This is a genomic window from Streptomyces sp. NPDC085866 (assembly GCF_044541035.1).
Classification (GTDB): Bacteria; Actinomycetota; Actinomycetes; order Streptomycetales; family Streptomycetaceae; genus Streptomyces.
On the sequence record NZ_JBITSQ010000005.1, the window covers coordinates 1 to 56078 of the forward strand.

56 protein-coding genes and 1 pseudogene (1 of these 57 running past the window's edge) are annotated in these 56078 nt (G+C 70.2%); 35 read left to right on the forward strand and 22 right to left on the reverse strand.

Annotated elements, in window-relative coordinates; all coding sequences use genetic code 11:
* Both ACIF83_RS13015 and ACIF83_RS13020 read right to left on the reverse strand, forming a co-directional pair.
* Positions 1-315: pseudogene (locus ACIF83_RS13015) on the reverse strand (hypothetical protein); the annotation flags it as partial.
* A 171-nt stretch (positions 316-486) separates the two neighbouring features.
* Positions 487-2181: a chitinase gene (locus ACIF83_RS13020; RefSeq protein WP_393468355.1), complete on the reverse strand. Its 1695-nt coding sequence runs from the start codon at positions 2179-2181 to the stop codon at positions 487-489.
* A gap of 352 nt (positions 2182-2533) precedes the next feature.
* On the opposite strand from ACIF83_RS13020, the gene ACIF83_RS13025 reads away from it, so the two are divergent.
* The 14 genes from ACIF83_RS13025 to ACIF83_RS13090 all read left to right on the forward strand — a co-directional run bounded on the left by ACIF83_RS13025 (position 2534) and on the right by ACIF83_RS13090 (position 13652).
* Positions 2534-3376 carry a hypothetical protein gene (locus ACIF83_RS13025; RefSeq protein WP_393468358.1) on the forward strand — a complete coding sequence of 281 codons (843 nt, stop codon included), beginning with the start codon at positions 2534-2536 and terminating at the stop codon, positions 3374-3376.
* 60 nt (positions 3377-3436) lie between these two features.
* Positions 3437-4141: a Flp pilus assembly protein CpaB gene (gene cpaB / locus ACIF83_RS13030; RefSeq protein WP_399726319.1), complete on the forward strand. Its 705-nt coding sequence runs from the start codon at positions 3437-3439 to the stop codon at positions 4139-4141.
* A 12-nt stretch (positions 4142-4153) separates the two neighbouring features.
* Positions 4154-5386 (forward strand): CpaE family protein, encoded by a 1233-nt coding sequence (locus ACIF83_RS13035; RefSeq protein ID WP_393468363.1) that lies wholly within the window; start codon positions 4154-4156, stop codon positions 5384-5386.
* 3 nt (positions 5387-5389) lie between these two features.
* Positions 5390-5773 (forward strand): TadE family protein, encoded by a 384-nt coding sequence (locus tag ACIF83_RS13040; protein WP_393468366.1) that lies wholly within the window; start codon positions 5390-5392, stop codon positions 5771-5773.
* A 1-nt stretch (position 5774) separates the two neighbouring features.
* Positions 5775-6134, forward strand: a complete 360-nt coding sequence (locus ACIF83_RS13045) for a TadE/TadG family type IV pilus assembly protein (RefSeq protein ID WP_393468369.1) — start codon at positions 5775-5777, stop codon at positions 6132-6134.
* 18 nt (positions 6135-6152) lie between these two features.
* Positions 6153-7490 carry a CpaF family protein gene (locus ACIF83_RS13050; RefSeq protein ID WP_393468371.1) on the forward strand — a complete coding sequence of 446 codons (1338 nt, stop codon included), beginning with the start codon at positions 6153-6155 and terminating at the stop codon, positions 7488-7490.
* A gap of 4 nt (positions 7491-7494) precedes the next feature.
* Entirely contained in the window at positions 7495-8439 is a 945-nt protein-coding gene (locus ACIF83_RS13055; protein WP_399726324.1) for a type II secretion system F family protein, read from the forward strand.
* Between the two features lie 13 nt (positions 8440-8452).
* Positions 8453-9340 carry a DUF5936 domain-containing protein gene (locus ACIF83_RS13060; RefSeq protein WP_390772623.1) on the forward strand — a complete coding sequence of 296 codons (888 nt, stop codon included), beginning with the start codon at positions 8453-8455 and terminating at the stop codon, positions 9338-9340.
* 16 nt (positions 9341-9356) lie between these two features.
* The gene (locus ACIF83_RS13065; protein ID WP_399726328.1) at positions 9357-10775 is read left to right on the forward strand and encodes a sensor histidine kinase; all 1419 of its coding nucleotides are present in this window, start codon (positions 9357-9359) and stop codon (positions 10773-10775) included.
* A 13-nt stretch (positions 10776-10788) separates the two neighbouring features.
* The gene (locus tag ACIF83_RS13070) at positions 10789-11547 is read left to right on the forward strand and encodes a response regulator (RefSeq protein WP_393468377.1); all 759 of its coding nucleotides are present in this window, start codon (positions 10789-10791) and stop codon (positions 11545-11547) included.
* A gap of 98 nt (positions 11548-11645) precedes the next feature.
* Positions 11646-11843: a Flp family type IVb pilin gene (locus ACIF83_RS13075; protein WP_393468379.1), complete on the forward strand. Its 198-nt coding sequence runs from the start codon at positions 11646-11648 to the stop codon at positions 11841-11843.
* 50 nt (positions 11844-11893) lie between these two features.
* Positions 11894-12427 carry a pilus assembly protein TadG-related protein gene (locus ACIF83_RS13080; protein ID WP_399726332.1) on the forward strand — a complete coding sequence of 178 codons (534 nt, stop codon included), beginning with the start codon at positions 11894-11896 and terminating at the stop codon, positions 12425-12427.
* Between the two features lie 21 nt (positions 12428-12448).
* Positions 12449-13033, forward strand: coding sequence for a hypothetical protein (locus tag ACIF83_RS13085; protein ID WP_393468383.1), 585 nt, complete (start codon positions 12449-12451; stop codon positions 13031-13033).
* Between the two features lie 7 nt (positions 13034-13040).
* The gene (locus ACIF83_RS13090; protein WP_399726335.1) at positions 13041-13652 is read left to right on the forward strand and encodes an OmpA family protein; all 612 of its coding nucleotides are present in this window, start codon (positions 13041-13043) and stop codon (positions 13650-13652) included.
* A 5-nt stretch (positions 13653-13657) separates the two neighbouring features.
* On the opposite strand, the gene ACIF83_RS13095 is transcribed toward ACIF83_RS13090, so the two are convergent.
* Together ACIF83_RS13095 and ACIF83_RS13100 are read right to left on the reverse strand one after the other, a co-directional pair.
* Positions 13658-14065, reverse strand: coding sequence for a DUF3224 domain-containing protein (locus tag ACIF83_RS13095; protein ID WP_393468387.1), 408 nt, complete (start codon positions 14063-14065; stop codon positions 13658-13660).
* A 90-nt stretch (positions 14066-14155) separates the two neighbouring features.
* Positions 14156-14536, reverse strand: a complete 381-nt coding sequence (locus tag ACIF83_RS13100) for a DUF192 domain-containing protein (RefSeq protein ID WP_399726339.1) — start codon at positions 14534-14536, stop codon at positions 14156-14158.
* Positions 14537-14653: 117 nt separating this feature from the next.
* On the opposite strand from ACIF83_RS13100, the gene ACIF83_RS13105 reads away from it, so the two are divergent.
* Complete coding sequence (locus tag ACIF83_RS13105) at positions 14654-15526, forward strand: LLM class flavin-dependent oxidoreductase (protein ID WP_399726342.1); 873 nt, start codon at positions 14654-14656, stop codon at positions 15524-15526.
* A gap of 62 nt (positions 15527-15588) precedes the next feature.
* Positions 15589-16074, forward strand: a complete 486-nt coding sequence (locus tag ACIF83_RS13110; protein ID WP_393468392.1) for a GNAT family N-acetyltransferase — start codon at positions 15589-15591, stop codon at positions 16072-16074.
* Positions 16075-16117: 43 nt separating this feature from the next.
* Here ACIF83_RS13110 and ACIF83_RS13115 read toward each other — a convergent pair whose 3' ends face one another.
* Entirely contained in the window at positions 16118-16630 is a 513-nt protein-coding gene (locus tag ACIF83_RS13115) for a DinB family protein (protein WP_393468395.1), read from the reverse strand.
* 52 nt (positions 16631-16682) lie between these two features.
* Here ACIF83_RS13115 and ACIF83_RS13120 point away from each other — a divergent pair, with 52 nt between their 5' ends.
* The 5 genes from ACIF83_RS13120 to ACIF83_RS13140 all read left to right on the forward strand — a co-directional run bounded on the left by ACIF83_RS13120 (position 16683) and on the right by ACIF83_RS13140 (position 23360).
* The gene (locus tag ACIF83_RS13120; RefSeq protein WP_398137142.1) at positions 16683-17468 is read left to right on the forward strand and encodes a class I SAM-dependent methyltransferase; all 786 of its coding nucleotides are present in this window, start codon (positions 16683-16685) and stop codon (positions 17466-17468) included.
* Positions 17469-18202: 734 nt separating this feature from the next.
* Complete coding sequence (locus tag ACIF83_RS13125; protein WP_393468400.1) at positions 18203-18976, forward strand: isoprenyl transferase; 774 nt, start codon at positions 18203-18205, stop codon at positions 18974-18976.
* Positions 18977-19350: 374 nt separating this feature from the next.
* A complete protein-coding gene (locus ACIF83_RS13130) occupies positions 19351-20676 on the forward strand; it encodes a PhoH family protein (RefSeq protein ID WP_393468403.1) in 1326 nt (441 codons plus the stop codon).
* 396 nt (positions 20677-21072) lie between these two features.
* On the forward strand, positions 21073-21786 hold the full coding sequence (locus ACIF83_RS13135) for a transglycosylase SLT domain-containing protein (protein WP_399726348.1): 714 nt from the start codon (positions 21073-21075) through the stop codon (positions 21784-21786).
* Between the two features lie 221 nt (positions 21787-22007).
* Positions 22008-23360, forward strand: coding sequence for an AI-2E family transporter (locus ACIF83_RS13140; RefSeq protein WP_399726351.1), 1353 nt, complete (start codon positions 22008-22010; stop codon positions 23358-23360).
* Between the two features lie 28 nt (positions 23361-23388).
* On the opposite strand, the gene ACIF83_RS13145 is transcribed toward ACIF83_RS13140, so the two are convergent.
* Together ACIF83_RS13145 and ACIF83_RS13150 are read right to left on the reverse strand one after the other, a co-directional pair.
* A complete protein-coding gene (locus ACIF83_RS13145) occupies positions 23389-23922 on the reverse strand; it encodes an alkyl hydroperoxide reductase (protein WP_393468410.1) in 534 nt (177 codons plus the stop codon).
* Positions 23923-23925: 3 nt separating this feature from the next.
* On the reverse strand, positions 23926-24480 hold the full coding sequence (locus ACIF83_RS13150) for a peroxiredoxin (protein WP_393468413.1): 555 nt from the start codon (positions 24478-24480) through the stop codon (positions 23926-23928).
* A gap of 136 nt (positions 24481-24616) precedes the next feature.
* Between ACIF83_RS13150 and ACIF83_RS13155 the strand changes: the two genes are divergently transcribed.
* The 4 genes from ACIF83_RS13155 to ACIF83_RS13170 all read left to right on the forward strand — a co-directional run bounded on the left by ACIF83_RS13155 (position 24617) and on the right by ACIF83_RS13170 (position 27588).
* A complete protein-coding gene (locus ACIF83_RS13155; protein WP_393468416.1) occupies positions 24617-25624 on the forward strand; it encodes a hydrogen peroxide-inducible genes activator in 1008 nt (335 codons plus the stop codon).
* Positions 25625-25813: 189 nt separating this feature from the next.
* Positions 25814-26707, forward strand: a complete 894-nt coding sequence (locus ACIF83_RS13160) for a MarR family transcriptional regulator (RefSeq protein WP_399726355.1) — start codon at positions 25814-25816, stop codon at positions 26705-26707.
* A gap of 61 nt (positions 26708-26768) precedes the next feature.
* On the forward strand, positions 26769-27155 hold the full coding sequence (locus ACIF83_RS13165; protein ID WP_399726358.1) for a roadblock/LC7 domain-containing protein: 387 nt from the start codon (positions 26769-26771) through the stop codon (positions 27153-27155).
* A 4-nt stretch (positions 27156-27159) separates the two neighbouring features.
* Positions 27160-27588 (forward strand): hypothetical protein, encoded by a 429-nt coding sequence (locus tag ACIF83_RS13170; protein ID WP_393468424.1) that lies wholly within the window; start codon positions 27160-27162, stop codon positions 27586-27588.
* Between the two features lie 52 nt (positions 27589-27640).
* On the opposite strand, the gene ACIF83_RS13175 is transcribed toward ACIF83_RS13170, so the two are convergent.
* From ACIF83_RS13175 to ACIF83_RS13195, 5 genes are all read right to left on the reverse strand, one after another.
* Positions 27641-29959 carry an ABC transporter permease gene (locus ACIF83_RS13175; RefSeq protein WP_399726361.1) on the reverse strand — a complete coding sequence of 773 codons (2319 nt, stop codon included), beginning with the start codon at positions 29957-29959 and terminating at the stop codon, positions 27641-27643.
* A gap of 83 nt (positions 29960-30042) precedes the next feature.
* The gene (locus ACIF83_RS13180; RefSeq protein WP_399726364.1) at positions 30043-30732 is read right to left on the reverse strand and encodes an ABC transporter ATP-binding protein; all 690 of its coding nucleotides are present in this window, start codon (positions 30730-30732) and stop codon (positions 30043-30045) included.
* Positions 30729-31253 carry a PadR family transcriptional regulator gene (locus ACIF83_RS13185; protein WP_393468433.1) on the reverse strand — a complete coding sequence of 175 codons (525 nt, stop codon included), beginning with the start codon at positions 31251-31253 and terminating at the stop codon, positions 30729-30731. The genes ACIF83_RS13180 and ACIF83_RS13185 overlap by 4 nt, the downstream gene beginning before the upstream one ends.
* 176 nt (positions 31254-31429) lie before the next feature.
* Entirely contained in the window at positions 31430-31687 is a 258-nt protein-coding gene (locus tag ACIF83_RS13190) for a hypothetical protein (RefSeq protein WP_393468436.1), read from the reverse strand.
* Positions 31684-32619: an SPFH domain-containing protein gene (locus ACIF83_RS13195; RefSeq protein WP_398137146.1), complete on the reverse strand. Its 936-nt coding sequence runs from the start codon at positions 32617-32619 to the stop codon at positions 31684-31686. The genes ACIF83_RS13190 and ACIF83_RS13195 overlap by 4 nt, the downstream gene beginning before the upstream one ends.
* 216 nt (positions 32620-32835) lie before the next feature.
* Here ACIF83_RS13195 and ACIF83_RS13200 point away from each other — a divergent pair, with 216 nt between their 5' ends.
* Positions 32836-35154, forward strand: coding sequence for a transglycosylase domain-containing protein (locus ACIF83_RS13200; RefSeq protein WP_399726369.1), 2319 nt, complete (start codon positions 32836-32838; stop codon positions 35152-35154).
* 52 nt (positions 35155-35206) lie between these two features.
* Here ACIF83_RS13200 and ACIF83_RS13205 read toward each other — a convergent pair whose 3' ends face one another.
* The 3 genes from ACIF83_RS13205 to ACIF83_RS13215 all read right to left on the reverse strand — a co-directional run bounded on the left by ACIF83_RS13205 (position 35207) and on the right by ACIF83_RS13215 (position 39749).
* Entirely contained in the window at positions 35207-37297 is a 2091-nt protein-coding gene (locus tag ACIF83_RS13205; protein ID WP_393468444.1) for a SpoIIE family protein phosphatase, read from the reverse strand.
* 304 nt (positions 37298-37601) lie between these two features.
* On the reverse strand, positions 37602-38291 hold the full coding sequence (locus tag ACIF83_RS13210; protein WP_393468447.1) for a DUF402 domain-containing protein: 690 nt from the start codon (positions 38289-38291) through the stop codon (positions 37602-37604).
* Between the two features lie 72 nt (positions 38292-38363).
* Positions 38364-39749 carry a class II fumarate hydratase gene (locus ACIF83_RS13215; RefSeq protein ID WP_393468450.1) on the reverse strand — a complete coding sequence of 462 codons (1386 nt, stop codon included), beginning with the start codon at positions 39747-39749 and terminating at the stop codon, positions 38364-38366.
* A gap of 217 nt (positions 39750-39966) precedes the next feature.
* Here ACIF83_RS13215 and ACIF83_RS13220 point away from each other — a divergent pair, with 217 nt between their 5' ends.
* Entirely contained in the window at positions 39967-40332 is a 366-nt protein-coding gene (locus tag ACIF83_RS13220; RefSeq protein ID WP_393468452.1) for a hypothetical protein, read from the forward strand.
* 107 nt (positions 40333-40439) lie between these two features.
* Here ACIF83_RS13220 and ACIF83_RS13225 read toward each other — a convergent pair whose 3' ends face one another.
* Positions 40440-42134, reverse strand: coding sequence for a fumarate hydratase (locus tag ACIF83_RS13225; RefSeq protein WP_399726374.1), 1695 nt, complete (start codon positions 42132-42134; stop codon positions 40440-40442).
* 168 nt (positions 42135-42302) lie between these two features.
* Here ACIF83_RS13225 and ACIF83_RS13230 point away from each other — a divergent pair, with 168 nt between their 5' ends.
* The gene (locus ACIF83_RS13230) at positions 42303-43004 is read left to right on the forward strand and encodes a DUF1707 domain-containing protein (protein ID WP_393468457.1); all 702 of its coding nucleotides are present in this window, start codon (positions 42303-42305) and stop codon (positions 43002-43004) included.
* Positions 43005-43178: 174 nt separating this feature from the next.
* The gene (locus tag ACIF83_RS13235; RefSeq protein ID WP_319147745.1) at positions 43179-43553 is read left to right on the forward strand and encodes a WhiB family transcriptional regulator; all 375 of its coding nucleotides are present in this window, start codon (positions 43179-43181) and stop codon (positions 43551-43553) included.
* A 125-nt stretch (positions 43554-43678) separates the two neighbouring features.
* Here the strand turns inward: ACIF83_RS13235 and glpX are convergent, their stop codons facing one another.
* The gene (gene glpX, locus ACIF83_RS13240; protein WP_386579368.1) at positions 43679-44713 is read right to left on the reverse strand and encodes a class II fructose-bisphosphatase; all 1035 of its coding nucleotides are present in this window, start codon (positions 44711-44713) and stop codon (positions 43679-43681) included.
* 126 nt (positions 44714-44839) lie between these two features.
* Here glpX and ACIF83_RS13245 point away from each other — a divergent pair, with 126 nt between their 5' ends.
* Positions 44840-45367, forward strand: coding sequence for a DUF4245 domain-containing protein (locus ACIF83_RS13245; RefSeq protein ID WP_393468461.1), 528 nt, complete (start codon positions 44840-44842; stop codon positions 45365-45367).
* A gap of 105 nt (positions 45368-45472) precedes the next feature.
* Here ACIF83_RS13245 and ACIF83_RS13250 read toward each other — a convergent pair whose 3' ends face one another.
* The 3 genes from ACIF83_RS13250 to xseA all read right to left on the reverse strand — a co-directional run bounded on the left by ACIF83_RS13250 (position 45473) and on the right by xseA (position 47645).
* A complete protein-coding gene (locus ACIF83_RS13250; protein ID WP_399726380.1) occupies positions 45473-46063 on the reverse strand; it encodes a malonic semialdehyde reductase in 591 nt (196 codons plus the stop codon).
* A 131-nt stretch (positions 46064-46194) separates the two neighbouring features.
* On the reverse strand, positions 46195-46419 hold the full coding sequence (locus tag ACIF83_RS13255) for an exodeoxyribonuclease VII small subunit (protein WP_393468467.1): 225 nt from the start codon (positions 46417-46419) through the stop codon (positions 46195-46197).
* A 17-nt stretch (positions 46420-46436) separates the two neighbouring features.
* Complete coding sequence (gene xseA / locus ACIF83_RS13260; RefSeq protein WP_398137710.1) at positions 46437-47645, reverse strand: exodeoxyribonuclease VII large subunit; 1209 nt, start codon at positions 47643-47645, stop codon at positions 46437-46439.
* A 259-nt stretch (positions 47646-47904) separates the two neighbouring features.
* Between xseA and ACIF83_RS13265 the strand changes: the two genes are divergently transcribed.
* Positions 47905-48921: a 4-hydroxy-3-methylbut-2-enyl diphosphate reductase gene (locus ACIF83_RS13265; RefSeq protein ID WP_393468472.1), complete on the forward strand. Its 1017-nt coding sequence runs from the start codon at positions 47905-47907 to the stop codon at positions 48919-48921.
* Between the two features lie 75 nt (positions 48922-48996).
* On the forward strand, positions 48997-49749 hold the full coding sequence (gene ppgK, locus ACIF83_RS13270) for a polyphosphate--glucose phosphotransferase (RefSeq protein WP_393468475.1): 753 nt from the start codon (positions 48997-48999) through the stop codon (positions 49747-49749).
* Between the two features lie 11 nt (positions 49750-49760).
* Here the strand turns inward: ppgK and ACIF83_RS13275 are convergent, their stop codons facing one another.
* Positions 49761-50309 (reverse strand): DUF6542 domain-containing protein, encoded by a 549-nt coding sequence (locus ACIF83_RS13275; protein ID WP_393468478.1) that lies wholly within the window; start codon positions 50307-50309, stop codon positions 49761-49763.
* 181 nt (positions 50310-50490) lie between these two features.
* Here ACIF83_RS13275 and ychF point away from each other — a divergent pair, with 181 nt between their 5' ends.
* Positions 50491-51579 (forward strand): redox-regulated ATPase YchF, encoded by a 1089-nt coding sequence (ychF, locus tag ACIF83_RS13280; RefSeq protein WP_393468481.1) that lies wholly within the window; start codon positions 50491-50493, stop codon positions 51577-51579.
* Between the two features lie 203 nt (positions 51580-51782).
* Here the strand turns inward: ychF and ACIF83_RS13285 are convergent, their stop codons facing one another.
* Positions 51783-52364: a Uma2 family endonuclease gene (locus ACIF83_RS13285; protein ID WP_393468484.1), complete on the reverse strand. Its 582-nt coding sequence runs from the start codon at positions 52362-52364 to the stop codon at positions 51783-51785.
* A gap of 107 nt (positions 52365-52471) precedes the next feature.
* Here ACIF83_RS13285 and ACIF83_RS13290 point away from each other — a divergent pair, with 107 nt between their 5' ends.
* A complete protein-coding gene (locus tag ACIF83_RS13290; protein WP_399726389.1) occupies positions 52472-54622 on the forward strand; it encodes a DEAD/DEAH box helicase in 2151 nt (716 codons plus the stop codon).
* A 302-nt stretch (positions 54623-54924) separates the two neighbouring features.
* Positions 54925-56078, forward strand: the start of a protein-coding gene (locus ACIF83_RS13295) for a BTAD domain-containing putative transcriptional regulator (protein WP_393468489.1). It continues 1837 nt past the right edge of the window; the window shows 1154 of its 2991 coding nt (coding positions 1-1154); its start codon is at positions 54925-54927; its stop codon lies beyond the right edge, outside the window.

Consider the following 56078-nt stretch of genomic DNA (forward strand, 5'->3'; position numbering starts at 1 on the left):
CTCCCGCTCGCCCTCACCCCTCGCGATCGCGAACCGGGCCAGCGTCTGCTCGTTCGAGAAGGCCAGGATCCAGCGGATGCCGCCGTACTCGGCGGACAGTGGAGTCTCGTCCGCATCAACGGGTAGCAGCACTGCCGTACGGCGGAACTCGCCCAGCACAGCAGCGAACTCACGGCGCCTGCGCGCGACGTCCTCCGCCTCGGAGGAAGCAGGAGTCACAGGAGATGCGTCCGCGTCGGCCGGCTCCGCATACTCCGCCAGCCGCGACCTGCGTATCGGCCCCGACGAGTCGGCGCCACCCCCGTGATCAGCCATGCCCGGGATCATCACATCGGTACGTTGCCGGAAGCAACGCGGTACTTGGCACAGTGGAGGACCTTTGGCCGAATGTGTCCGCCGGCAGAGACCCGCATACGAGGACGCCCGGACCCCACCGGGCCCGGGCGTCCTCACGCCGAGAAGTCAGAGAGGCTCAAGAACCTCCTGCTACGACATCCCGTGCACATGCGCCCCCACCGAGTTCGACCACGCGTTCCCAGAAGCCGCGTCCCAGTTCGTAGACCAGGTCATCGCGCCCCGCAGATCCGGGTACGTCTTCGACGGCTTGAACGAACCGCAACCCGTGCCCTTCGCCAGGCAGTCCAGCGCGTTGTTCACCACCGTCGGCGACACGTACCCGCTGCCCGCCGCGCTCGTCGAGGCCGGCAGGCCGAGGCCCACCTGGGACGGGGACAGGCCGCCCTCCAGCTGGATGCAGGCGAGGGCGGTGAGGAAGTCCACCGAACCCTGCGAGTACACCTTGCCGTCGCAGCCCAGCATGGAACCGCTGTTGTAGTACTGCATGTTGACGACCGTCAGGATGTCCTTCACATTCAGCGCCGTCTGGAAGTAGGAGTTCGACGTCGACTGCATGTCGATCGTCTGCGGAGCCATCGTGATGATCAGGGACGAGCCCGCCTTCGCCGACAACGCACGCAGCGCCTGCGTCATGTACGTCGCGTTCAGGCCGTTCTCCAGGTCGATGTCGACGCCGTCGAAGCCGTAGGTCTGCATCAGGGAGTAGACGGAGTTCGCGAAGTTCGTCGCCGACGTGGAGTCGTTGATCGACACCGTGCCGTTCTGGCCGCCGATGGAGATGATGACCTTCTTGCCTGCCGCCTGCTTGGCCTTGATGTCCGCCTTGAACTGGTCGACCGTGTAGCCGCCGAGGCCGGCCGAGTCCAGGCTGAACGACACCGCACCCGGCGTCGAGGTCGCGTCCGCGAAGGCCACCGCGATGATGTCGTACGAGGACGGGACGTCCGAGATCTTCTGGACCGTCGCGCCGTTGTTGAAGTTCTGCCAGTAGCCCGTCACAGCGTGCTTGGGGAGGGCTCCGCCTCCGCCGCCACCCCCGGAGGCGGCCGTCGTTCCCGTCACCGCCGCCGACTTCGCCGACTCACCCGCCGAGTTCGTCGCCGTGACCTGGAAGGAGTACGACGTCGAGGCCGACAGGCCGGCGATCGTGGCCGAAGTGCCGGTCACCGCCGTGACCTTCGTGCCGTCGCGGTAGACGTTGTAGCCCGTCGCGCCCGACACCGCGGACCAGGCCAGCGACACCGAGGAGGAGGTCGTACCGGAGACCGAGAGACCGGAAGGGGCGGACGGGACGGTCGGGGTCGGGTCGCCGCCACCGCCGCCGTCGGGGCCGTAGACCGAGACGTCGTCGGCGTAGTACGCGGCCTGGCCGTACCAGCCGTGCGTGTACACCGTGACCGAGGTGGTCGACGCGCCCGTGGTGAACGTGGTCGACAGCTGCTTCCAGGAGGACGTGTCGGGGGTCCAGGTGGACACGTCCGTGGTGCCCGTGCCCGTCACGCCCAGGTAGGAGTAGCCGCCCTGCACCCACGCGCTCAGCGTGTACGTGGAGTTGGGCTTCACCGCCACCGACTGGGTGCACTGGGCGTTGTCCTGACCGGCCGGGGTCGCCTTCAGGGCCGAGGAGCCGGAGTGGACCGGGGAGGAGACCGTCGTGCCACTGGACGCCGTACACGTCCAGTTGGTCAGTCCCGACTCGAAACCGGCGTTCTTGACGTTGTTGACGTCCGCTGCGGACGCGGGGGTTGCGGCGAGGCCCGCCAGTGAGAGGGCGAGGGCGGTGACGGAGGACCACATCGCGATCCGTCCTCTGCGTCTGGGCATGCCTGGTGCGCGGTCCACTGGGGCCTCCGGTGGGGGAGTCTGCGGGGAGAGGGGTGAGAGACGGTGGCCACCGTTGGCCTACAAGTTGGTCCAGACCAATCTCGCTGTCAAGAGGTCCAGACCAAAACCATCTCCGTCGCCCAGAAGTTCATGCGCTCAACCTGTCCGGTTTTGGCGGGACTTGTGCCCAGGGAGTTCCACACGAGCTACACAAACGCTGTTCTCCGGTCATTGGGGCGTGGATACAGTGCTCAGGTAGTCACGCAATGAAGTCGTCCTGGCGCATTGGAGTTACACCGGTGGGCCGGCGGGTGTGAAGAGCGGGGAGCTGCGCGTGCCAACTGTCATTGCCGTGACCAGTGCCGACATGGCACTGCCGGCGCAGGACGAACGGACCATGCCCGCTGCCGTGCTGCGCGACCTCGACCAGCGCCCGTTGGATCACGCCCTCACCGAACTCCACGCCCTGATCGAGCAGTACGGGTATGTCGTGGTCGTCTGCTCCCAGGCCGCTCCGGAGTCCGTGGTGCGGCGGCTTTACACCCTGCGGTCGTTGCTGGAGAGCGATCGCGTCGCCCTCTTCCGGCCCGAGCTGCCCCCGCTCGGCATAGCCGTCCTGGCCCGGCAGTTGCGGCAGCTCGCCTCCTGTGACCTCAGCCCGGGTGTGCTGGCCTCCGCCGGGCGGCTGCTCACCCACTACATCCACGCCGGTGCCGTCCTCGGGTCGGTCGCCCGGCTCGACCGGGTGCCCGTCGGCCTCAAGGCGCACGCCAAGTCATGGGTGCCGGGAAGCCAGTTCGCCGTCGCCGCCCATCCCGAGCCGCAGCTCGTCAAGGTCGCACCGGGCGCCAGGCTCAAGGGGCCGGAGTTCGGCACGTGGATGCTCGTTGCCAAGGGTCAGCTCCAGACGGACTGGGTCGCCGGGCTCGCCGAGGCGTGGGGACCGCACGGGCTGCGGGAGACGCCGTTGCCCGCCGAGTCCTCGCGGTGGTGGGGGACCGGGCGGATGGTCGAGTTCTGCAGTTATCTCGCCGATCTGTCGGTCCTGTACCAGCTGGTGACCTCGGTACGGCAGTCCAGATGTCACTGGTGCGGCCTCGACGTCATAGGCGACCTCTGTGTGTTCTGCTCGGCCACCCCGCCCGTGTACGAACCGCCCGCGCCCCGTGCTCTGGAACAACGAACGCCCGCGTGACCCGCACGGACGTCACTCACATCCCGCTCGACCGATTCCCCCAATGAGGTTGCACGGTTCATGAACTCCCGTCAGCGCCGCGGCGTGATACTCCTGATCCTCTCGGTCCTGTGCGCTCTCGGCGCGTTCGCCGGTGTGCTCTCCGTCGTCGACGACGTCCAGTCAAAGGTCGGGCCCGAGGTCAGCGCCTATCGGGTCAGGTCCGACGTGAAGCCGTACACCGCGCTGAACACGGGCCAGTTCGAGAAGATCGAGATGCCGAAGCGGTGGCTGTCCGGCAACGCCGTCACCGACCTCCGGCAGATCCAGGGCAAGATCGCCGTGACCACCCTGCGCGCCGGCTCCCTGCTGCAGACCGACATGGTCGTCGACCAGCCCGCCCTCCAGCCCGGCCGGCAGGAGGTCGCCATCATGATCGACGCGGCGACCGGTGTCGCCGGCAAGATCACCCCGGGGTCGCGGGTCAACGTGTACGCCACCTTCGAGGGGAAGAAGGAGGGCGACCCGGACCAGTCGAAGATCATCGTCACCAACGCCCGGGTCCTCGACGTCGGCCAGATCACCGCCCTCGACCCCGACCGCGACAAGAACCAGCAGCCCACCGAGGCCGTCCCCATCACCTTCGCGCTGTCCACCCTCGATGCCCAGCGGATCACCTACGCGGAGTCCTTCGCCCAGCGCGTCCGGCTCGCGCTGGTGGCACCCGGCAGCGAGACCAGCGTCCCGGACAAGGACCGCACCTACGAACTCGCGACGGACAAGTGAGAGGCGGCCCGCATGCCCACCAGGATCCTCCCGGCCGGCGCGGACCCGGACGCCGTCCGCTCCCTGACCACGCTGCTCAGCCAGCTCCCCGACGCCGAACCACAGCCGCCCGTAGGTGACTCCACCCAGCTGGTCGACACCCTCGCCCGCCTCGCCGCCGAGTCGGTGGACGAACTGCCCGAGGTGGTCGTCGTCCACGAACACATCGGCCCGGTTCCCGCGCTGGAGCTGATCCGCGAGGTCGCCCTGCGCTTCCCGGCCGTCGGCGTCATCCTCGTCACCACCGACGCGAGCCCCGGCCTGTTCGCCGCCGCCATGGACTCCGGCGCCCGCGGCCTGGTCGCGCTCCCGCTGTCGTACGAGGAACTCGCCAGCCGCGTCCAGGCCGTCGCCCAGTGGTCCACCGGCGTACGACGCCATCTCGGCCACGGCGCCGACGTGTTCGGCGGGGCCGGCGGTACGGTCGTCACCGTCAGCGGCGCCAAGGGCGGCGTCGGCGCGACCCTGGCCGCGATCCAGCTCGCGCTCGCCGCCCAGGCCTCCGGCCGGTCCACCGCCCTGGTCGACCTCGACCTGCAGACCGGCGACATCGCCTCCTACCTGGACGTCCAGTTCCGCCGCTCGGTCGTGGACCTCGCCGCCATCAGCGACATCTCCCCGCGCGTCCTCGCCGACGCCGTCTTCCGCCACGACACCGGCCTCGCCCTGCTCCTCGCCCCCGGCGAGGGCGAACGCGGCGAGGAGGTCACCGACCGGGCCGTCCGCCAGATCGTGAGCGTCCTGCGCTCCCGGTACGAGGTCGTCGTGGTGGACTGCGGGGCCCAGCTCGGCGCGGCGAACGCGGCCGCGGTGGAGTCGGCCGACACCGCCCTGCTGGTGACCACCCCGGACGTGGTCGCCGTACGCGCCGCCAAGCGGACCGTGCGCATGTGGGACCGGCTGCAGATCCGCAAGGCCGAGGAGACGACGATCGTCGTCAACCGGCACACCCGCAGCACGGAGATCCAGCCCGCGCTGGTGCAACGGATCACCGGTACGGCCGTGGCGCGTACCGCCGTACCCGCCAACTTCAAGGAGCTGCAGGGGGTCGTGGACGCGGGACGCCTGCACGAACTCGACAGCAGAAGCACGGTGAAACAGGCCCTGTGGGCCCTCGCCGGCGAGCTGGGCCTGGCGAAGGCACCCGAGGGGTCCCATCGCGGGAGCGGCCGGGGGGCGGTCGGCTTCCGGCGGCGGAAGGAGTGAGGGGTGCCCAGACGGCCGGGAGGGGACCGGGGACAGGTCAGCATCGAGTTCCTCGGGATGACTCCGCTGATCATCCTGACGCTGGTGCTCATGTGGCAGTGCGTGCTCGTGGGGTACGCGTACACGCTCGCGGGGAATGCTGCGGACGAGGGCGTACGGGCGGGGACGGCGGCTCCTCGGGGCGAGCGGTTCGGTGCGTGTGAGCAAGCCGCGCTGAAGCATCTGTCGGGGGCGTGGCGAGGGGGTGCCAGGGTGGACCAGTGCGGGGGGACCGGTTACGTGACCGCCGACGTGGCACTGAAGGTCCCCGTCCTCTTCCCCGGCTCGATCGACTTCCCCGTCACGGTGCACGGACACGCCGGTGCCGTGGAGGAGGTGAAGCGCTGAGATGCCTCCGGTATCCGGGAAGTCGCGCCGTCGCCGCCGCGATGCGGGGCAGGTCGCCGTCGAGTATCTCGGGTTCGTTCCGGTCCTGCTGATCGTCGGGCTGGCCGGCATCCAGATCGGGGCCGTCGCCTACGCCGCCGAGCAGGCCGGAACGGCGGCCCGGGCGGGCGCGCGGGCCGCGTCGCTGCGGCAGGACGCGCAGCAGGCGTGTGCGGAGGCCGTCAGCGGCGGGATCACGGTGCGCTGCTCGTCCGCCGAAGGGGGCGACGCGGTCACCGTCACCGCCACCGTCCACATCCCCGAGGTCGTCTGGGACTTCGGCGACGCCCACAAGACCGCCACCATGCCGCTCGACCACTGAACGAGGAGTTGCCGACCCATGAGTCTGCGGGCACGCATCAACTCCCCCGAGGAGCACGGCAGCCGGGGCGAGGACGGGCATCTGGTCGCCTCCTACCGGGCCAAGCTGCTGGAGGAGATCGATCTCGCCGAGATGAGCTCGCTGGCCGCCGCCGAGCGCAGGGCGCGGCTGGAGCGGGTGCTCGGGCACATCATCAGCCGCGAGGGCCCGGTGCTGTCGACGGTCGAACGCTCCCAGCTGATCCGCCGGGTGGTGGACGAGGCGCTCGGCCTCGGCATCCTGGAGCCGCTGCTGGAGGACGCGTCGGTCACCGAGATCATGGTGAACGGACCGGACGCGATCTTCGTGGAGCGCGGCGGCCGGGTCGAGCAGCTGCCGCTCCGCTTCGCCTCGGCGGACCAGCTGATGCAGACCATCGAGCGGATCGTGTCCACGGTCAACCGCCGGGTCGACGAGTCCAACCCGATGGTGGACGCCCGCCTCCCCTCCGGCGAGCGCGTCAACGTCATCATCCCGCCGCTGTCGCTGACCGGCCCCACCCTCACCATCCGCCGCTTCCCGCGCTCCTTCACCCTGCAGGAGCTGATCGGCTTCGGCTCGCTCGACGAGCACATGGTGTACCTGCTGGCGGGGCTGGTGCAGGCGAAGTTCAACATCATCGTCTCCGGGGCGACCGGCACCGGCAAGACGACCCTGCTCAACGCCCTCTCCGGGCTGATCCCGGCGCACGAGCGGATCATCACCATCGAGGACTCGGCCGAACTCCAGCTCCAGCAGACCCATGTGGTCCGGCTGGAGTCACGGCCGCCGAACGTCGAGGGCAAGGGCCAGGTCACCATCCGCGACCTGGTCCGCAACTCGCTGCGCATGCGGCCCGACCGGATCGTCGTCGGTGAGGTCCGCGGCGGCGAGTCCCTCGACATGCTCCAGGCCATGTCCACGGGCCACGACGGCTCCCTCGCCACGGTCCACGCCAACAGCGCCGAGGACGCGCTCACCCGGCTGCAGACCCTCGCCTCCATGTCCGACGTCGAGGTGCCCTTCGTGGCCCTGCACGACCAGATCAACAGCGCCGTCGACGTCCTCGTCCAGCTCACCCGGTTCGCCGACGGCGCCCGCCGCATCACCGAGATCGCCCTGCTGGACAGCCACGGCGGCGAGCCGTACCGGCTGGCGTCCGTGGCCCGTTTCCACGCCCGGCCCATGACGCCCGACGGCCGGGTGTACGGCGCCTTCGAGTACTTCCCGCTGCCACGCCGTACCGCCGACCGACTCTTCATGGCGGGCCAGCCCATCCCGCAGGCCTTCGGTGTCGCCCACTCCGCGGACCAGCTCGCCACCCGAGAAGCCAGGTAGGACCATGGAACTCCACACCCTCGTCCGGCTCACCACCGGTGTCGCGCTGCTGACCTGTGTCCTGGCCGTCGTCGGAGTGCACACCTATGCGGCCGGCCGGGCCCAGCGCGCCGAGCTGGTGCAGCGGTTGTCGTCCACCGGCCAGGCACCGGTGACCGGCCGCAGGCGCCGCTTCCGCAACCTCGACCGTCGGCTGCGCCGTACGGCACTGGGCCGGAAGCTGGAGCTGCGGCTGGCGGCGACCGGCCTGGACGTCACCCCGGGCGAGTTCTTCGCCTACATGCTCGCGGCGGTCGCCGCGCTCTGGCTGATCGGCCAGGCCGCCCTGGCCCCCTTCTTCGGCCCGCTCGCGGGACTGCTCGGCATCTGGGCGGCGGTCCAGTTCCTCAACTGGCAGCGCCAGAAACGCATCGAGCGCTTCATCAACCAACTCCCCGAACTGGCCCGCATCCTGGCCAACGCCACCCAGGCCGGTCTCGCCCTGCGCACCGCGATCGGCATGGCCGCCGAGGAGCTGGAGGCACCGGCCGGCGAGGAACTGGCCAAGGTGGCAAGTCAGTTGGCGATCGGTCACGCCCTGGACGACGCCCTCGGTGAACTGGCCGAACGCCTCCCCTCCCGTGAGCTGGTCGTCCTCGTGACGACGCTGGTCCTCTCCAACCGCGCGGGCGGCCAAGTGGTCTCGGCGCTACGGAACCTGACCGAGACACTGGAGGAACGCAAGGAGACCCGGCGTGAGATCCGCACCCAGCTCTCCCAGGTGACCATGACGTCGTACGCCGTCCCGGTGCTCGGCGTCGGCGCCCTGTTCCTGATGAACGGGGTCAAGGACGGCGCCCTGGAGCGCATGACCGGCTCACCGGTCGGCCAGGCCTGCGTGGTCATCGCCTTCGCGATGTACGCGGTCGGCTTCGTCCTCATCCGCCGCATGAGCCGGATCGACGTGTGAGAGGCCTGACCTGATGGGATTCCTGTTCGCACTCCTCATGGGCCTCGGTGTCTGGGGCGTCTTCGCCGGCATCCGGATGTACCGCGCGGACGCCAGACTCCCCGGTGACCTGGCGCTCGCCCTGGAGGTGGGCGCCACCCGCACCGGCGCGGTGGGCTCCGTCATCGACCGCATGGGCATGCGCTACGCCCCCGCGGTGCTGCGCCTGATGGGCCCCCGCCTGGTCGCCAAGTACCGCCGCAAGATCGACCTCGCGGGCAACCCCGGCGGCCTGACCATCGACCGCTACGCCGCCCGCCGCGCGGTGTACGGCGCCCTCGGCGGCGTCGGCTTCCTGGTGTTCCTGCTGCGGGGGCAGTGGTTCGTGGCCCTCCTCCTGCTGCTCTTCGGCGCGTTCTGGACGGAGGTCGGCATCTGGTCGGCGATCCGTGTCCGCAAGGACGTGATCGAGCGGACGCTGCCGGACTTCCTGGACGTGCTGGCGGTGGTGGTCAGCGCCGGACTGGGCTTCCGCCAGGCCCTGGACCGGGTGGCTTCGCGCTACGAGGGCCCCTGGGCGGACGAACTCCGCATCACCCTGCGCCAGATGGACCTCGGCATGAGCCGCCGCCAGGCCTTCGCGGAACTGCGCCGCCGCAACGACTCGGAGCAGGTGGCCATGTTCGTCACCGCGCTCCAGCAGGGCGAGGAACTGGGCGCCCCGATCGTCGACACGCTCGTCTCCCTCGCCAAGGACATGCGCCGCACGGACGCCCAGAACGCCCGCCGCAAGGCCGCCCGCGCGGTCCCCAAGGCCACGCTGATGATCACCACGTTCATGGTCCCGGCGACGATGCTCCTGCTGGGCGCGGGCCTGCTGCTGGGCTCCGGCGTGGACTTCGGCTCGCTCACGGGGAAGTGAGCGGCGGGTGACGACGATGGGAGCGACAGGGCGGCCGGGCAGGTGCCTGACCCTCCGGGGGCTGGGGAAGGGGTGGCGGGCGTGGTTCGAGCGCGGCCGCCCGAAGGAGCCGTCGGCGCTGTCCCGTATATCCCGGGCGTTCCGGATGTCCCGGACGTCAGGCGCGGAAGCTCCCGTCCCCGAGCCCTCCGAGAAGATCCAGATACGGGCCCTGCAGGCGATGTGCCGCCAGGTCTTCGGCTTCCGGCTGGCGATGATCGTCCTGGCCGCTCCCGCGGCCCTGCTCAACGCGGCCCCGGGCCTGGGCGTCCGCCTGGTCGGGGCAGCGGTGGTCGTCACCTTCATGGTGTCGTACGTCCTCTTCCGCGACTGGGAGCGCTTCGGCCCCCTGCTCCTGCGCCACCCCAGCCTGCTCGCCGCCGACACCCTCTTCGGGTCCCTCCTCCTGATCTCGGCGGGCCCGGACACCACCCTCGCCTACGTCAGCGTGTGCACCCCGCTGCTGGCGGGGTTGGTCTACAGCTGGCGGGGCGCGGCCTGCTTCGCCTCCCTGCAGGCGCTGATCCTGCTCCTGGTCCACGCGACCCTGAAGTCCGACGGCCGGACAGCCGTGGCCGAGTCCCTGCTCCTGCCCGGCCTGTGCGTCATCGCCGGTGCGATGGGCTCGACCCTGCGCAACCTGATGCTCCGCTTCGGCGCGGCCACCCAGGCCCTCACGGCGGTCCAGGCCCGGCTGGCGGCGACGGAGGCGGTGCACGCGGAACGGGCCCGGCTGGCCCGCGAGATGCACGACTCGGTGGCCAAGACCCTGTACGGCGTCGCCCTGGCCGCCGACGGCCTGGCGAAGACGGCGTCGGCGGAAGCCCCCGATCCGGCCCGCATCCGGCAGCAGGCGGAACTGGTGTCCCGCTCGGCACGCAGGGCGGCGGCGGAGTCGAGGGAACTGCTGGAGGACCTGCGCCGGGAGGAGACGCCGGCTGCGGCGCGGCCGACGGACCTGTGGACGGAACTGAGCACACGCACGGCAGGCTTCACGAACCGTACGGGCATACCGGTGTCCTGCCGACGACTGAACGGAACCCCCGTTCCGCCCCTCCCCCCACCCTTGGCCCGCGATCTCCTCGCCATCGCCACGGAAGCGCTGGAGAACACCCATCGCCACGCCTCGGCGACCCAGGTGGACCTGACCGTGGGGATCGACGGTGACCTGCTCCGGCTGACGGTCCACGACGACGGGAGCGGCCTGCCCCCCGGCACCACCCTCGAACAGCTCCGCCACTGCGGCCACTTCGGCCTGCTGGGCATGGTCGAGCGCGCGGCCTCGGCCGGGGCTCGGATCCGTATCGGGCGGGGGGAGCACGAGCGGGGTACGGAGGTTCGGGTGGAGCTGCCGCTGCGTGCCCTCGCCGTCGATCTTCCGTCCCGGGAAACCTGAGAGGAGGCACCCGATGCAGCACCGGAACCCGCCGGGCATCGACTTCCCGGCACCCACGGCCACGGCCCCCCTGCGCCTCGTGGTGGCCGACGACAACCCCGTGATCCGCGCCGGCCTCACGGCCCTTCTCTCCGACCGCGAGGACACCACGGTGGTCGCGGAGGCGGCGGACGGCCGCGAGGCGTACGAGGCGGCACTGCGACACCGCCCCGACGTCATCCTCCTCGACGTCCGCATGCCCGGCGTCGACGGAATCTCGGCGTTGCCCCACCTGGTCCGGCTGGCTCCCGTCATGATGCTCACCTACAGCCACGAGACGGAGACCGTGCGGGAGGCTTTGCGGCTGGGGGCGGGGGGATATCTGGTGCACGGGGAGTTCACGGCGGAGCAGCTGGTGAGGGCGGTGCGGGATGTGCGGGAGGGGCGGCCGCATGTGACACCGGGGGCGGCGAAGGCGTTACTGACCCATCTTCAGGCAAGTGCACCTGCACACACGGAACCTGAACTCTCAACTCTTCTCGGCGAGATTCCACCGCAAAAGCTTTCGCATATGCAATCCGATGTGGGACAGTCGTTTCGGTCGCGGTTCCAACTGAGTGCCAGGGAGGCGGAGATCATGGACCTCATCGCGTCCGGCATGACCAACCAGCAGATCGCCGCGGCCTGCTTCATCAGCGAGAAGACGGTCAAGAACCACATCAACCGCATCTTCGCCAAGCTCCACAGCACGAGCAGGTCGCAGGCGGCTGCGAAGTGGTTGGGGGTGGGGTGAGATGGATTGGGTCCGGGGTTGGGTCCGAGGGCCCTCTCGCGGGTGCTGTGTCCCCGCATACGTTTTCCGGATCGGAGGCGAGCCCGAAGGGGACCACCATGAGCAACTGGTTCAACACCACCATCGCGTATCTGCAGGCCCGAGTTGCTCGCAGCGACAAGGGACAGACCGCGGTGGAGTACCTCGGCATCATCGCGGTGGTTGTGGCGATCGTGTTGGCGATCACGGGTACCAGCATCGGTCAGACGATCTTCGATGCGATCAGGAACAAGATCTCCGAAGTCACGGGTGGCTGATCCCTCTACGCCGCGACTCAGGGCAGGCCTTCCCCATCTACATCACGGTGGTGGCAGGCCTGCTCTTTCTTGCGTTGGCCTACCTCGCCGTCGGCCAGGCCGCGGTCAACCGGGGTGGTGCCCAGACTGCGGCAGATGCTGCTGTGCTCGCCGCCGCACAGAACAGGCGCGACCAACTCGCGGCGAAATGGGTGGAGGACATCCTCGACCCGACCAAGTGGCAGGACGACTTCGACGGCAAGGTGCCGCTCGGACCGTCGTGCTGGCGCGCGGATCAACTCGCAGCGCAGAACGATGCCCAGGCCCAGTGCGACTCGCCGGAGCCCCTCACGTTCACGGTCACGGCCAGGACCGACAAGTCCGTCGGGAAATCCGTCGTTCCCGGGTCCGAGAACTACCACTCGACGGCGTCCGCCAGAGCCGTGATCGAACCCCTGTGCACGTTCGAACTTCCCGGGAAGGGCGCGGGGGGCAGCGCGCTGCCACAACTCACCTGCAAGGACCGGGACTGGGAACTGAACCCGGACGACCTCACCGACCTCCCGAGGCCCGAGGATCTTTTCGACGTCCACCTGGCTGACTGACGTAAAGAAGGAAGCAGAGTCATGAGCATTCGGGTCACAGGGAAGGCCGCCAGGGGGATGGTCGCGCTGACTGTCGTGGCTGGTCTGGCCCTCGGCGTGGCCGGTTGCGGTGGTGGCGGTGGCGATGACGCCAAGAAGCCGGACCACACGGCGTCCGGCACCGCGTCCGGTGGAGCGAACCCGAGTACCCAAGAGGGGCAGTCGGACAGTCCGTTGGCCGAGCTGAAGGGCTCGGACGGCCTGCTTCTCCAGATCACCTCCGTGCAACGTGATTCCGGCGGCTTCGTCACGGTGAACGGCACCATGAAGAACGACGGGGGCAAGGAACTGCTCATCCCGTCCGCCCTCAGCGGCAATGAAACAGAGATCACCAAGAACGGCCCGTCCCTGGGTGGAGCCACCCTCGTCGACTCCAAGGGGAAGAAGCGCTACTACGTACTGCGCGACACGGAGGGCCGCCCGCTCACCACAACCGGGCTGGGCTCGCTCAAGGGGGGTCAGTCGCTGCAAGTCTTCATGCAGTTCCCTTCCCCGCCGGCGGACACCGCCGAGGTGACCCTGCAGTTGCCCACCTTCTCCTCCGCCACCGTCAAGATCTCCGGGTGAGGCTGAAGTGACCAGCACTCGTCTCGCCCTCGTCCTCACCGCCACCTTTCTCCTCGCCGCCACCCCGGCCCACGCCGATGACACGGACCCGAGTCAGCCCCCGGGCACGGAACCCTCCGCCACCGCCCCCGTCAAGATCGACCCCACCGACCCCGACCTCAAGCTCCCCGAGGGTGCCACCCTCGCTCAGCCCAAGGTGCTGGACATCAAGTCGGTCGTGGAAGATCAGAGCGGGGACGAGCGCCGTGAGGACACCAACGCGGACGTGACGTTCGCCCTCCAGGCCGAGGTGCTGTTCAGCAAGGACAGCGCCAAGCTCGGCGGGGAGGCCAAGGCCCGCATCGCGGTGATCGCCGAGGAGATCAAGAAGCAGAACACGACCCAGGTCCGCGTCTTCGGCTTCACCGACAACCTCGGCTCCTCGGCCCACGGCGACATCCTGTCCAAGCAGCGCGCCAACGCCGTGCAGGCGGTCCTGGACCAGGACCTGAACAGCCCGGACATCACCTTCGACGTACGCGGCTACGGCGAGCAGTACCCGATCGCCGACAACTCGACGGAGGAGGGCCGGAAGAAGAACCGACGGGTGGAGGTCTCGTTCCCGCGCACGCAGCAGTGAGCCGCCTACTCACCCACCTCGTAGTCGAACCAGATCCGATGGGTGCCGTCCGCGTCGATCGCCATGCCGCCGGCCCCTCGGATCCCGGCCAGCGCCCCCGTCCCGCTCCCCGGCACGATCACGAAGAACTCGGACTCGCGGCCCTCCCCCAGGGTCGTCGCCGAGTGGGCGAAGTTGAAGGAACCGGCCGAGCCGTGGAGGGATCCCTCGAAGGACTCCATGGCGACATAGGTACCGGTGGCCGTGGCCTGGTCGTACGCGGCGGTGAACAGCGTGGCCGACACCCCGCTGACCTCACCCTCGTACTGCTTCCGCATCGTGGCCACCCCGACGGGCACCGCCGTCTCGACCACCGGCCCGGCGACCTCTGCCGGGGTGAACTCCGCAACCTTGAACGTCCCAGATGCTCGCATGCCCGGATGCTATGCCGCCCCACTGACAACGGCCCCGACAGCTGACGACGGCCCGACAACTGGCGACGGCCACGGGCCGATGACCGGCCGTCAGGACACACCGTCCTGCGCCTCGACGTCGACCACCGTCCCCACCGTCAGCCCCCACCGAGCCATCGCCCCCGCCTTCGCCTCCAGTACATGCCGCGCCCGCAGCCTCGGCCTGCCCAGTCGGCCCGGCTTCATGGTGCGTACGGCGATGACCCGCAGCCGGCGATCGAGATGGGCGACGTCGATCGCCATCCGCATCCGGAAGGTGTGCACCCCGCTGGCCGGCGACAGCAGCATCGCCCCGTCGACCGAGTCCCGGCCCAGCAGTCCTTTCGTCCGGGCGCGGTACGAGGCCGCGATCTCCAGGGGGAGTGAGATCCGGGTTCCGTCCGTCCGTCGCACGACCAGTTTGCCCAGCCCGTCCCGCCAGCGCCGCCCCATGCCCGGCCACCTCCGCCCTCACCCGGTCGAGGCGACCGTACCCGTCATCACCCGCCGGTGACCCGCCGAGCGCGTGATCGGGTTTGCGTGACCCCGGTCGATGGCTAGGAAAGCCCCATGACTGGAATGGGAGCCGTATTCCGACCCCAACTTCCCCCCGAGCGGCTTCGCGCGGTGGCCCGGCTCGCGGACGCCACAGGGCTCGAAGAACTCTGGTTGTGGGAGGACTGTTTCCGGGAGGGCGGGATCTCCACGGCCGCCGCCGCTCTCGCCTGGACCGAGCGGGTACGGGTGGGCGTCGGGCTGATGCCGGTGCCGCTCAGGAACGTGGCCGTCACCGCCATGGAGGCCGCGTCGCTGGAGCGCATGTTCCCGGGCCGGGCCGTCCTGACCGTGGGACACGGCGTACAGGACTGGATGGGGCAGGTCGGCGCCCGGGCCGCCTCGCCCCTCACCCTGCTGGCTGAGCATCTCGACGCCCTGCGCGCCCTGTTGCGCGGGGAGCGGCTCAGCGTGAGCGGGCGGTACGTCCGGCTGGACGACGTGGGCCTCGACTGGCCGCCGGAGCAGCCGGTCGACGTGCTGGCCGGCGCCACCGGAGCCCGTACGCTCCGCCTCTCCGGGGCCAAGGCCGACGGCACCCTGCTCACCGCCTCCACCTCGCCGGAGGGCGTACGGGAGGCCCGGCGGATCATCGACGAGGGGCGGCGGGAGGCGGGGCGTACCGAGCCGCACCGGGTCGTCGTCTATCTGCTGGCCGCCACCGGAGCCGACGCCGCCGCCCGGCTGCGCGCCGAACTGACCGCCGAGGGGCTGGAGTCGGTCCCCGACCTCGGGGTCGCGGGGGATGCGGGTGCCGTGGCCAAGGCGGTGCAACGGCTGGCCGAGGCCGGTGCCGACACCGTCGTCCTGCAGCCGACCGGGGACGAGCCCGACCCGGAGGGCTTCGTGCGCTTCGTCGCGGAGGAGGTCCGGCCCCTGGTGCCTTAGGGCCTGTCCGAGGCCGCGGGAGACGTGGGGCGTTGTCAGTGGCGGCTGCCACACTGCCACGCATGACCGACGAACACGGCGATGTGCGTCTGCGGGACGTGACGGACGACGACCTCCAGGTCTTCCACGACTACGAGCAGGACCCGGAAGCCGTCCGGCGGTCGAGGTTCACCCCCCGGCCGCGGGATGCCTTCCTCCGGCATTGGCGGGAGCGCGTGCTCGGCGATCCCGACTGCCTCGTGCGGACGGTCACCGTCGACGGCGAGGTGGCCGGGAGCGTCGTCTCCTGGACGGAGGACGGGCAGCGGTACGTCGGCTACTGGCTGGGGCGGCCGTACTGGGCCCGCGGTGTGGGCACCAGAGCCCTCGGGATCTTCCTGGAGCTGGAACCGGTACGGCCCCTGTACGCCGACCCGTTCTCCGGCAACGCCGCCTCCGTCCGCCTGCTGGAGAAGCACGGCTTCGAGCGCGCCGGCACGGTCCGGCACGGGGAGGACGAGCACGTTCTGCTGGTGCTCGGCGGCCGGGCTCCCGAGGAACGCGGGTGACGGCCCCGACGCCGGCCACGGGCGTCGGGGCACCCCCCGGTTCCTAGGCCTGGGTGACCGGGCGGTGGTCGCCCGTCGCCCCGTCGATCAGCTCGCGCAGGATGTCCATGTGACCGGCGTGCCGAGCCGTCTCCTCGATCATGTGAACGAGGGTCCAGCGCAGGGAGACGGAGACGTCGCGCCAGGCGGGGCGCCCCGTCGCGTCCAGGGGCAGCTCGGTGATCGTGCGGTCGGCGGCGGCGCGGGCACGGCCGTAGAAGGCGACGATCTGCTCCGTCGTCTCGCCGGGGGCCGCGCTCATGTCCTCATCCTTGTACGGGTCGAACCACAGGGGTTCCACCTCACGCCCGAACGTCTCCACGAGCCAGCCGTACTCGACCGAGGCGAGATGCTTGACCAGGCCGAGCAGGGTCGTCCCGGTCGGTGTCATCGGCCGGCGCAGCTGCTCGTCGTCCAGCCCGGCCAGCTTCCAGAGCACGGCGTCCCGGTGCCGGTCCAGGCTCGCGTGCAGGATGTCCTTCTCACCGGCGGTGTAGCCGGCTGCAGAGGTCGTCATGTACGCGGAAATTAGCAGGCCCGACCGACAACGCCCTGGGACCATGGCGTTCATGGCAGAGAACCGCTCCTTTGAACAGCTGGTGGCCGAGGGCGCCGCGGTGCCCACCGAGGGATGGGACTTCTCGTGGTTCGAGGGGCGGGCCACCGAGGCGCGGCCGTCCTGGGGGTACGCACGGTCGGCGGGGGAGCGGCTGGCCCGGGCCGATGCCGCGCTGGACATCCAGACCGGGGGCGGTGAGGTGCTCGACTTCGCCCTGGGCCGGGCGGGGGAGGCCGGGCCGGGGCTGGTCGCGGCCACGGAGGGCTGGCCGCCGAACGTCGCCAAGGCCACCGCCCTGCTGCGGCCGCGCGGTGTGGTGGTCGTCGCCGCGCCGGACGACGCGCCGTTGCCGTTCGCCGACGAGGCCTTCGACCTGGTGCTCAGCCGGCACCCGGTGCGGCCGGACTGGGCGGAGATCGCCCGGGTGCTGCGGCCCGGCGGTACGTACTTCGCCCAGCACGTCGGGCCCAGCAGTGTGTTCGAGCTGGTCGAGTACTTCCTCGGGCGTCAGCCGGACGAGGTGCGCGGCGGCCGTGATCCCGAGCGGGAGCGGAAGGGCGCGGAGGAGGCGGGGCTGGAGGTCGTGGACCTGCGGGCGGAGCGGCTGCGGATGGAGTTCCATGACATCGCCGCCGTCGTGCACTTCCTGCGCAAGGTCGTCTGGATGGTCCCCGGCTTCACCGTCGAGGCGTACGAGCCCCAACTGCGCTCCCTGCACGAGCGGATCGAGAAGGAGGGGCCGTTCGTGGCGCACAGCTCCCGCCATCTCTTCGACGTCCGGAAATCGACCCCCTGACCAATCGGGCCAACAGGGCATTTCGCCAGTCAGTTCACCTGAAGTTCGCTCACGGTTTCCACATCGTTATCGGCGACGGTTCACATCCGTCCCACCCGTCACGTAAGTTCAGACCAAGGTAATTCGCGTGAGCAAAGCTGCGCGGGCGGCACCGCGCAGTGGAGGGGGCTGCGCGGTGCTGCGACATCGGGCCGAAGGTGTACCGGAACCGTCAAGTCACCGTTCGCTGCCCGGGTAGCCCATCGGAGGGATCCTCGGACAACTCGCCGAACTCTCCCCAAGACGCATCAAACCCTCTCGATCTCTCCATATGGGCCCTGATCTCCTGGGATTCCGCTGTGAATCAGCCATGAAATGCCCCTGAATCCATCGTTCCGCGTGCACCGGGGCGTCGTCGGGCGATTTCGGAGAGTAGTTGTATCGCGCCGATGCACACACCATCCCTTACGAAGGGTTATGGTGGAAACCCCCCCTCGGGCCGGTCCGTCTCCCCCCCACGGACCGGCCCGTTTTTTCATGGGGAACTCCCGGAACTTCAGAACAAGGGACGAGCGTCCCAACCCGAGGGGTGCGGGGCTGTAACGACATGCGGCTCCACCGCGTGGGCGCGATCGGCCCCCGCGCAGCGGCACGGACCCACGAATCCGCACCCCTCGACCCCCCCCAAACCCCTTGCCCGAACCAAGCCGACAGCAGGGGTAGGCTCAAAACCCGCCCAACCCCCGGAGGGTCCCGTGAACGTGCGCGACACGCTGCGCAGCCTGCTCGTCAGGCTCTACGCACGCCGGGTGGAAGGTCACCTGGACCACAGCCAGGTGCCCAAGCACATCGGCGTCATCATGGACGGCAACCGCCGCTGGGCGAAGGCCGCCGGCTCCACGACGGTCCACGGCCACCGCGCCGGTGCCGAGAAGATCGAGGAGTTCCTCGGCTGGTGCACCGAGACCGATGTCGAGGTCGTCACCCTGTGGCTGCTGTCCACGGACAACTTCGACCGCCCGCAGGAGGAGCTGGGTCCCCTCCTCGGCATCATCGAGGACGTCGTCCGCACCCTCGCCGCCGACGGCCGCTGGCGGGTGCACCACGTCGGCACCCTCGACCTGCTGCCCTCCGGAATGCAGCGCACCCTCAAGGATGCCGAGGAGACCACGGCCCACGTCGACGGGATAGTGGTCAACGTCGCCATCGGCTACGGCGGCCGCCAGGAGATCGCCGACGCCGTGCGCTCCATGCTCCTCGACGCCCGGGACAAGGGTGTGTCGATGGAGGACCTCGCCGAGTCCGTCGACATCGACATGATCGGCCGTCATCTCTACACGGGCGCCCAGCCCGACCCGGACCTGGTGATCCGCACCAGCGGCGAGCAGCGGCTGTCCGGATTCATGCTGTGGCAGACCGCGCATTCCGAGTACTACTTCTGCGAGGTCTTCTGGCCCGCCTTCCGCAAGGTGGACTTCCTGCGCGCGCTGCGCGACTACGCGGCACGTCACCGCCGTTACGGAGGCTGAGCCGCCGTGAAACACCCCGCCCGTCACCACTGCGGCGGGGTGTTCGGTTCACCCCGGTTGGGGCGCAAGTAACAAGGAGTTCACCGGCGCGCTGTTGGCCGCTTTTGCATGGCGGTGCATGTTCGAGGGCATAAGCCAAGCAGGTCGACGCCCGAACCACGGGCGTCGGATCTCAGCGGGCGGCACGGGGCCGTCCGCCCGGGAGGCCCTTTGCACCAGCCCGACCGTGCGGTCACTGCACGGAAGCAGCCGCGGAGGTCCGGTGTCCGGCCCGCCGTTCGCGGGGGCCAGGGACCGGTCGCAATGCTCCCTCCCTCCCGGCCCGGCTTCCACTTCGTCGCTCCCCGACCTCATCCGAGGGGGTACGTCCTTCCGTGGTGACCAGCACAAAGCGCCACAAGTCAGACCGGCGCACGTATGTTCTCGACACCAGCGTCCTGCTGGCCGACCCGAACGCCCTGACCCGCTTCGACGAGCACGAGGTCGTGCTCCCCATCGTCGTGGTCACGGAGCTGGAGGCCAAGCGGCACCATCCCGAGCTCGGGTACTTCGCCCGTCAGGCCCTGCGCCTGCTGGACGACTACCGGGTCAAGCATGGTCGCCTCGACGCCCCCATCCCGATCGGGGAGCTGGGCGGCACGATCCGTGTCGAGCTCAACCACTCGGACCCCAGCGTGCTGCCCACCGGCTACCGCCTGGGGGACAACGACTCCCGCATCCTCGCGGTGGCCCGGAATCTGCAGGCCGAGGGGTACGACGTCACCGTCGTGTCGAAGGACCTGCCGCTCCGGATCAAGGCCTCCTCCGTCGGTCTGCTGGCCGAGGAGTACCGCGCCGAACTCGCCATCACGGAGAACTCCGGCTGGACCGGAATGTCCGAACTGACACTCCCCGGCGAGCAGGTGGACATCCTCTTCGAGGAAGGACATGTGTACGTCCCGGAGGTCTCCGACCTCCCCGTGCACACTGGCCTGACCATCCAGTCCGAGCGCGGCAAGGCGCTCGGCCGGATCTCCGCCGAGGGCAACGTCCGTCTGGTGCGCGGCGACCGGGAGGCGTTCGGCATCAAGGGCCGCAGCGCCGAGCAGCGCATCGCGCTCGACCTGCTGCTCGACCCGGACGTCGGCATCGTCTCGATGGGCGGCCGGGCCGGCACCGGCAAGTCGGCGCTCGCCCTGTGCGCGGGCCTGGAGGCGGTCCTGGAGCGTCGCCAGCACCAGAAGGTGATGGTCTTCCGGCCGCTGTACGCGGTGGGCGGCCAGGAGCTGGGCTATCTGCCGGGCTCCGAGGCGGAGAAGATGAGCCCCTGGGCGCAGGCCGTCTTCGACACGCTCTCCGCGGTCACCAGCCGCGAGGTCATCGAGGAGGTCACCGCGCGCGGGATGCTGGAGGTCCTGCCCCTGACGCACATCCGGGGCCGCTCCCTGCACGACGCGTTCGTGATCGTCGACGAGGCGCAGTCACTGGAACGGAATGTCCTGCTGACCGTTCTGTCCCGAATCGGCGCGAATTCGCGGGTCGTTCTCACCCACGACGTGGCACAGCGGGACAATCTGCGCGTAGGCCGCTACGACGGCGTGGTCGCCGTCGTGGAGAAGCTGAAGGGGCATCCCCTCTTCGCGCACGTCACGTTGACGCGTTCCGAGAGGTCCCAGATTGCGGCGCTTGTGACCGAAATGCTGGAGGACGGTCACATCTGACGTACATCTGATGTACGTCCGACGCCCGTTGGCGCCGTCCGGCAAAGGTCAAGAGCCTAGCCGGGCGGCGCCTTCGCGTGTGTGGGTTTCCTGAAATCCCCAGGGGCAAACGAGGTGTGAGCTTTCACACGCAACTCGGAATTGCCACCCGGTGTCGGGTTACGGCAGAGTCTCACTCCTGTCAGGCCCCGCATACGACACACCTGTACCCCCAGCGGTACGGCACCACAGAAGCACCACCTTCAACTCCATAGATGTCGTCGTATGCCGCCCGAGCACCACGCGGCGCTCCTCTCGCGGGAGTTGCCCACCGGGCCCGCGCCTCCCGTGACCCCGCAGTTGGGAGGCCAGTGTTCAGGGGCACGATTGCGTCCGCCAGGGTCACCGAAGCGGGCGATGCTGGAAGGAAACCGTGTGAGCCGGATTTCGGTCCGGGGATTCGCAGTGGCCTCGGCCACCGCGGTCACCGCCGTCGGAAGCGTCGTCGGAGTTGCCTCGGGCAGCGTCGCGCAGAACAACAACGACGCCGAGGCGACGGCAGCCGACACCACGCTCCTCGCGGACATACCCGCGGGTCAGCAGGCCCAGGTGCAGACCGCGTCCCTGACGCAGCAGGCCGACGCGCAGGCCATCGCCGCGGACGCGGGCGCCAAGAAGGACGCCGAGGCACTCGCCCGCAAGGCAGCGGCCGAGACCGCCGTCGCGAAGAAGGCGGCCGCCGAGAAGGCGGAGAAGGAAGCCAAGGCCCGCGCGGAGGCGCAGAAGGCGACCACCCGGTCGACCCGCGACTCCTCCAGCTTCCCCGTGCAGAGCAGCTACTCCGTCGCGCAGATCCAGGCGATGGCGCGCCAGATGGTGGCGAGCGGCCAGTTCCAGTGCTTCAGCAACATCGTGGACCACGAGTCCAGCTGGAACTACCGGGCCGTCAACGCCTCCTCCGGTGCCTACGGCCTCTTCCAGGCCCTGCCCGGCTCCAAGATGTCGTCCGTCGGCGCCGACTGGCAGACCAACCCGGCCACGCAGATCAAGTGGGGCCTCAACTACATGAACAGCCGCTACGGCAGCCCCTGTGAGGCCTGGTCGTTCTGGCAGGCCAACCACTGGTACTAGGCGCTCCGCTGGGTTCGGCCGACTGAGCAAGTCCGGGCCGGACGTGGCTGGTCGCGCCGTTCCCCGCGCCCCTTTTGGGGCGCGTCCGGTGGCCTCTCTCAACCCTGCGCAGCCCCTCCCCGTCCTAGGGGGAGGGGCTATCGCCCTGTACGGTCGTACCCGAACGACTCCAGGGGGGAGTGGTGGCGGAGACGCGGGGACGCGGGGGAAGAGGACGGATCATGTCGCGAGTGCCAGGGTGGCTCGGCCGGCTCGGCGCCGGGCTGACCGAGATGAGCGAGCGGCTGGACGAGCGCCGCGCCGAGGTGGAGCAGGACACCGTCCCCGAACCCGCCCTCGCCGAGCGGTCCGCAGACCCGGTGGTGCCCGTGCCCCGGCCCGCCGTTCCGTCCGGTCCCCGACCCGACCCCGCCGAGGCCGTGCCCTGGGGCGTGCGCGTCGCGGCCGAGGCCGGCTGGCGGTTGCTGGTCCTCGCCGGCACCGTGTGGGTCCTCATGCGGGTCATCAGCGCCGTACAACTGGTGGTCTTCGCCTTCGTCATCGCCCTGCTGATCACCGCCCTGCTCCAGCCGACGGTCGCCCGGCTCAGGCGCCGCGGGGTGCCGCGCGGCCCGGCCACCGCGATGACCGCCATCCTCGGCTTCGTGGTCATCGGCCTGATGGGCTGGTTCGTGACCTGGCAGGTCATGGAGAACATCGACACGCTCTCCAACCAGATCCAGGGCGGCATCGACGACCTGCGCAACTGGCTGCTGAAGAGTCCCTTCCACGTCACCGACAAGCAGATCAACCAGATCGCCAAGAACCTCCGCGAGGCGATCGGCGCCAACGCCGACCAGATAACGTCGGCCGGCCTGGAGGGCGTCCAGGTCATCGTCGAGGCCCTGACCGGCATCCTGCTGGTGTTCTTCTCGACGCTGTTCCTGCTCTACGACGGCGAGCGCATCTGGCAGTGGTTCCTGAAGCTGGTGCCCGCCGCGGCCCGCCCCGGTGTGGCCGGCGCCGGCCCCCGCGCCTGGCACACCCTGACGGCCTACGTCCGGGGTACGGTCCTGGTCGCCCTGATCGACGCCATCTGCATCGGCGTCGGCATCTACTGGCTGGATGTGCCGATGGCCGTCCCGCTGGCCGTGTTCATCTTCCTGTTCTCGTTCATCCCGCTCGTGGGCGCGGTCGCTTCCGGCGCGCTCGCGGTGATCGTGGCGCTGGTGACCCAGGGCGTCTTCACGGCCGTCATGACCCTCGTGGTGGTGCTCCTGGTCCAGCAGATCGAGGGGCACGTCCTGCAGCCGTTCATCCTCGGCCGCGCGGTCCGTGTCCACCCGCTCGCGGTGGTCCTCACGGTGGCGACCGGCGGCATGGTGGCGGGCATCGGTGGCGCGGTGGTGGCCGTACCGCTGGTGGCGGTGACGAACACGGTGGTCGGCTATCTGCGGCAGTATTCGCAGGAAGTTCAGCTTCAGTCGGCCGCTCCGCCGCTTGCGGACGATGCCGTTCCGGCCGACGGGGGGTCCGGGGGCGAGGTCCCCGTGGAGGCACACGCACACGTGGAAGACCCCGCCCACGGAGTGTGAGCGGGGTCCTCGGAAAGCCGCGGCCGAACTACTCGGCCAAAGCCGCTTCCGCGTCCAGCGTGACGCCGACCGCCTGAATCACAGAGGCGATCTTGAACGCCTCCTGGACGACCTCACGGTCGACCCCGGCCTTGCGCAGCACCTGCTCGTGCGAGTCCAGGCACAGCCCGCAGCCGTTGATCGCGGAGACCGCGAACGACCACAGCTCGAAGTCGACCTTCTCCACGCCCGGGTTGCCGATGACGTTCATCCGCAGGCCGGCGCGCAGGGTGCCGTACTCGTGGTCGGACAGCAGGTGACGCGTCCGGTAGAAGACGTTGTTCATCGCCATGATCGCGGCCGCGGACTTGGCCGCGGTGTACGCCTCCGGCGTGAGGTTCGCCTTCGCCTCAGGCTCCAGCTCGCGCAGGACGATGGGGGAACGGGAGGCGATGGCGGTCGCCAGCACCGTGCCCCACAGCTGCTGCGCGGGCAGGTCGGAGTTGCCGATGACCGAGCCCAGGTTGAGCTTCAGGTCCTTGGCGTAGTCCGGGACGCGGGACTTCAGCGAGTCGAGCGACATGGGTCACTCACCGGCCAGCAGCGCGACCGGGTCCAGTGTCTCGTCGCCCTTGCTCCAGTTGCACGGGCACAGCTCGTCGGTCTGCAGGGCGTCCAGGACCCGCAGGACCTCCTTGGGGTTACGGCCGACGGAACCGGCGGTCACCATGGAGAACTGGATCTCGTTGTTCTGGTCGACGATGAAGACCGCACGCTTGGCGAAGCCGTCCTCGCCCTCGATGCCCAGGTCGCGCATCAGCTCGTGCTTGGAGTCGGCCATCATCGGGAACGGCAGGTCGCGCAGGTCGTCGTGGTCCTTGCGCCAGGCGTGGTGGACGAACTCGGAGTCACCGGAGAAGCCGAGGACCTGGGCGTCACGGTCGGCGAACTCGTCGTTCAGCTTGCCGAACGCGGCGATCTCGGTCGGGCACACGAAGGTGAAGTCCTTGGGCCAGGCAAAAACGATCTTCCACTTGCCCTCGTAGGTCTTGTGGTTGATCGACTCGAACTCCTTGCCCTTCTCCAGCGAGACGCAGGCGGTCAGTTCGAACTCGGGGAACTTGTCACCGACAGTGAGCACTAGCTCTCCTTGCAGCGAAGAAAAGCCCCTTTTGGGGGCGTTTTCTCGTATGGGTTGGACGTCGTTGATGGTGGCACAGGGTGCATTGATTAGTGAAATAGCTACACTCGGTCGTGTTGATCGGAGGTGGCTATCAGTGACCATCAGTAACGGCAAGCGGAGGCAGCCGAGCCTCGCGCAGCTGCGTGCCTTCGCCGCCGTGGCGGAGCATCTGCACTTCCGGGACGCGGCGGCCGCCATCGGGATGAGCCAGCCCGCCCTGTCCGGTGCGGTCTCGGCGCTGGAGGAGACCCTGGGCGTGACCCTCCTCGAGCGTACGACCCGCAAGGTGCTGCTCTCGCCCGCCGGCGAGCGGCTGGCCGTACGGGCGAAGGCGGTGCTGGACGAGGTCGGGGCGCTGCTGGAGGAGGCCGAGGCGGTCCGGGCGCCGTTCACCGGAGTGCTGCGGCTCGGGGTGATCCCGACCGTCGCGCCGTACCTGCTGCCCACCGTGCTGCGGCTGGTGCACGAGCGGTATCCGCAGCTCGACCTCCAGGTGCACGAGGAGCAGACCGCGAACCTCATCGACGGCCTCAACACCGGCCGGCTCGACCTGCTGTTGCTGGCCGTCCCGCTCGGTGTTCCCGGGGTCGTGGAACTCCCGCTGTTCGACGAGGACTTCGTGCTCGTCACACCGCTGGACCACTGGCTCGGCGGCCGCGAGGGGATCCCGCGCGAGGCCCTGAAGGAACTCAACCTGCTGCTCCTGGACGAGGGGCACTGCCTGCGCGACCAGGCTCTGGACATCTGCCGGGAGGCGGGGCGGGAAATCAAGGGGGCGGGGCGAAGCCCCTCGGTTGAGGGTGGTGGTGGGCGACGGGAGGGCGCGCCGGTCACCACCACGGCCGCCGGGCTCTCCACCCTGGTCCAGCTCGTCGCGGGCGGCCTCGGCTGCACCCTGCTCCCGCGCACCGCCCTCAAGCTGGAGACCACCCGTAGCAGCCAGTTGCTCACCGGCTCCTTCGCGGAGCCCGCCCCGAGCCGCCGTATCGCCCTCGCCATGCGCACCGGCGCGGCCCGCGGCGCGGAGTACGAGGAGCTGGCGACCGCCCTGCGCGAGGCCCTGGGTCCGCTGCCCGTGCGGGTGTGCGACGGCGGCGTCTGAGGGCCGGGCGCCCCCGCACCGGAATCGATCAAATGAGCTTCCGGTAAAGCGAGTCGGACGGCATCAACCGTCAACTTCCGCCAGCTCGGGACAGGTCGGAAAGGCCTGACTGAAATATGCCTACGAACTGATACACATACCCCCTCAGTGCGACGCGTCACGCGTCTGTGCGAAGAGCCAAGGGGAGTGATGTCGGACGTTCGGGACGCCCTGGGCCGTGTCGGCTACGACCGGCTGGCGCACGCCCTCACGACCTGCGGGCACGCGGAGTTCACCGGAGAGCTGCGGGTGTCCGGCAGGCCCGGTGGCACCTTCCACCTGCGGGACGGACTCGTGGTGGCGGCCGAGAGTCCCGGTGCCCCCGGCCCGGAAGTGCTGCTGCTGCGCACCGACCGCATCGACGCCGAGCGGTGGGCCGAGCTGGTCCGGGAGTCCGACGGAGCGCGCTGGCCGGCCGCGGCGCTGGTCGCCCGCGGCTACGCCGGGGCCGCTCAGCTCAGGGTGGTGTGCGTGATGGCGCTCCACGACGCCGTCTTCGCCATCGTCGCGGGCCGGGTGGACGGCTGCGAACGCATCGTCGACACCGAACCGCACGCCCCCGTCACCGTCGGCGAGACCCCGGCCCGGCTGGTGCAGGACGCGGCCCGCAAACTCGCCGCCCTCGCCACCCTGCCGTACCCGGTCGGCCCCGACCGGGAACGCCCGTTGCCCGCCGCGCCGACGGGCCGCCCGCTCACCGAGCTGCAACAGGAGCTGCTCGCCCACGCCGACGGCCGCCGCACCGCGCGTGACCTCGCCTTCTGCGTCGGCCGGGGCGTCTACACGGTCACGGTGGAGGTCGCGCGGATGCTCGCCGAAGGGTTCCTGGAATGCGCCGGCGCGCCCGTGGAGATCCCGGTCCGGCTGCCCCCGGAGGTACGGACCGTACGGCACCGCGACCCACCGCCCGAGCCGCCCCCCGCGCCCACCGTCCTGCCGCGCCGTGAGCCCGGCGCCAGCGGCATCACCGAAGCCCTCGCCCCGCCCAAGAACGGGACGAGCTGGAAAGGGCTCTTCCGGCTGCGGCACACAACCGCCGAGTGAGAGGGGCGGACGGCCCGCCGCGACGGCTGAACCCGATCGAAGAACAAGGGAGTTCCACCAGATGAATCGTGAAGCGCTGGCGCTGGAGATGCGCGGGCTTCGGGAACAGGTGACAGGCATCACCGACACCGCCGTCGCGGCCGCCGACGGCCTGCTCATCGCGGCCGACACCGCCGAGTCGATAGACCCGGAGGGGCTCGCGGCCCTCGCCGCGGCCGGCCTCGGCCTCGCCCGCCGTACCACCGAGTCCACCTCGCGCGGGGTGCTGCGGCAGACGGTGGCCTACGGCAGCCACGGCTGTGCCGCGTTCTACGCCGTCGGCGACACGGCGCTGATGGTCGTGCTCGGTGACGAGGGACTCGACCTGGAGCGCCTGCACCGGGCGACCCGGCCGGCCCTCGACCGCATCGGCTCGATCCTCACCGAGAAGACCACCGAAGGAGTGTGAAGGGATGGCGACGAAGCGTATGACTCCGGGTTTCTCCGACCAGGTGATGAGCCTGGTCAAGACGCTCCGTTCGAACGCGCCCGACTGCGTGGCGGCCGGCGTGGTCGACATGTCCACCGGAATGCTGCTGTCGTACGAGACCGTGGACAACCACCCGCCCGAGGTCCTGGACCTGCTGGCCGGGGCCACCCTCGACCTGTTCCAGGGACGTACGGTCGTGATGATCGAGGACATCTTCAAGGAGCGCCGTGGGGTCACCAACGACACCCACTTCTTCCAGGAGATCCTCGTCAACAGCGACAACCTCACCCACCTGTTCGTCCGGATGAACGAGCAGCAGGACGTCGTCGCGGTCGTCGTCTGCCGTAAGTCGGTGAACGTCGGCATGCTGCTGGCCCAGGCGCGCAGGGTGGTGCGCGAACACAGCCTGTGAGGAACCGGACATGGGCCCCTCCCGGCGGGGAAGGGCCCATGCGGTCGGCCTGCTACTCGGTGCGCAGGCCCTCCGGGCGCATCAGCCGCCACAGTGGCGGCAGGCTGAGCAGGGTGACCACGAGGACGACCGTCGCGCCGATGCCGCTCATCGTCAGCACGCTCGCCCAGTCGACGCCCACCGTCGCGCCCACCATCTTCAGCAGCACCGCGCCCAGCGTCAGCCCCACGGTCGAGGCGAGCAGCAGGCCGAGCGCGATCGGGATCGCCGTCTGCCACAGCACCGAAAGGCTCAGGGTGCGCCGCCGGGTGCCGAAGGCGATCAGCGCCGACAGCAGCATCTTGCGTTCGCGCAGCTGCTCCAGCTGGGACACGAGCAGGCTCGCGCCGATCAGCGCCAGCACGCAGGTGGCGCCGACGAGCAGGCCGGTCCGGATGGAGGTGAACTTCGTGGACTTCTCGGTGGACGCCCACACGATCGTGTCCGCCAGCGGGTCGATCCGGGCCGCCGTGTTGCGCACGTACTCGTGCACGTCCGGCACCGACTCGTCGAGCGACAGGTACACCTGACCGCTGACCAGCTTGGCCATCCGGTGCGGCACGGCGGCGGGGGTCATCAGGAAGCCGCTGTCCATGTTGTCGTTCGGGCCCTTGATCGCACGGACCTGCTTCAGGCCGCTCGGCACGGGCCAGACGAAGTCCCGGCCCTTGGAGAAGCCGTTGCCCGTGTCGAAGTAGAGCTTGCGGCCCGGCTCGGCGAGCTTGGCCGCATCGGCGTCCATCTCCTTGTCCCCGCCCCGCGCCACGAAGACGTCCCCGTCGTGGCAGGAGGTCAGCCGCGCCACCTCGCGCAGCGCTGCGCAGTTGCCGACGGTCACGCTCGTCACGGTCTTCGGCCCGTTCCCGTCGTTCCAGCTCCGGTCGCCCAACTGGAAGTCGCCGAGGGCGGTGGCCTTCCGGACGCCCTTGGTGGCGGCGAACTCGTCGGAGACCGAGAGGAAGGCGCTGCCCCGCGACATCTGGACCTGCATCTGCGTCCGCTCGACGTTCTGGCCGGTGACCTTGGTGTAGTCGCTCTCGACGCCCGCGAACAGCATCTGCAGGGCGACCGCCCCGGCCACCGCGACCGCGATGCCGTTCACCATGCGGGCCGCCGAGCCGCTGTTCAACTGGAGCCGCCGTACCGCCAGTTGCCAGGAGACATTGCCCGAGCCGAGCCGGGCGACCACGGCCTCGACGACCCACGGCAGCAGCGCGGTCACGCCGACGAGCAGCATTAGGACGCCGCCGATCACCAGGTACTGGTTGAACTCGCCGTTCGACCGGCCCTGGCCGATCATCGGGGCGAGCATCGCGAGGCCGCCCAGCGGCAGCAGCATCCGCCACCACAGCCGGCGCCGCGAGGGCTTGGCCGTGCGGACCACGCCCAGCGGCTCGATGACCACCCCGCGCATCGCGAACAGGGTGACCAGGACCGCAGCCGCCGGGACGGTCACGGCGACCAGCAGGGCCAGCGCGGGCGTCGGGTTGAGATAGCTGGGGAACACGCTGATGTCCAGGATCTCGACCGAACCCGCGAGATGACGGCCCAGCAGGAAGAAGGCGGTGCCGAAGACCAGCCCGACCAGGGACCCCGCGAGCGCCTCGCCCGCGGCGATCCGCCGGGTCATCCGGCTGTCGGAGCCGACCAGCCGCAGCGCGGCCAGCCTGCGGTCGCGTCGCTCGCCGCCGAACCGCACGGCCGCGGCGATGAACACGGCGACCGGCATCAGCAGCACCACGAACACGACCAGCACCAGCAGGATCAGCACCGGGTCCGTCTTGTCGGGCGGGCTCGGATGCGGATTCCCGAACGCGGTGATCCGGGCCGTCTGCCAGCCGTTGATGCGCGGTGCCAGGTTCTTCGCGCCGGCGTAGTAGGCGAGTTCGTGCGAGCCGATGAGCCCGGGCTCGCCGATGGTCCCGACCACCCGGTACGGCAGCCGGTCGCGCAGCAGCTTCCCGTCGGCGGAGTCGAGCAGCCGCTTCAGCGCCGGGGAGACGACCATGTCGCCCGGTGCCGGGTACTTGGCCAAGCCCGGTGCGATCGGCGCCCGCGGCCCCTCGGGCTCCACCAGACGGCCGCGGATGTCGGAGCCGTGGTAGTTCGAGTTGGCGTCCGAGATCACCAGGGTGTTGGCGGCCTTCGGCTTGTGCTTCTGGTCGTAGGTGTAGTCCAGGCGGGCCTCGTCGCGCTCGTGCCGTACCGCCAGGGCGTTCGGTATGGCGGTCGTCAGCAGCAGCAGCGCGACGCCGAGCCCGACACCGACCGCCGTCAGCAGCACCCGGACCCAGCCCTCGCGTCCGCCGGCGAAGGCGAACCGGCCCCCCATGGCCAGATCCCTGGACCACTTGGAAATCAAGGGGGTGGCGCGAAGCGCCTCGGATGGGGTGGTGGTGGGAGACGGGTGGGCGTTCATACAGCCCGCTCCATGTCCCGGGACTTCCCGTCGCGTACGACGATCTCGCGGTCGGAGTAGGCGGCCACCCGCGCCTCGTGCGTGACCAGCACCACGGCCGCGTTGGTCGAACGGGCCGCGTCGGTCAGCAGCTCCATCACGCGCTCGCCGTTGAGGGAGTCCAGTGCGCCGGTCGGCTCGTCGGCGAACAGCACCCGGGGCCCGGTGACCAGCGCCCGCGCCACCGCGACGCGCTGTCCCTGACCGCCGGAGACCTCGCCGGGCCGCTTGCCCTTGAGGTTGTCGACCTCGAGGCGCTCCATCCAGCCCAGTGCCGCCCTCTCGGCCGCCTTGCGGGAGGTTCCGTTCAGTCGCAGCGGAAGCGCCACGTTCTCCACGCAGGTCAGCTCCGGGACGAGCTGCCCGAACTGGAAGACGAAGCCGAACTCGGACCGCCGGAGCGCGCTGCGCTGGGCGTCGCTCATCGTCGCGAGTTCCTGCCCGTTGTAGGTGATCGAGCCCGAGTCCGGCGGCACGATCCCCGCGAGGCAGTGCAGCAGCGTCGACTTGCCCGAGCCGGAGGGGCCCATGATGGCGACGACCTCGCCGGGGTGGATGGAGAACTCGGCGCCGTCGAGCGCGACGGTCTGCCCGTACGCCTTGCGCAGGTCCTGGGCTATGAGCAGGGAACCGGGAGGAGGAGTCACTCGGCCACCTCCGCACGGAGCTTGTCGAGGCGCGCGGCGGTCAGCTCCAGCCAGCGCAGGTCCGCCTCGAGATGGAACAGCGCGTGGTCGCAGATCAGCTGGTCCGCGAGATCGCCCCTGCGCTTGCGGTCGGTCAGGATCCGCATGCTGCGCAGGTGCTCCGAGCGCTGGGTGTCGAGGACGTCGGCCGCGTTCCGGTGGGTCAGCAGCGCCAGCACGACCTTGGTGTAGAGGGTCGACTGGAGGTACTCCTCCGGCTTCTCCGGGGTCGCGAGCCACCGCTCGACGTCCGTGACGCCGGCGTCGGTGATGGCGTACCGCTTGCGCTCGGGCCCGCCGCCCGCCTCGATGCCGTCGACCTCCACGAGGCCGTTCTTCAGCAGCCGGGACATCGTCGAGTAGACCTGGCCGTAGTGCAGCGGCCGGTCGTGACCGAACTTCTCGTCGAAGGCCCGCTTCAGGTCGTAGCCGTGCCGGGGGCCGGACTCCAGGAGTCCTAGAAGGGTGTGACCGATGGACATGGCAACACTCTACACACGGTGTATACGCACCATGTATACGCGGAGTGTGTAGATCATGGCGGGGGGGTACGCGGGGGGGTGCGGAGGTGCAGGTGGGGGCCGATTGTCATGGTTCCGTAACGACAGCCGGCCCGTCCGGGGGCGCCCCCTCTGGGGGAGTCCGAGGGCGAGGCCGTTCAGGTCGACGGGGGTTCGGGGGCGGAGCCCCCGGGCGGCCGCCCGCGCCGCGGCAGCGGTCCCGCCTCCTTCGGAAGTCGCCCGGCGTCGGCCAACGCCTTGCGCAGCAGGAACTCGATCTGCGCGTTGGCCGACCGCAACTCGTCCCCGGCCCACCGCGCCAGTGCCTCGTACACCGACGGGTCCAGCCTCAGCAGCACCTGCTTGCGCTGCTGAGGCCGACGCTGAGGGGCTGAACCCCCGGAGGGGACCGTCACTGGTAGAGGGTCCCGGTGTTCAGGACCGGCTGGGGGGCGCGGTCCCCGCACAGCACCACCATCAGGTTGGACACCATCGCCGCCTTCCGTTCCTCGTCCAGCTCCACGATGTCCCGCTCCGCGATCCGGGCGAGCGCCGCCTCCACCATGCCGACCGCGCCGTCCACGATCTGGCGCCGGGCCGCGACCACCGCACCGGCCTGCTGCCGCTGGAGCATCGCCGAGGCGATCTCCGGAGAGTACGCGAGATGCGTGAAGCGCGACTCGATGATCCGTACTCCGGCCGCCTCCACCCGGGCCTGGAGCTCGACGGCCAGCCGCTCGGTGATCTCCTCGGCGTTGCCGCGCAGCGAGAGGCCGTCCTCCTCGTGGGCGTCGTACGGGTACTCGATGGCGATGTGCCGGACGGCCGTCTCGGTCTGGGTGGCGACGAACTCGGCGTAGTCGTCGACCTCGAACACCGCCTGGGCGGTGTCCTGGACCTTCCAGACCACGACCGCGGCCAGCTCGATCGGGTTGCCGTACGCGTCGTTGACCTTCAGGACGGCGGTCTCGTGGTTGCGCACCCGCGTGGAGATCCGGGTCCGCGAGGTGAAGGGGTTCACCCAGCGCAGGCCGTCCTGCCGGATCGTGCCCCGGTACCGGCCGAAGAGCTGTACGACCCGGGCCTCGCCGGGCGCGACCGTGTTCAGGCCGCGCATCGCGATGATCGCGGCGAGGAAGACGAGGACGCCGCCGGCGATGAGCCCGCCCTTGGCGCCGGACGCGGTGACCGCCGAGGCGGCGGCGAACAGGGCGGCGGCGGTGCCGAGCCCGATCAGGCCGAGGAGCAGGGCGAGCCCGCCCCCGATGCTGTGGGCCTGGAACTCCCGCACGCGTGGCGCGGGCATCTCGGGTACGTCGGCGGTCGCGGATGCGTCATGTGCGGACATGGGTGGATCCCCCGTTCTGGTGATGCCTAGCTTCGGTCTAGCTAAGTGATATCACTTTATGCCCGCAGGCAACCTTGGGCCAGTGATATCCGTCGGTTCCTTTGGGGCGGGTGCTGATTGTCACGTCCGCAAAAGAGCGGATCGGACGCCCTTTGTCATATAGACGGGTGTTAGCTTTCGGAGCTGACCCCGAGAGGAAGCGGAGCGTACAGAGCCATGGGACGAGCGGAAGAGAGACGAGCGCGGCAGCGCGGCCACCGCGCGGCGCCCAAACGCCGCCGCTCCGTCCCCGCGGCCGGTGCCAAGCCCGCCAAGGGCCGAATACGCCGGCTCTTCACCTGGAAGAAGATGCTCGGCACCTTCCTGGGCCTGTGCCTGCTGGGCATCGGCGGTTTCATCGTGCTGTACCTGGTCGTGGACGTCCCGAAGGGCAACGCCGCCGCCAGGCAGGAGAGCAACGTCTACAAGTACAGCGACGGCTCGGTCCTGGCCCGGGTGGGCGAGGTGAACCGCGAGAGCGTGGACCTGGCCAAGGTGCCCAAGGAGGTCCAGCACACCTTCGTCGCAGCGGAGAACAAGTCCTTCTACCACGACTCCGGAATCGACGTGAGGGGCCTGGCCCGAGGCCTGTTCAACACGGTGACCGGCCGGGGAACCCAGGGCGGCTCGACGATCACCCAGCAGTACGTCAAGAACTACTACCTGAACCAGGACCAGACGGTCAGCCGCAAGCTCAAGGAGATGGTCATCTCCCTGAAGGTGGACCGCCGTCTGGGCAAGGACGAGATCCTCGCGGGCTACATCAACACCAGCTACTACGGCCGCAACGCCTATGGCATCCAGGCCGCCTCGCAGGCCTACTACCGCAAGGACGTGTCCAAGCTGACCGTCCAGCAGGGCGCCTACCTCGCCGCGCTGCTCCAGGCGCCGAGCCAGTACGACTGGGCGGTCGCCGGTCCCGTGGGCAAGAGGCTGGTCCAGTCACGCTGGAACTACGTCCTGGACAACATGGTCAAGCAGCACTGGCTCGACCCCGCCGAGCGGCAGTCCATGAACTTCAAGAAGGACGCGCTCCCCAAGGAGCCCAAGGGCACGCCGGGCGAAGAGGGCCAGAAGGGCTACCTGGTCAAGCTCGCCAATCAGCAGCTCGAACAGCAGCTCATGAAGCAACAGGGGATGACGCAGGCCGAGGCGGAGAACGCGGTCGTGGACCGCGGCTGGACCATCACCCTGAACATCGACAAGAAGAAGCAGGCCGCGCTGGAGAAGGCGGTCAAGTCGCAGCTGACCAGCAAGCTGGACAAGAAGAAGCGCAAGGTCGACGGCAACATCCAGGCCGGCGCCGTCTCGGTGAACCCCAAGACCGGCAAGATCGTTGCCATGTACGGCGGTCAGGACTACTTCAAGCACTACTACAGCAACGCGACGCGCCGCGACTACCAGCCCGCCTCGACGTTCAAGCCGGTCATCCTCGCCGCCGCGCTGGAGAACAACGCCACCACGCAGACCGGCAAGCCGATCACCGCGAACACCGTCTACGACGGCACCAGCGGCCGCCAGGTCGTCGACCACGGCAGCAAGGTCGGCTTCGGCCCGCCGAACGAGGACCACGTCAACTACGGACCCATCACCGTCCAGCAGTCGATGAACCAGTCCGTCAACTCGGTCTTCGCCCAGATGGGTGTCGACGTGGGCATGAGCAAGGTGATGGACACGGCCAAGCGGCTCGGCATGGACACCGACGGCATGCAGGCGGTGCCCGCGCAGACGCTGGGCTCGATGGGGGCCAGCCCGCTGGAGATGGCGGGGATCTACGCCACGTTCGACAACCACGGCTACAAGGTGACGCCGGGCATCCTCAAGTCGGCGGAGCAGAAGGGCCGTTCGGTCGCCATCCCCGACCCGATCGGCAGCCAGGTCATCAGCCGCACGGCCGCCGACACGGTGACCTCCGTGCTGACCGGCGTGGTCGACGACGGTACGGCCAAGAAGAACGTGGCGAACAACCCGCTGCGCAACGGCCAGCAGGTGGCGGGCAAGACCGGTACCTCCGACGAGAACAAGTCCGCCTGGTTCACCGGCTACACGCCCGACCTGGTCACCTCCGTCGGCCTGTTCGGTGAGGACAACAAGAGCAAGGCCCACGTGTCCATGATGGGCGCCACCGGCCTGCTGCCGTCCCCCGGCCGCGTCAACGGCGGCACCTATCCCGCGCAGATCTGGGCGGCTTACACGTTCGGCGTCACGGGCGAGGCCAAGTTCGACCTGAACACCACTCAGGGCGCGGCCGTCCAGCCGACGGACACGCCGACCTTCAGCCAGACCCCGTCCCAGACCCCCTCGAACACCCCGAGCAGCGCTCCGCCGACGTCCACGACCCCGTCCACGACGCCGACGCAGACACCCACCCAGACGCCGACCACCGGCGCCCCGACCACGGGGACCCCGACCACCGGGGCTCCGACCACCGGGACGCCGACGGGAGACGCCACGGACAATCCGCTCGACGAAGGCAACGGCGGGACCGGCCAGTAGGTCCGCGCACGCCAAGGGCGCCCGGGGACTCCCCGGGCGCCCTTCGCCGTCCTCAGGCCCGGTTCAGCTCGAACCAGACCACCTTGCCGGTGCTCAGCCGGGTCGCACCCCACCGCCGGGCCAGCCGGTTGACCAGGTACAGCCCGCGGCCGCCCTCGTCCGTGGCCCGGGCCTGGCGCAGCCGCGGCAGCTGCGGCACGTCGTCGCCGACCTCGCAGCGCAGCACGTCGGTGCGCAGCAGACGGAGCGTGACCGGCCGGGAGGCGTAGCGCACGGCGTTCGTGACCACCTCGCTGACCAGCAGCTCCACCGAGTCCGTCAGCTCCTCCAGGTCCCAGCGGGCCAGCGCGCGGCGGGCCAGCCGACGGGCCTGGCCGGGGGCCGTCTCCTCCGGATCCAGGGTCCAGTACGCCACGTCGCTCGGCGCGATCCCGTCGAAGCGGGCCGCGAGCAGCGCGATGTCGTCGTCCCGGTCGCCCGGGCCCAGCATGTCCAGCACCTCGTCGCACAGGGCCTCGAGCGGCGGCGGATGGTCCGGACCGGTCAACTGGGCCGTCGCGGCCAGCCGTTCGCGCAGTTGCTCTATGCCGGTCCACACGTCCCGCAGCCGGGACTCCACCAGGCCGTCGGTGTACAGCAGCAGCGTCGCCCCGGCCGGCGCGTCCAGCTCGACCGCCTCGAAGTCCACCCCGCCGACACCGATCGGCGCGCCCGGCGGCACCCTGAGCACCTCCGCGCGGCCGCCCAGATGCAGCAGAACGGGTGGCGGATGACCGGCGTTGGCGATGGTGATGCGGTGCGTGACCGGGTCGTAGACGGCGTACAGGCAGGTCGCCATGCGGTCCGTGCCCAGCCGCTGCGCCTGCTCGTCCAGGTGGTGCAGCACCTCCTGCGGGGGCAGGTCGAGCCCGGCCAGGGTCTGGGCCGTGGTGCGCAGCTGACCCATGATCGCCGCCGAGGTCATGGAGTGCCCCATGACGTCACCGACCACCAGCGCGACCCGGCTGCCGGGCAGCGGGATCGCGTCGTACCAGTCGCCGCCCACCCGGGCGGTCTCCGCGGCCGGCAGATAGCGCGAGGCGAGCCGCACCCCGGTCGGGCGGGGCAGGGTCTCGGGCAGCATGGTGCGCTGCAGCTCGTCGGCGATGTAGGCCTCCCGGCCGTACAGCACCGCCTTGTCGATGCCGAGCGCGCTGTGCGTGGCGAGCTGGGCGGCCACCAGCAGGTCGTCCGCCTCGAACGCCAGCCGCTCCGGACGGCGCAGGAACAGCGCTGCGCCGATCACCCGGCGCCGGCCGCGCAGCGGCGCGAGGATCGCGTGCTGCCCGCTCGGTACGACCGCCTCGCCGCCCTCGCCGAGCAGCTCGGGCAGCGCGGCCCGGGCGGCGGGTGCGTCGGCGAACACCGGCCGCACCCCGCGCAGCACCTCGTTCAGGGCGCCGCCCGGGCGCACCTCGCACAGCTCGGTCGTCAGCGACGACAGTTCGGAGAGTGCCGACGGTTCGGGCTCCGGCTCCGGGAACGGCGGGAGCAGCAGGCCCTCGGTGTCCCGTTCGTCCGGTATCCGGTCGGTACGGCGCAGCCGCAGCACCACCGGGCCGGTGGGCCGCTCGTCACCGACCGGCAGCGGGTCGCGCAGATAGACCAGGATCGCGTCCGAGAACGTCGGCACGGTGGCGCGGCACAGCCCCATCACGATCTCGTCCAGATCGATGCCACGGGCGATCCGCCGGGTCGCCGCGCCCACGAACCTGAGCCGGTCCCCGTCGCGCCGCATCGGCATCGGCCGCCCCGGCGGCAGTCCCCGCCCGGTACGGCGCTCCTGGCCGCCCGGCACCCGCTCCTCCTCGGCGCCCGGCTGCGGCGGAATGGCTTCCGGAGCGGGGCGCGGGCGGTGGGTGTCCGGTTCCGCGGTGGCGGGCTGGGAGTGCTCCGGGCCGTTGACTGGGGGCTCCTTCCCCTTGTTCCCCTTGCCGCAGGGCGCGGTCGTCCCCGGGCCGGAGGGCGGTCCGTCCGCCCGGGCCTGTGCCGGTAAGGCCGAGGTGCCGTGCGGCTTCGGGGTACGCAAGAGCGCCCCGCGGGCCTCCGCGGGGTCGGCGCCCGGCTGGGGGCGCTCGTAGGAGGAGGTGGGGTGCTCCGTCACGCGTGTCGAATCCATCCGTCCGGGACTGCGCGCCGAGCGCGCAGACGGTCCCGCCGAAATCCCGATACCCGGAATACGTGCCCCAGGAACGGAATTCCCGCGTGGTCAGAGGTTGTTCCTGTGCCGCCGAAGAACCCGCCCGGCCCAGGGCAGGCCCCGGTGGTGTTGCCCTCGTACCCCTTGCTCACGTCCTGCCGCCCCTCGGTGACGTCTGGTCAAGCCCGGCGCACGCTCCGGTAGTTACTGTCGCGCCCCCTTGCGGAGGACGATCCTACGGTTGTGGACCGGGGGCGCATCAAGGGTCTCATGAGGACACGTGCGCGGGCGTACGGTCCCAGTCCTCGGGGAGTGACGGTACCGCCCAGGAGGGGTCCGGGCGCCAGTGCTGCCAGCCGTCCGAGAACGGCGGGCCCCAGGCGCCGATCGCCTCCACCGCGGCCCGGCCGGCCGTCTGTACCAGCCCGGCGGTCGCCTCGTCCATCAGCCCGTCCCGCTGGGCCTGCGCGAACTCGTCCTCGTCGCGCCAGTGCCAACTGCGGTCCGGGTGCACCGAGATGTCCAGGAAGTAGTCCACGGAGTCCACACCGCCCGCCCAACGGGCCAGCGGCTGCTCCAGGTTGACGTACCAGTTCTTGAAGCGCCAGCCCGGTTCCCAGAACAGCCACACCGACCAGGGGTCGCCGGGCCGGGCCAGCTTCAGCACGCCCGTGCCGAACCACCGGTCCCGCTGCACCGAGCGCGGCTTGGTGTAGCGGGTCTCCAGTGGCTCCAGATGGACGGGCGTGCCGTCGGCCAGCACCGGCTTGACGCACTCGGTGCCGGGCGCCAGCCACACCGCGAGCAGCTCCTCGTCGTCCCGGACGACGGTGACGGGCCGCGCGATGTGGAGGTGCTCACCGGCGTTCTCCCGGTACCGCCACAGGATCTGGGCCCCGGGGGTCCAGTGCGTCGCAGGTCCCGCCGCCACTCGTCTCACCGCTCCGTCGTCCGTCATGCACAGATATTAGGTGCCGTAGGCATACGACGCTGCGGCGGGCGTCACGGTTCGACGGGGCGGCACCACTTGTTACGGGTGCGTCATCCGCAGGACATCCAGCGCCTCGTCCAGCTGCTCCAGGGTGAGGTCGCCGCGCTCCACGTACCCGCTCTCCAGCACGACCTCACGGATGGTCTTCCGCTCGGCCAGGGACTTCTTGGCGACCTTCGCGGCCTCCTCGTAGCCGATGTACTTGTTCAGCGGGGTCACCACGGAGGGCGACGACTCGGCGTACTCGCGGGCCCGTTCGCGGTCGGCGACGATGCCGTCGACGGTGCGGTCGGCCAGCAGCCGCGCGACGTTGGCGAGCAGCCGCACGGATTCGAGGACGTTCTTCGCGATGACCGGGAGCATGACGTTCAGCTCGAAGTTCCCGGAGGCGCCGGCGGTGGCGATGGTCGCGTCGTTGCCGATCACCTGGGCCGCGACCATGAGCACGGCCTCCGGGATCACCGGGTTGACCTTGCCCGGCATGATCGAGGAGCCCGGCTGCAGGTCGGGCAGCCGGATCTCGGCCAGCCCGGTACGCGGCCCGGACGCCATCCACCGCAGATCGTTGGCGATCTTCGTCAGTCCGACCGCGATGGTGCGCAGCTGCCCGCTGGTCTCCACGATCCCGTCCCGGGCGCCCTGTGCCTCGAAGTGGTCCCGGGCCTCGGTGAGCGGCAGCCCGGTGGCCCGCGCGACCTCCCTGATCACCTCGGCGGAGAACCCGGGCGGCGTGTTGATCCCGGTCCCGACGGCCGTGCCGCCCAGCGGCAGTTCGGCCAGCCGGGGCAGCGAGGCGCGCAGCCGCTCGACGCCGTACCGCACCTGGGCCGCGTACCCGCCGAACTCCTGCCCCAGCGTCACCGGAGTCGCGTCCATCAGATGCGTCCGCCCGGACTTCACGACGTCCGCGAACTCCTCGGACTTGCGGGTCAGGGAGTCGGTGAGGTGCTCCAGCGCCGGGATCAGGTCGTGGGTGACGGCGCCGGTGGCGGCGATGTGGATGGACGACGGGAACACGTCGTTGGACGACTGCGAGGCGTTGACGTGGTCGTTCGGGTGCACGTCCCGGCCGAGCCGCTCAGTGGCGAGGGTGGCGAGCACCTCGTTGGTGTTCATGTTGGACGAGGTTCCCGACCCGGTCTGGAACACGTCGACGGGGAAGTGCTCGTCCCACTTCCCGTCGGCGACCTCGGCGGCCGCCTCCTGGATCGCCTCGGCGACGTCCTTGTCCAGCACGCCCAGCTCGGCGTTCACCTTCGCCGCGGCCGCCTTGATCCGGGCCAGCGCCTCGATGTGCGCCCGCTCGATCCGCTGCCCGGAGACGGGGAAGTTCTCGACGGCGCGCTGGGTCTGTGCCCGCCACTTGGCGTGGGCGGGGACCCGGACCTCGCCCATGGAGTCGTGCTCGATGCGGTATTCGCTCATGCCGGTGTCAGCGATCGGGGCGCGGCGGTTGTTCCGGACTGTGGGCCGCACGGGGCGAGGGGTGACCGCGGTCTGCTGCATTGGCACCACCGACGTCACCGGGTCGGGGGACTGCTCCACCGGCCACCAGGCCGGACATCACGGATAAATGTGACTATCACCCCAAGGTGACAGGGCGATTCCCCGCCGTCACCACGGCTGGCAGGAGGACCAATCGATGCACTTCACTCCGAAGCGCCTGCTCGGCGCCACCGCGGCGGTGTCCATAGGCGCGGCGGCTCTGCTGGGCGCGGGCGCCGGCACCGCCGGTGCCGCCGGCAGGGCCTACTGCGACCGCGCCGAACGGCCCGTCTTCCGCGGCGACCCCAGCCGCAACGTGACCGGCCACGGCTGCAGCATGCCGTCCAACGGGCGTCGCTGGTACACCGTCGAGATCGACACCCTCGTGGAGCCCCACCACAAGACGGAGTATCTGAACGGACCGGTCGACCGGACCGAGACGCTGCACGACAGAACCATCAGGTGCATGGGCTACACCACCAGAGGCGACACCGTGAACTGGTTCGGCTGCGTACCCCACTGACGGATGGGCCGAGGTCGGTCCGGAGAGGTCCGGCGCCGGGCGGCCGCGTCCCCGACGGGATGCGCCGGCCGCCCGGCCGGATCCGGCGGACGGACCCCGTCCGCCGATCAGGCCAGCCCCGGCCCCCGCACCGGAATCGAGGTGAACGTCGGCTGGGGCGCCGGGTCCTGGAAGAAGTCGTTGCCCTTGTCGTCCACGACGATGAACGCGGGGAAGTCCTCGACCTCGATCTTCCAGACGGCCTCCATGCCCAGCTCCTCGTACTCGAGGACCTCGACCTTCTTGATGCAGTCCTGGGCGAGCCGGGCGGCCGGGCCGCCGATCGAGCCGAGGTAGAAGCCGCCGTGCGTGCCACAGGCGTCGGTGACCTGCTTGCTGCGGTTGCCCTTGGCGAGCATCACCTTGGAGCCCCCCGCCGCCTGGAACTGCTCGACGTAGGAGTCCATGCGGCCGGCCGTGGTCGGGCCGAAGGAACCGGACGCGTAACCCTCGGGGGTCTTGGCCGGGCCCGCGTAATAGACCGGGTGGTCCTTCAGGTACTGCGGCATCTCCTCGCCCGCGTCCAGACGCTCCTTGATCTTGGCGTGCGCGATGTCGCGGGCCACGACCAGCGGGCCGGTCAGGGACAGCCGGGTCTTGACCGGGTACTTGGTCAGCTCGGCGAGGATCGTGTCCATCGGCTGGTTGAGGTCGATCTCGACCACGTCGGAGGACTCCGCGGCGGAGCCGCTGTCAGATTCAGTGAGGTGCGCGTCCGTGGTCTCCGGCAGGAAGCGCGCCGGGTCCGTCTCCAGCTGCTCCAGGAACACGCCCTCGGCGGTGATCTTGGCGACGGCCTGGCGGTCGGCGGAGCAGGAGACGGCGATCGCGACCGGGCAGGAGGCGCCGTGGCGGGGCAGGCGGACCACCCGGACGTCGTGGCAGAAGTACTTGCCGCCGAACTGCGCGCCGATGCCGATCTTCTGCGTCAGCTCGAAGACCTTCTGCTCCAGCTGCTTGTCCCGGAAGCCGTGGCCCAGCTCCGAGCCCTCGGCCGGGATCTCGTCCAGGTAGTGCGCGGAGGCGTACTTCGCGGTCTTCAGCGCGTACTCGGCGCTCGTACCGCCGACGACGATCGCCAGGTGGTACGGCGGGCAGGCGGCCGTGCCGAGCGAACGGATCTTCTCCTCCAGGAACTTCATCATGGAGGCCTCGTTCAGGACGGCCTTCGTCTCCTGGTAGAGGAAGGACTTGTTGGCCGAGCCGCCGCCCTTCGCCATGAACAGGAACTTGTAGGCGCCGCCGTCGGTCGCGTACAGCTCGATCTGGGCCGGCAGGTTGGAGCCGGTGTTCTTCTCCTCCCACATGGTGAGCGGAGCCATCTGCGAGTAGCGCAGGTTCAGCTTGGTGTAGGCGTCGTAGATGCCGTGCGACAGGGCCTTCTCGTCCGCACCTTCGGTCAGGACGTTCTGGCCGCGCTTGCCCATGACGATCGCCGTGCCGGTGTCCTGGCACATCGGCAGCACGCCCGCCGCCGCGATGTTCGCGTTCTTCAGCAGGTCGAGCGCGACGAACTTGTCGTTGCTCGACGCCTCCGGGTCGTCGATGATGCGGCGCAGCTGCGCCAGGTGGGCCGGGCGCAGGTAGTGCTGGATGTCGTGGATGGCCTCCGCGGCCAGCTTGCGCAGCGCCTCCGGCTCCACCTTGAGGAACGTCCGCCCGTCCGGTCCCTCGACGGTGGACACGCCCTCCGAGGTCACCAGCCGGTACGGGGTGGTGTCCTCGCCCTGGGGAAGCAGATCGGTGTACGCGAACTCAGGCATCTCAGCCCATTCCTCACTCTGACGGACGGCCGCCCGCCGACGCTGGCGGGCCTCACCAGCGTAGAACCTGCCACCGACACGGAACCTGTGAGGTAAGGCTCAGTTCCGGGACACGCGGGTCGCCTCGGCCCCTAGTCGCGATCTATCGCGTTTCGGTACGCTGCTGTCGTGGACCTTCAGAAGCACGCCCAGCCCCAGGACGGCGCGCCGCGCGTGTCCGAACTGCGCGCCTCGGACGCCGACCGTGACCGTGTCGCCGACATCCTCCGCGAGGCCCTGGCCGAGGGCCGGCTGACCGCGGACGAGCACGCCGAGCGTGTGGAGGGGGTGCTGCACGCCAAGACGGTCGGCGAGCTGGAGGTCTTCATCCGCGACCTCCCGGCCGCCCACCAGCAGCCCGCGCCCCCGGCCTACACGCCCGTGCCGCCGCGCCCCGCACCCGGCGCGATCCCCGCCGAGGCCGACGCCAACGTGGTGGCCGTCTTCAGCAGCGCGGTGCGCCGGGGCCGCTGGCGCGCGGGCCGCCGGCTGCACGCGTACTCGATCTTCGGCTCGGTCGAGATCGACCTGAGCGAGGCGATCTTCGAGTACCAGCAGGTCGTGATCAAGGCCGTCTCGGTCTTCGGTGACGTCCAGATCCGCGTCCCCGAGAACGTCTCGCTGCGCGGCACGGGCGGCGGTGTACTGGGCAACTTCGAGGTGGACACGCTGGATTCGGTCGAGTCCGACGCGCCCGTGGTCTATGTCGACGGGTGGGCCGTACTCGGCAACGTCGAGGCGCGGCCGAAGCGCGGCCGGCGCGTGGCGGACATCCTCGACCGGGTCCAGGACAAGGTCGACAGGAAGCTGCGCAAACACCTGGACCGTTGACGCTCGCGAATCCGCCGGTGACCGGAGGGCCGCGGACCCACCGCTGAGGGTGCCCGGGGGCGTGAACAAGCCGCCGCGCGCCTGCGGTTGGAAACGCTGTGCATAGGCGCGCGCACAGCGGGTAGGCCTTGCTGCATCGTCGCTCACTCGCGAAGCCGTCGTCAGGAGTAGACCGTGCTGCAACCGCCGCATTCGTCCTTGCAGGTCGCTGCCGTTCCGGCCCAGCGGGTGCCCGCGCGGGACCGGGACCAAGACGCACCCTGGCACACCGAGGCGGTGTGTCGGCGGGACGAGGCCGGTCTCTTCTTCGCCCCGTCCAAGGAGCCGACGGCCGCCCGACTGTCCCGCGAGGAGGCGGCCAAGCGCGTCTGCGCGCGCTGTCCGGTCATGGTCGAGTGCCGCGAACACGCCCTGCTCCAGCCCGAACCGTACGGCGTCTGGGGCGGCCTGACGGCGGCGGAACGCCGAGTGGTCCTGGCCAGGCGGCGCAGGCGCGAGGTGGAACTGAAGAAGGCGGCACGCGCGACGGCGAACCGCATAGCCGGTTGATCCTCGGCAAGGGGCGCCCCCTCCGCACCGGGGGCGCTTCCTCACCTGGGAGCGCGGGGAACTGCGCGGTCAACCACGACGGACTCGCACCCGCCGGCGAACGCGCAGCCCCCTCCCGCTAGGCGCTACTTCGCCCGATCGAAGTCGATCGCGCTGTAAGCACGCAGCTTGCTCAGCCGGTGCTCGGAGTCGATCCGCCGCACGGTCCCGGACTTCGACCGCATCACGATCGAGTCGGTGGTGGCGGTCTCGGACCGGTACCGAACCCCGCGCAGCAGCTCACCGTCGGTGATGCCGGTGGCGACGAAGAAGACGTTCTCCCCCTGCACCAGGTCCTCGGTGGTCAGCACCCGGTCCAGATCGTGGCCGGCGTCGATCGCCCGCGCACGCTCCTCGTCGTCCTTGGGCCACAGCTTGCCCTGGATCGTGCCGCCCAGGCACTTCACGGCACAGGCCGAGATGATGCCCTCCGGCGTGCCGCCGATGCCGAGCAGCAGGTCGATGCCCGTGCCCTCGCGCAGCGCCAGGATGGAGCCGGCCACATCGCCGTCGGAGATCAGCTTGATGCGCGCGCCGGCCTCCCGGACCTCCTTGATGATGCCCTCGTGCCGCGGCCGGTCCAGGATGACGACGGTGACGTCCTCGGGCGCGGAGCGCTTCGCCTTGGCGATCCGGCGGATGTTCACGGCCACGGGCGCGTCGATGTCGACGAAGTCGGCGGCCTCGGGGCCCGTGACCAGCTTGTCCATGTAGAAGACGGCGGAGGGGTCGAACATGGCGCCGCGCTCGGTGGCCGCGAGGACGGCGATCGCGTTCGGCATGCCCTTGGCGGTCAGCGTGGTGCCGTCGATCGGGTCGACGGCGATGTCGACCTCGGGACCGGTGCCGTCACCGACGCGCTCGCCGTTGAAGAGCATCGGCGCCTCGTCCTTCTCGCCCTCACCGATGACGACGACGCCGTTCATCGACACGGTGGAGACGAGGGTTCGCATGGCGCGCACCGCGGCGCCGTCGGCGCCGTTCTTGTCGCCGCGCCCGACCCAGCGGCCCGCGGCCATCGCCGCGGCCTCGGTCACCCGGACGAGTTCCAGGGCGAGGTTGCGGTCGGGGGCTTCGGAAGGGACATCGAGCTCGGACGGCAGGTGATGATTCTCGGTCATCGGAGCGCACCTTTCTGATACGACGACGGCCGGATGAGGGTGTGCCTCCGACTCTATCGGTAGGTAGACAAAATGAGCAGGGGACCCCACGGATGAGCGCTCCGGGCACCTGCGACGATAGGGGGCGTGGCAGGTTCGAACGGCAAGCAGAAGACGGCCCGGGACATGATTCTCTCCCTGGGTCTCATCGGGATCGCGGCGGCGGTCATCTACCTCTTCGTCCCGCACGACGATCACGCGCCCGATCTCAAGCGGGTCGACTACCGGGTCGAACTGCTCACGGCGCGCCGCGCGGCGAGCTACCCGGTGGCCGCGCCGGAAGGGCTGCCCAAGACCTGGAAGGCGACCTCGGTGCGCTACCAGGGTGAGGACTCCGACCGCTGGCACCTCGGCTTCCAGACCCCCGACGGTCAGTACGTGCAGGTCGAGCAGTCCACGCAGAAGAAGCGTGCCGACTTCATCGACCAGGCCGGCCAGGGCGCCTCGGCGACCAAGCGGACCGAGAAGATCGGCGACCGCACCTGGACCCGCTACACCGGCGGCCGCTACGACGCCCTGGTCCTGGAGGGCACCCCCGGCTCCACGACGGTGGTCGCCGGTACGGCCTCCTTCGACCAGCTGACGACGATGGCGGCGGCGCTGAAGATGCAGTGAGCGCATCGCGCATCCGCGCGGAAGGCGCGGTGAAGGCGCCCGTGAGCGCACACGCAGGAGGCCCCCAGCGACGCTGCTGGGGGCCTCCTGCCGTACTGGGGCGACTCAGACGGTCGTGACGACGTCCTCGTAGGCCAGGCGCGGCGAGCGCGGGAACCAGGCGTCCGGGCCCGGGCGGCCGATGTTGACGACCATCAGCGGGGTGTGGTCGTCGTCCAGGAACTCCTTGCGGATGCCCTCGAAGTCGAGGCCGGTCATCGGGCCGGCCGCCAGGCCGGCGGCGCGGACGCCGATGATGAAGTACGCGGCCTGCAGGGCGGCGTTCAGCGCGGCGGCACCCTCACGGGCCGGACGCTCGCTGAAGAACACGTCCTTGGCCTGCGGGAAGTGCGGGAAGAGGGTCGGCAGCTCCTCGTGGAACTCGTTGTCCGCGGAGAGGATCGCGACCAGCGGGGCGGTGGCGGTCTTCGCCTGGTTGCCCTCGGCCATGTGCTTCACCAGGCGCTCACGGGCCTCGGGGGAGCGGACCAGCGTGATGCGCAGCGGGGACTGGTTGAAAGCGGTGGGGCCGTACTTGACCAGGTCGTAGATCGCCTGGACGTGCTCCTCGGACACCGGCTCGTCGGTGAAGTTGTTCGCGGTACGGGCCTCGCGGAACAGCAGGTCCTGGGCGGTGGGGTCAAGAACGAGAGACATGCGTGACTTCCTCAGGTGCGCGTCCGGTCCGGGGGTGCGACCGGCTGACGCACACGACCTTACGCAAGCGAAGTTCAACGTTCAACAAAAAGCGGGGTGTGGTGATCCGCTTCACAGCACCCCGCTCTTGCCTACTCGCTGTCTTCCTGGGCCTCTTCCTCGGCGAGCGCCGCGTCCAGCCGGGCCCGTGCGCCCTCCAGCCAGCGCCGGCACACCTTGGCCAGCTCCTCGCCGCGCTCCCACAGCGCCAGGGACTCCTCCAGCGTCGTGCCGCCCGCCTCCAGCCGCCGTACGACCTCGATCAACTCGTCCCGCGCCTGCTCGTACGAGAGCGCCTCATCCACCTTGCCGGTCATCCCACCCACCCTAGACATCAGACATCGACCCGTACCGTGAACTCACCCTCGGCGACCCGCGCCCGCAGCTCCTCGCCCTCCGCGACCTCCTCCGGGTCGCGCACCACATGGCCGTCGGCCTTCTGCAGCACCGCGTAGCCGCGCTTGAGGGTCGCGGCGGGGGAGAGGGCCACCACGCGTGCGTGCGTGTGCGTCAGCTCCGAGTCGGCGCGGTCCAGGAGGTGGCCGAGGGTGCGCCGGCCGCGGTCCAGCAGGGAGGCCACGTGGTCGGCGCGCTCGTCGATCATCCGGTGCGGATCCTCTATCGAGGGCCGCGCCAGGGCGTGCGCCAGGCCCCGTTGCTCCCGCTCGACGAACGCCTCCACGCACCGCCGGGCCCGGTCCCGCAGCATCCGCACCCGCTCGAACTCCTCACCCACGTCCGGTACGACCTTCTTGGCCGCGTCGGTCGGGGTGGAGGCGCGCAGGTCGGCGACGTGGTCGAGCAGCGGGTTGTCCGGCTCGTGCCCGATGGCGGAGACGACGGGCGTACGGCACTCCGCCACCGCCCGTACGAGCTGCTCGTCGGAGAAGGGCAGCAGGTCCTCGACGCTGCCGCCGCCCCGCGCGACGATGATCACGTCCACGTCCTCGATCGCGTCCAGCTCCTTCACGGCCTGCACGACCTGCGGGACGGCGTGCACGCCCTGCACGGGGACGTTGCGCACCTCGAAGCGGACGGCGGGCCAGCGGTGGCGGGCGTTCTCCAGCACGTCCCGCTCCGCGGCGGAGGCGCGGCCGCAGACCAGCCCGATCAGCTGAGGCAGAAACGGCAGCGGCTTCTTCCGCTCCGGCGCGAACAGCCCTTCGGCCGCGAGCGTCTTCTTCAGCTGCTCAAGGCGGGCCAGCAGTTCACCGACGCCCACGGGCCTTATCTCGGCGGCCCGCAGCGAGAGCTGTCCGCGCGGTGCGTACCACTCCGGTTTCGCCAGGACGACCACGCGGGCGCCCTCGCCGACGACGTCGGCGACCGCGTCGAACACCTGCCGGTAGCAGGTCACGCTCACGGAGATGTCGTACGAGGGATCCCGCAGGGTCAGGAACACGACCCCGGCACCCGGCCGCCGCGACAACTGCGTGATCTGCCCCTCGACCCACACGGCCCCGAGCCGGTCGATCCAGCCCCCGATCAGCCGCGAGACCTCACCGACGGGCAGCGGCGCTTCGGGCGACGTGTTCACAGCCATGCGGCGAGCGTAACGGTCCCCTCCGACACCGGACTCCGAAGCGCCGTCAGGGTGCGGACCGTCGCCGACTGCGGGCCCGTCGTGGCTGGTCGCGCAGTTCCCCGCGCCCCTGGGGAGTCGCAGCCCCGTCGGCCGCACACCTTCCGTAGCTGCGGGCGGTCGTGCCGCCAGGGCGGCACGGGGGTGTCGGACATGGGGACCGGTATTCCCCCGAAGGGGACGGGCACGCGATCTCCGGCCCGCCGAACGCACCCTTACGATGGGTGCCATGACCGCTTCGCCTGGCCGCCGTGTCCTGCTCGCCGCCCCCCGGGGCTACTGCGCCGGTGTGGACCGTGCCGTGATCGCCGTCGAGAAGGCCCTCGAACAGTACGGGGCCCCGATCTACGTCCGGCACGAGATCGTCCACAACAAGTACGTCGTGCAGACCCTGGAGAAGAAGGGCGCCATCTTCGTCGAGCGGACGGAGGAGGTGCCGCCGGGCAACATCGTGATGTTCTCGGCGCACGGCGTCGCCCCGGTCGTGCACGAGGAAGCCAGGCAGGGCCGACTCGCCACCATCGACGCGACCTGCCCGCTGGTGACCAAGGTCCACAAGGAAGCCGTCCGCTACGCCAACGAGGACTACGACATCCTCCTGATCGGCCACGAGGGCCACGAGGAGGTCATCGGCACCTCCGGCGAGGCCCCCGACCACATCCAGCTGGTCGACGGCCCCGAGGACGTCGCCAAGGTCACGGTCCGCGACGAGTCGAAGGTCGTCTGGCTGTCCCAGACCACCCTCTCCGTGGACGAGACCATGGAGACCGTCGACGCCCTGAAGACGAAGTTCCCGGGGCTCGTCTCCCCGCCCAGCGACGACATCTGCTACGCCACCCAGAACCGCCAGCTCGCCGTGAAGCAGATGGGCGCCGAGGCCGAGCTGGTCATCGTGGTCGGCTCGCGCAACTCCTCCAACTCCAAGAGGCTCGTCGAGGTCGCCAAGCTCGCCGGCTCCCGCGAGGCCTACCTGGTGGACTTCGCCAGCGAGATCGACGAGGCCTGGCTGGAAGGCGTCACCACGGTCGGCGTCACCTCCGGCGCCTCCGTCCCGGAGGTCCTGGTCGAGGAGGTCCTCCAGTGGCTCGCCGAGCGGGGCTACGGCGACGTCGAGATCGTCAAGGCGGCCGAGGAGTCGATCACCTTCTCGCTGCCCAAGGAACTCCGCCGTGAGCTGCGCGACGAGGCGGCAGCCCTGGTCGCCGAGCGCGGCGGATCGGGTACGTCGGACGCGTGACCGTCCCACCACCTGGGGCGTGACCGTCCCACTATCCGGGGCGTGACTGTCAGTCGTCCGTCGTAACGTGGAGCCATGCAGATCTTCGGCGTGGACATCGGCGGATCCGGGATCAAGGGCGCTCCCGTGGACCTGGACAAGGGCGACCTGGCCCAGGAGCGGTGCAAGGTGCTCACCCCGCACCCGGCGACGCCCGAGGGCGTGGCCGACGGGGTGAAGCAGGTCGTCGACCACTTCGGCTGGACGGGCCCGGTGGGCCTGACCTTCCCCGGAGTGGTCACCGGCGGCGCCACGGTCCGTACGGCGGCCAACGTCGACAAGAGCTGGATCGACACGGACGCGCGCGCCCTGTTCAGCGGCCGGCTGGGCGGCCTGCCGGTGACCGTGGTCAACGACGCGGACGCGGCGGGCGTCGCCGAGATGCAGTTCGGCGCCGGCCAGGGCCGCAAGGGCACGGTCATCCTGCTCACCTTCGGCACCGGCATCGGCAGCGCCGTCTTCATGGACGGCGCCCTCGTGCCCAACACCGAACTGGGCCACCTGGAGCTGAACGGCCACGACGCCGAGACACGGGCCTCCAGCAAGGCCAAGGAGGACGGCGAGCTCAGCTGGGAGCGCTGGGCCCGCCGCGTGCAGAAGTACCTTGCGCACGTCGAGATGCTCTTCTCGCCCGAGCTGTTCATCCTCGGCGGCGGGGTGAGCCGCAAGGCGGACAAGTTCCTGCACCTCATCGACGGCGTCAAGGCCGAGATCGTGCCCGCCCAGCTGCAGAACAACGCGGGGATCGTCGGAGCGGCGATGCGCGCGGCGCACGACCACCCGGGATAGCGGAGCGGTGCTCAGGCGCGGCGCCTGCGGGCCCGCACCCACAGCACCCGGCGTACGAGCACGATCACTCCCGCGATCAGCGTCCCCCCGTACAGCCAGCCCGCCTGCGTGGCGAGCCCGGTGACCAGCCCCATCAGCCGGCCGAGCAGACCCCCGCCGCCGTCGACGGCGGGGAAGAGACCCACGGCGAAGGCGATCGGCACGACGACGGGTGCGGTGAGCAGATCACTGCCGCGCACCCACAGGGCGGTCAGCGCGCACACCGGCAGGAACAGCACGCCGTACAGCGTCAGCGACGCACCGAACAGCAGCTGGTCCAGGAACCCGAGCAGGATCATCACGACCGTGCAGAACAGCCCTCCGCCGAGCCCGGTGAGCCGCGGTCCCGGCACCTGGCCGGGGGGCACCGGCCGGGCGGTCCGTAACGGCCGTGGGCCCCGCTGCGCACCCGGCACGGGCCTGCGCTCACCGGCCGGCCGCCGTGCCTGTGGCGGCAGTGGCGCGCGGGGCGTGCCGCGGCGTGGTCCGTCGTTCGGGGGTCGCGTCCTGTGATACTCCACTGGACCAACCTAGGTCGGTTAATGTGCCGAATCGCCCCTCAGACACGCCGGTGAGGAGAGCTTGGCCAGGCGTTCGACGCTCCAGTGAGCCCGCCGTCGTCGACGCCGTAGACTGGTGGATCGGCCAGTGTCTCTGGCCCCTGGCAGCCCCTGGCCCCTCTCATCTACGGGAAGTCGCAACGTGTCGCTCACGATCGGAATCGTCGGCCTGCCGAATGTCGGCAAGTCGACCCTGTTCAACGCCCTGACCAAGAACGACGTGCTGGCGGCCAACTACCCGTTCGCCACGATCGAGCCGAACGTCGGCGTGGTCGGCGTCCCCGACGGCCGTCTGGCCAAGCTGGCCTCGATCTTCGGCTCCGAGCGCATCCTTCCGGCCACGGTCGACTTCGTCGACATCGCCGGCATCGTGCGTGGCGCCTCCGAGGGCGAGGGCCTGGGCAACAAGTTCCTCGCGCACATCCGCGAGTCCGACGCGATCTGCCAGGTCATCCGCGCCTTCAAGGACGAGAACGTCGTGCACGTCGACGGCCGGGTCTCGCCCAAGGAGGACATCGAGACGATCAACACCGAGCTGATCCTCGCCGACCTCCAGACCATCGAGAAGGTCCTGCCGCGCCTGCAGAAGGAGTCGCGGATCAAGAAGGACGTCGCGCCCAAGGTCAAGGCCGTCGAGGAGGCCAAGGAGATCCTGGAGAAGGGCGACACGCTCTTCGCGCACGGCATCGTCCAGGGCACCGAGCGCAACGAGCTGCTGCACGACCTGCACCTGCTCACGACGAAGCCCTTCCTCTACGTCTTCAACGTCGACGAGGACGAGCTGGTCGACGACGACTTCAAGAACGAGCAGCGCGCCCTGGTCGCCCCGGCCGAGGCGATCTTCCTGAACGCCAAGCTGGAGGCCGACCTCGCCGAGCTGGACGAGGACGAGGCCCTGGAGCTGCTGGAGTCCGTCGGCCAGCACGAGCCGGGCCTGGCCACCCTCGCCCGCGTCGGCTTCAACACCCTCGGCCTGCAGACCTACCTGACGGCCGGCCCCAAGGAGTCCCGCGCCTGGACGATCAAGAAGGGCGCCACGGCCCCCGAGGCGGCCGGTGTGATCCACACCGACTTCCAGAAGGGCTTCATCAAGGCCGAGGTCATCTCCTTCGGCGACCTGGTGGAAACGGGCTCGGTCACCGAGGCCCGCGCCAAGGGCAAGGCCCGCATGGAGGGCAAGGAGTACGTGATGCAGGACGGGGACGTGGTGGAGTTCCGCTTCAATGTGTAGCGGCTGACATGCCCCCACGTCGCTGATCTGGCAAACATGCAGGTCAGAAGGGGTCCCACCCTTCGGGGTCGGGCCCCTGGTTTTTCCCGTGCTGGGCGGATGGCAGGCGCGGCACGGGAGTCGGGGAGCGCGGTCAGGCTGAACGGACGTCGCGGAGAAGTCCCTCGGCGGTCCCGACCCCTTTCGTGTTTCCGTGCCGGCGTCTAGCTGGGCCGGGGTGGGGTGAGCTTGTCGAGGTCCAGGCTGATCTCGAAGGGCACCGGGCGCCGCAAGGTTCCTCGGAAGATGCCGGCGGGGGCGTAGGCGCCCGTCGGTTCGTCGAGCTCGTAGGCGTGGACGACGGGAGCGCCGTCCTCGTCCTCGATGCACCAGTAGTGCGGGATGCCAGCCTCTGCGTACTTGCGGAGCTTGACCGTCCGGTCCCGGTGTGCGGACTCGGGGGAGACGACCTCGATGACAAGTCGTACCTCGTCCGGTGCGAACCAGGTGCGGTCGCCGTCATAGTCGGCTGTCGTCAACAGCAGGTCCGGTTCCGGTCGGTTTCGTTCGTCGAGCTTTATGGTCATCTCGCGGCCGACTCTGACATCGGCGGGCACCTGCTCCATGAGGGCGACGGTGAGCATGGTGACGAGGTGGCCGTGCCACCATCGCTGGGGCGACATCATGAAGACGAGAGCTCCATCGATCAGCTCGGTATGGCGGGGTGCCTCGGGGAGGCGGTCCAGGTCCTCCGCGAACCAGCCTTCCTCGCGGGGTGGGCGCATCCAGTCGGGCAGTGCGGTCATGTCACCACGGTAGCGACCGGGCGGGGCCCGGGCCACGAGATCGTCAGCAGGGCCACCCCCCCCCATCGGTGGGAGGATGCCCGGACGGTGCGAGAAGGGCGGGGCGCGTGGGGCGGGGCGAGCGGGATGTGGTCGCGAGCGGGACGCGGCTGTACGCGGCGGCGCAGGCGGTGGCCGGCGACCACGGCCGGGCTGTCGAGGGGGTACGGGCAGCACTGAAGCCGATCCACGACGAGGCGGTGGGACGGGAGCTCGACGCCATCCCCGTCGCTCGACTGCAGGACGTCACCGAGGGACGTCTGCGGCTGGGGAATGTGGAGAAGAGCGGACTGCGCACGGTCGGACAGGTCCTGGAAGCGGGCCCCTACCGGTTGCGGCAGATTCCCGGGGTCGGCCAGCGGACCGTCGACCAGATGCTCGCCGCGGCCCGCCGGCTTTCCGAGGCCGCACACGAGACCGTCGCCGTCCACATCGACGTGGACCGGCCGGAGCCGAGGACCACCGCCCTCGTCCTGGCTCTGCACGTGCTGGTGGAGGCCGGCCCGGACGCCCGGCGCGCGGTCGACGCGGCCGCCGGACTGTCGAGACGCCTCGGGCCGCTGCTGGCCGACGCCCGGCCCGCCGCCGGACGGTTCCGGATGCTGCTGGCCGGCCGGGACAAGAAGGCCCGTGCGCTGGCGGCGGTCGCGGAGATCCGGACGCTGGTGCAGGAGGCGGAGCAGGCAGGCCTGCCCGAGCTGTTCGCCCAGGCGTCGGTGGATCTGCTGCGCGGGCCTTCCACCGATGTCGCGGCCTGGGTCGACTTCGAGCTTCGCTCCGCCGAGTACTACAGCCTGCTCGCCGAGATCTCCGGAGGTGTGCCCGACGCTGCCAAAGCCGAGGGATTCCTGCCGGACGAGATTGCCGAGCACGTCCGGAGCCAGCATCTGGACGACTCCCACCGGCGGGTTTCCCTGCGCGGCTACCAGGAGTTCGGCGCGCGGTTCGCCCTCGCCCGGCGCAAGGTGATCCTCGGCGACGAGATGGGTCTGGGCAAGACCATTCAGGCGATAGCCGCGCTGACGCACCTGGCCGCCGAGGGTCACAGCCACTTCCTGGTGGTGTGCCCGGCGAGCGTCCTGGTGAACTGGACACGGGAGATCGAGGCGCGCAGCACCCTGCGCGGCATGCTCCTCCACGGACCCGACCGGCACGATGCGTTCGCCGACTGGAAGGGGCGGGGCGGGGTCGGCGTGACCACGTTCGACGCGCTGCGTGGCTTCCCCGCGCCGGGTGGCGGAGAGGTCGGGATGCTCGTGGTCGACGAAGCGCACTCCGTGAAGAACCCGAAGGCCAAGCGGTCCCAGGCGGTCGCCCTGTGGGCGGAGCGTTGCGAGCGCGCCCTCTTCATGACCGGTACCCCGATGGAGAACCGGGTCTCCGAGTTCCGCAACCTGGTCGGGATGCTCGATCGCGGCCTCGCGGAATCCCTCGGCGAGCGGGACGCGCCCGTCGGGTCGGTCGCCTTCCGCAAGGCCGTCGCCCCGGTGTATCTGCGGCGCAACCAGGAGGACGTGCTGACGGAGCTGCCCAGCCTCCAGCAGATCGACGAGTGGGAGGAGCCCAGCGCCTCGGACGAGGAGGCCTACCGCGAAGCCGTCCGCGCAGGCAACTTCATGGCGATGCGCAGGGCCGCGTACCTGCGCCCCGAGAAGTCGGCCAAGCTGAACCGCCTTCGGGAGATCGTCCAGGAGGCCGGCGAGAACGGGCAGAAGGCGGTGGTCTTCTCCAACTTCAAGGACGTGCTGGGCGTGGTGCGGGAAGCGCTCCCAGCGGGTCCCGGCGGCACCCCCGTGTTGGGTCCGCTCACGGGGAGCGTCCCGGCCGGGCAACGGCAGCGTGTCGTCGACGACTTCACGGCGGTCGCGGGTCCGGCGGTGCTGCTGGCGCAGATCCAGGCGGCGGGCGTCGGCCTCAACATGCAGGCCGCCTCCGTCGTGGTCATCTGCGAACCTCAGATCAAGCCGACCATCGAGCACCAGGCGGTGGCCCGGGCCCACCGCATGGGCCAGGTCAGGTCGGTCCGGGTGCACCGCCTCCTGGCCACCGGCGGGGTGGACGAACGCCTGGTGAAGATGCTGGAGAACAAGACCCGCCTGTTCGACGCCTACGCCCGCCGCAGCGCCGTGGCGGAAGCCACCCCGGACGCGGTCGACGTGTCGGACACCGAGATCGCCCGCCGGATCGTCGAGGAGGAACAGGCCCGCCTGGGTACCTGACGGAACCCGGGGACGCCAGTCATTTCCGGCAGTGAACCCCCGCACGGCGTGTCGTGGAACTTGCGCGAGGGGTCGGCACGTTCGCACAATGAGTCGAAACGGGGGAGGTCTTGACATGCGAATTCGCATTCCTGAAATGCGTGCTCTCGGCAAGTAAAAGGGGAATCCCAGATTTCGCGGTGGCGTACCCGGTGAAAGGTGCTGCCGGTGAAATCGATGGGGGGCAAGTTCACTTTCTCGGGTATTCTCGTCGGTTGGGCCACCTGGCGGGACATAGGGATGGAAGTTCTGGGGGAACATCCGTGGGCGAGCGGCTCAGGTTCGAGGTACTCGGGCCCGTGACGGTGACGTCACAAGGCCGAAGTCTGCCGATCGGCGGTGCGCGTCAGCGAACGGTGCTCGCTCTGCTGCTGCTCAACTCGGGCCGGATCGTTCCGGTGGACACCCTCGTGGACGCCGTCTGGAACGACCACCCGCCGGCCACCGCCCGCACCCAGATCGCGATCGTGATCGCCGCACTGCGCAAGACGTTCAAGAGCCAGGGTGCGGCCGAGGACACCATCGTCACCGCCCACCCCGGCTATGTGCTCAGACCCGACGGCCACTCGGTGGACGTGCTGGAGTTCGCCCGGCTGGTGAAGACCGCCGAGACCGCCGTGCAGCAGGGCCGGCTCCCCGAGGCCGCCGGGGCCTACACCCAGGCCCTCGCGCTGTGGCGGGGTCCCGCCTTCGCCGGTATCTCCAGCTCCCTGGTCGAGGACGAGGCCGCCCGCCTGGAGGGCCACCGCCTCAACGCCTACGACGACGCCACAGCCGTCCAGCTGGAACTGGGCAACCACCACGACCTGGTGCCCGAACTCACCTCCGTGGTCCGTGAACAGCCGCTGCGGGAGCGGACCCGGCACCATCTGATGCTCGCCCAGTACCGGTCCGGCCGGCGCGCCGAGGCGATGGCCACCTTCCGGGAGGCGCGTGCCCAGTTCATCGAGGAACTGGGCATGGAACCGGGCCCGGACCTGCAGGGACTGCACGACGCGATCCTGCGCGACGACCCGTCGCTGGCGCCCGCACCGGCCGTACCGGCAAGTGACGCGCTGCGCGCCGACACCCTCGTCGTCCCCTCCGAACTCCCGCCGGACGTCCCGGGCTTCACCGGGCGTGTAGTGGAACTCGCGTTATTGGACACGCTGGTCGCGAGCCGCGACCGGCAGCACGGGCCCGCCATCGGGCTGATCACCGGCATCGCAGGGGTCGGCAAGACCGGTCTCGCCGTGCGCTGGTCGCACCGCGCCGCCCAGCACTTCCCGGACGGCCGCCTCTTCGCCGACCTGCGCGGCTACGACGAACACCACGAGCCGACCCCGGCCCGTGACGCGATGAGCAGGTTCCTGCGCTCGCTCGGGGTGCCCAGCGACCAGATCCCCACCGAGACCGAGGACCTCGTCGCGCTCTACCG

Coding starts and splice junctions, on each gene's coding strand:
- ACIF83_RS13020 (WP_393468355.1), bottom strand. CDS start 2,181: ATGCCCAGACGCAGAGGACGGATCGCGATGTGGTCCTCCGTCACCGCC.
- cpaB (WP_399726319.1), top strand. CDS start 3,437: ATGAACTCCCGTCAGCGCCGCGGCGTGATACTCCTGATCCTCTCGGTC.
- ACIF83_RS13035 (WP_393468363.1), top strand. CDS start 4,154: ATGCCCACCAGGATCCTCCCGGCCGGCGCGGACCCGGACGCCGTCCGC.
- ACIF83_RS13045 (WP_393468369.1), top strand. CDS start 5,775: ATGCCTCCGGTATCCGGGAAGTCGCGCCGTCGCCGCCGCGATGCGGGG.
- ACIF83_RS13050 (WP_393468371.1), top strand. CDS start 6,153: ATGAGTCTGCGGGCACGCATCAACTCCCCCGAGGAGCACGGCAGCCGG.
- ACIF83_RS13055 (WP_399726324.1), top strand. CDS start 7,495: ATGGAACTCCACACCCTCGTCCGGCTCACCACCGGTGTCGCGCTGCTG.
- ACIF83_RS13060 (WP_390772623.1), top strand. CDS start 8,453: ATGGGATTCCTGTTCGCACTCCTCATGGGCCTCGGTGTCTGGGGCGTC.
- ACIF83_RS13065 (WP_399726328.1), top strand. CDS start 9,357: ATGGGAGCGACAGGGCGGCCGGGCAGGTGCCTGACCCTCCGGGGGCTG.
- ACIF83_RS13070 (WP_393468377.1), top strand. CDS start 10,789: ATGCAGCACCGGAACCCGCCGGGCATCGACTTCCCGGCACCCACGGCC.
- ACIF83_RS13075 (WP_393468379.1), top strand. CDS start 11,646: ATGAGCAACTGGTTCAACACCACCATCGCGTATCTGCAGGCCCGAGTT.
- ACIF83_RS13085 (WP_393468383.1), top strand. CDS start 12,449: ATGAGCATTCGGGTCACAGGGAAGGCCGCCAGGGGGATGGTCGCGCTG.
- ACIF83_RS13095 (WP_393468387.1), bottom strand. CDS start 14,065: ATGCGAGCATCTGGGACGTTCAAGGTTGCGGAGTTCACCCCGGCAGAG.
- ACIF83_RS13100 (WP_399726339.1), bottom strand. CDS start 14,536: ATGGGGCGGCGCTGGCGGGACGGGCTGGGCAAACTGGTCGTGCGACGG.
- ACIF83_RS13105 (WP_399726342.1), top strand. CDS start 14,654: ATGACTGGAATGGGAGCCGTATTCCGACCCCAACTTCCCCCCGAGCGG.
- ACIF83_RS13110 (WP_393468392.1), top strand. CDS start 15,589: ATGACCGACGAACACGGCGATGTGCGTCTGCGGGACGTGACGGACGAC.
- ACIF83_RS13115 (WP_393468395.1), bottom strand. CDS start 16,630: ATGACGACCTCTGCAGCCGGCTACACCGCCGGTGAGAAGGACATCCTG.
- ACIF83_RS13120 (WP_398137142.1), top strand. CDS start 16,683: ATGGCAGAGAACCGCTCCTTTGAACAGCTGGTGGCCGAGGGCGCCGCG.
- ACIF83_RS13135 (WP_399726348.1), top strand. CDS start 21,073: ATGCTGGAAGGAAACCGTGTGAGCCGGATTTCGGTCCGGGGATTCGCA.
- ACIF83_RS13140 (WP_399726351.1), top strand. CDS start 22,008: ATGTCGCGAGTGCCAGGGTGGCTCGGCCGGCTCGGCGCCGGGCTGACC.
- ACIF83_RS13145 (WP_393468410.1), bottom strand. CDS start 23,922: ATGTCGCTCGACTCGCTGAAGTCCCGCGTCCCGGACTACGCCAAGGAC.
- ACIF83_RS13160 (WP_399726355.1), top strand. CDS start 25,814: ATGTCGGACGTTCGGGACGCCCTGGGCCGTGTCGGCTACGACCGGCTG.
- ACIF83_RS13165 (WP_399726358.1), top strand. CDS start 26,769: ATGAATCGTGAAGCGCTGGCGCTGGAGATGCGCGGGCTTCGGGAACAG.
- ACIF83_RS13170 (WP_393468424.1), top strand. CDS start 27,160: ATGGCGACGAAGCGTATGACTCCGGGTTTCTCCGACCAGGTGATGAGC.
- ACIF83_RS13175 (WP_399726361.1), bottom strand. CDS start 29,959: ATGGGGGGCCGGTTCGCCTTCGCCGGCGGACGCGAGGGCTGGGTCCGG.
- ACIF83_RS13185 (WP_393468433.1), bottom strand. CDS start 31,253: ATGTCCATCGGTCACACCCTTCTAGGACTCCTGGAGTCCGGCCCCCGG.
- ACIF83_RS13195 (WP_398137146.1), bottom strand. CDS start 32,619: ATGTCCGCACATGACGCATCCGCGACCGCCGACGTACCCGAGATGCCC.
- ACIF83_RS13200 (WP_399726369.1), top strand. CDS start 32,836: ATGGGACGAGCGGAAGAGAGACGAGCGCGGCAGCGCGGCCACCGCGCG.
- ACIF83_RS13210 (WP_393468447.1), bottom strand. CDS start 38,291: ATGACGGACGACGGAGCGGTGAGACGAGTGGCGGCGGGACCTGCGACG.
- ACIF83_RS13215 (WP_393468450.1), bottom strand. CDS start 39,749: ATGAGCGAATACCGCATCGAGCACGACTCCATGGGCGAGGTCCGGGTC.
- ACIF83_RS13220 (WP_393468452.1), top strand. CDS start 39,967: ATGCACTTCACTCCGAAGCGCCTGCTCGGCGCCACCGCGGCGGTGTCC.
- ACIF83_RS13225 (WP_399726374.1), bottom strand. CDS start 42,134: ATGCCTGAGTTCGCGTACACCGATCTGCTTCCCCAGGGCGAGGACACC.
- glpX (WP_386579368.1), bottom strand. CDS start 44,713: ATGACCGAGAATCATCACCTGCCGTCCGAGCTCGATGTCCCTTCCGAA.
- ACIF83_RS13250 (WP_399726380.1), bottom strand. CDS start 46,063: ATGTCTCTCGTTCTTGACCCCACCGCCCAGGACCTGCTGTTCCGCGAG.
- ACIF83_RS13255 (WP_393468467.1), bottom strand. CDS start 46,419: ATGACCGGCAAGGTGGATGAGGCGCTCTCGTACGAGCAGGCGCGGGAC.
- xseA (WP_398137710.1), bottom strand. CDS start 47,645: ATGGCTGTGAACACGTCGCCCGAAGCGCCGCTGCCCGTCGGTGAGGTC.
- ACIF83_RS13265 (WP_393468472.1), top strand. CDS start 47,905: ATGGGTGCCATGACCGCTTCGCCTGGCCGCCGTGTCCTGCTCGCCGCC.
- ppgK (WP_393468475.1), top strand. CDS start 48,997: ATGCAGATCTTCGGCGTGGACATCGGCGGATCCGGGATCAAGGGCGCT.
- ACIF83_RS13285 (WP_393468484.1), bottom strand. CDS start 52,364: ATGACCGCACTGCCCGACTGGATGCGCCCACCCCGCGAGGAAGGCTGG.